The sequence below is a fragment of the Amycolatopsis sp. NPDC049252 genome (assembly GCF_043197175.1).
In the GTDB taxonomy this organism is placed as follows: domain Bacteria; phylum Actinomycetota; class Actinomycetes; order Mycobacteriales; family Pseudonocardiaceae; genus Amycolatopsis.
In genome coordinates, this window is record NZ_JBICSQ010000059.1 from 1 (window position 1) to 54668 (window position 54668).

At 72.3% G+C, this 54668-nt stretch carries 57 protein-coding genes and 1 pseudogene (1 of these 58 running past the window's edge); 37 read left to right on the plus strand and 21 right to left on the minus strand.

Annotated features, from left to right (window positions below):
* Positions 1–334, plus strand: a 334-nt coding sequence (locus ACGFMK_RS36410; RefSeq protein WP_392773293.1) for a WD40 repeat domain-containing protein, incomplete at its 5' end; no start/stop codon positions are given.
* A gap of 19 nt (positions 335–353) precedes the next feature.
* On the opposite strand, the pseudogene ACGFMK_RS36415 reads toward ACGFMK_RS36410, so the two are convergent.
* Positions 354–1074, minus strand: a pseudogene (locus ACGFMK_RS36415) (transposase family protein); the annotation flags it as partial.
* Between the two features lie 214 nt (positions 1075–1288).
* Between ACGFMK_RS36415 and ACGFMK_RS36420 the strand changes: the two are divergent.
* The 4 genes from ACGFMK_RS36420 (at position 1289) to ACGFMK_RS36435 (ending at position 4818) form a co-directional block, all read left to right on the plus strand.
* Positions 1289–1798 (plus strand): SigE family RNA polymerase sigma factor, encoded by a 510-nt coding sequence (locus ACGFMK_RS36420; RefSeq protein ID WP_392773295.1) that lies wholly within the window; start codon positions 1289–1291, stop codon positions 1796–1798.
* Entirely contained in the window at positions 1798–2688 is an 891-nt protein-coding gene (locus tag ACGFMK_RS36425; RefSeq protein ID WP_392773297.1) for a hypothetical protein, read from the plus strand. The genes ACGFMK_RS36420 and ACGFMK_RS36425 overlap by 1 nt, the downstream gene beginning before the upstream one ends.
* Before the next feature lie 76 nt (positions 2689–2764).
* The gene (locus ACGFMK_RS36430; RefSeq protein ID WP_392773299.1) at positions 2765–4006 is read left to right on the plus strand and encodes an NACHT domain-containing protein; all 1242 of its coding nucleotides are present in this window, start codon (positions 2765–2767) and stop codon (positions 4004–4006) included.
* Positions 3961–4818: a hypothetical protein gene (locus ACGFMK_RS36435; RefSeq protein WP_392773301.1), complete on the plus strand. Its 858-nt coding sequence runs from the start codon at positions 3961–3963 to the stop codon at positions 4816–4818. Before ACGFMK_RS36430 ends, ACGFMK_RS36435 begins: the two co-directional genes overlap by 46 nt.
* Positions 4819–4834: 16 nt before the next feature.
* Here ACGFMK_RS36435 and ACGFMK_RS36440 read toward each other — a convergent pair whose 3' ends face one another.
* Entirely contained in the window at positions 4835–5557 is a 723-nt protein-coding gene (locus ACGFMK_RS36440) for a hypothetical protein (RefSeq protein ID WP_392773304.1), read from the minus strand.
* A gap of 92 nt (positions 5558–5649) precedes the next feature.
* On the opposite strand from ACGFMK_RS36440, the gene ACGFMK_RS36445 reads away from it, so the two are divergent.
* From ACGFMK_RS36445 to ACGFMK_RS36470, 6 genes are all read left to right on the plus strand, one after another.
* Complete coding sequence (locus ACGFMK_RS36445; RefSeq protein WP_392773306.1) at positions 5650–6627, plus strand: class 1 isoprenoid biosynthesis enzyme; 978 nt, start codon at positions 5650–5652, stop codon at positions 6625–6627.
* Positions 6628–6881: 254 nt separating this feature from the next.
* Positions 6882–7319 carry an SRPBCC family protein gene (locus ACGFMK_RS36450; protein WP_392773308.1) on the plus strand — a complete coding sequence of 146 codons (438 nt, stop codon included), beginning with the start codon at positions 6882–6884 and terminating at the stop codon, positions 7317–7319.
* Positions 7320–8141 (plus strand): DUF1295 domain-containing protein, encoded by an 822-nt coding sequence (locus ACGFMK_RS36455; RefSeq protein ID WP_392773310.1) that lies wholly within the window; start codon positions 7320–7322, stop codon positions 8139–8141. It begins immediately after the preceding gene.
* A 26-nt stretch (positions 8142–8167) separates the two neighbouring features.
* Positions 8168–10423: a catalase gene (locus ACGFMK_RS36460; protein ID WP_392773313.1), complete on the plus strand. Its 2256-nt coding sequence runs from the start codon at positions 8168–8170 to the stop codon at positions 10421–10423.
* 12 nt (positions 10424–10435) lie between these two features.
* The gene (locus ACGFMK_RS36465) at positions 10436–10846 is read left to right on the plus strand and encodes an ankyrin repeat domain-containing protein (protein WP_392773315.1); all 411 of its coding nucleotides are present in this window, start codon (positions 10436–10438) and stop codon (positions 10844–10846) included.
* Positions 10847–10910: 64 nt separating this feature from the next.
* The gene (locus ACGFMK_RS36470; RefSeq protein ID WP_392773318.1) at positions 10911–11231 is read left to right on the plus strand and encodes a hypothetical protein; all 321 of its coding nucleotides are present in this window, start codon (positions 10911–10913) and stop codon (positions 11229–11231) included.
* 8 nt (positions 11232–11239) lie between these two features.
* Here ACGFMK_RS36470 and ACGFMK_RS36475 read toward each other — a convergent pair whose 3' ends face one another.
* The gene (locus tag ACGFMK_RS36475) at positions 11240–11653 is read right to left on the minus strand and encodes a nuclear transport factor 2 family protein (protein ID WP_392773321.1); all 414 of its coding nucleotides are present in this window, start codon (positions 11651–11653) and stop codon (positions 11240–11242) included.
* An 86-nt stretch (positions 11654–11739) separates the two neighbouring features.
* Between ACGFMK_RS36475 and ACGFMK_RS36480 the strand changes: the two genes are divergently transcribed.
* A complete protein-coding gene (locus ACGFMK_RS36480; RefSeq protein WP_392773324.1) occupies positions 11740–12291 on the plus strand; it encodes a TetR family transcriptional regulator in 552 nt (183 codons plus the stop codon).
* Positions 12292–12300: 9 nt separating this feature from the next.
* Here the strand turns inward: ACGFMK_RS36480 and ACGFMK_RS36485 are convergent, their stop codons facing one another.
* Positions 12301–12987, minus strand: coding sequence for a ubiquinol-cytochrome c reductase iron-sulfur subunit (locus tag ACGFMK_RS36485; RefSeq protein WP_392773326.1), 687 nt, complete (start codon positions 12985–12987; stop codon positions 12301–12303).
* Complete coding sequence (locus ACGFMK_RS36490; protein WP_392773329.1) at positions 12984–13577, minus strand: RNA polymerase sigma factor; 594 nt, start codon at positions 13575–13577, stop codon at positions 12984–12986. The genes ACGFMK_RS36485 and ACGFMK_RS36490 overlap by 4 nt, the downstream gene beginning before the upstream one ends.
* A 126-nt stretch (positions 13578–13703) precedes the next feature.
* On the opposite strand from ACGFMK_RS36490, the gene ACGFMK_RS36495 reads away from it, so the two are divergent.
* Entirely contained in the window at positions 13704–14945 is a 1242-nt protein-coding gene (locus ACGFMK_RS36495) for a haloperoxidase (protein ID WP_392773332.1), read from the plus strand.
* A 681-nt stretch (positions 14946–15626) separates the two neighbouring features.
* Here ACGFMK_RS36495 and ACGFMK_RS36500 read toward each other — a convergent pair.
* The 6 genes from ACGFMK_RS36500 to ACGFMK_RS36525 all read right to left on the minus strand — a co-directional run bounded on the left by ACGFMK_RS36500 (position 15627) and on the right by ACGFMK_RS36525 (position 21070).
* A complete protein-coding gene (locus tag ACGFMK_RS36500; protein WP_392773335.1) occupies positions 15627–17072 on the minus strand; it encodes a sensor histidine kinase in 1446 nt (481 codons plus the stop codon).
* Entirely contained in the window at positions 17069–17764 is a 696-nt protein-coding gene (locus ACGFMK_RS36505) for a response regulator transcription factor (protein ID WP_392773442.1), read from the minus strand. The genes ACGFMK_RS36500 and ACGFMK_RS36505 overlap by 4 nt, the downstream gene beginning before the upstream one ends.
* Entirely contained in the window at positions 17761–18852 is a 1092-nt protein-coding gene (locus tag ACGFMK_RS36510; RefSeq protein WP_392773338.1) for a streptophobe family protein, read from the minus strand. Before ACGFMK_RS36510 ends, ACGFMK_RS36505 begins: the two co-directional genes overlap by 4 nt.
* Complete coding sequence (locus tag ACGFMK_RS36515; RefSeq protein ID WP_392773341.1) at positions 18852–19628, minus strand: ABC transporter permease; 777 nt, start codon at positions 19626–19628, stop codon at positions 18852–18854. The genes ACGFMK_RS36510 and ACGFMK_RS36515 overlap by 1 nt, the downstream gene beginning before the upstream one ends.
* The gene (locus ACGFMK_RS36520) at positions 19625–20551 is read right to left on the minus strand and encodes an ABC transporter ATP-binding protein (RefSeq protein WP_392773343.1); all 927 of its coding nucleotides are present in this window, start codon (positions 20549–20551) and stop codon (positions 19625–19627) included. The genes ACGFMK_RS36515 and ACGFMK_RS36520 overlap by 4 nt, the downstream gene beginning before the upstream one ends.
* A 123-nt stretch (positions 20552–20674) precedes the next feature.
* On the minus strand, positions 20675–21070 hold the full coding sequence (locus ACGFMK_RS36525; RefSeq protein ID WP_392773346.1) for an HPF/RaiA family ribosome-associated protein: 396 nt from the start codon (positions 21068–21070) through the stop codon (positions 20675–20677).
* Between the two features lie 193 nt (positions 21071–21263).
* Between ACGFMK_RS36525 and ACGFMK_RS36530 the strand changes: the two genes are divergently transcribed.
* From ACGFMK_RS36530 to ACGFMK_RS36545, 4 genes are all read left to right on the plus strand, one after another.
* Positions 21264–23564 carry a P-loop NTPase fold protein gene (locus ACGFMK_RS36530; RefSeq protein ID WP_392773348.1) on the plus strand — a complete coding sequence of 767 codons (2301 nt, stop codon included), beginning with the start codon at positions 21264–21266 and terminating at the stop codon, positions 23562–23564.
* A gap of 406 nt (positions 23565–23970) precedes the next feature.
* Positions 23971–24807, plus strand: a complete 837-nt coding sequence (locus tag ACGFMK_RS36535) for an alpha/beta fold hydrolase (RefSeq protein ID WP_392773350.1) — start codon at positions 23971–23973, stop codon at positions 24805–24807.
* Positions 24800–25375, plus strand: a complete 576-nt coding sequence (locus tag ACGFMK_RS36540) for a TetR/AcrR family transcriptional regulator (protein ID WP_392773353.1) — start codon at positions 24800–24802, stop codon at positions 25373–25375. The genes ACGFMK_RS36535 and ACGFMK_RS36540 overlap by 8 nt, the downstream gene beginning before the upstream one ends.
* A gap of 88 nt (positions 25376–25463) precedes the next feature.
* On the plus strand, positions 25464–26654 hold the full coding sequence (locus ACGFMK_RS36545) for a zinc-dependent alcohol dehydrogenase (RefSeq protein ID WP_392773356.1): 1191 nt from the start codon (positions 25464–25466) through the stop codon (positions 26652–26654).
* Here the strand turns inward: ACGFMK_RS36545 and ACGFMK_RS36550 are convergent.
* A complete protein-coding gene (locus ACGFMK_RS36550) occupies positions 26639–27469 on the minus strand; it encodes a LysR family transcriptional regulator (protein ID WP_392773444.1) in 831 nt (276 codons plus the stop codon). The genes ACGFMK_RS36545 and ACGFMK_RS36550 overlap by 16 nt on opposite strands.
* Before the next feature lie 69 nt (positions 27470–27538).
* Here ACGFMK_RS36550 and ACGFMK_RS36555 point away from each other — a divergent pair, with 69 nt between their 5' ends.
* The 6 genes from ACGFMK_RS36555 to ACGFMK_RS36580 all read left to right on the plus strand — a co-directional run bounded on the left by ACGFMK_RS36555 (position 27539) and on the right by ACGFMK_RS36580 (position 31880).
* The gene (locus ACGFMK_RS36555) at positions 27539–28264 is read left to right on the plus strand and encodes an SDR family oxidoreductase (RefSeq protein WP_392773358.1); all 726 of its coding nucleotides are present in this window, start codon (positions 27539–27541) and stop codon (positions 28262–28264) included.
* A 24-nt stretch (positions 28265–28288) separates the two neighbouring features.
* Positions 28289–29062, plus strand: coding sequence for a helix-turn-helix domain-containing protein (locus ACGFMK_RS36560; protein ID WP_392773361.1), 774 nt, complete (start codon positions 28289–28291; stop codon positions 29060–29062).
* Positions 29063–29135: 73 nt separating this feature from the next.
* Entirely contained in the window at positions 29136–30275 is a 1140-nt protein-coding gene (locus tag ACGFMK_RS36565) for a 4-hydroxybenzoate 3-monooxygenase (protein WP_392773363.1), read from the plus strand.
* A gap of 44 nt (positions 30276–30319) precedes the next feature.
* Positions 30320–30760: a MarR family winged helix-turn-helix transcriptional regulator gene (locus ACGFMK_RS36570; protein WP_392773366.1), complete on the plus strand. Its 441-nt coding sequence runs from the start codon at positions 30320–30322 to the stop codon at positions 30758–30760.
* 17 nt (positions 30761–30777) lie between these two features.
* Positions 30778–31329 carry an isochorismatase family protein gene (locus ACGFMK_RS36575; RefSeq protein WP_392773368.1) on the plus strand — a complete coding sequence of 184 codons (552 nt, stop codon included), beginning with the start codon at positions 30778–30780 and terminating at the stop codon, positions 31327–31329.
* Positions 31326–31880 (plus strand): YbhB/YbcL family Raf kinase inhibitor-like protein, encoded by a 555-nt coding sequence (locus ACGFMK_RS36580; RefSeq protein WP_392773371.1) that lies wholly within the window; start codon positions 31326–31328, stop codon positions 31878–31880. Before ACGFMK_RS36575 ends, ACGFMK_RS36580 begins: the two co-directional genes overlap by 4 nt.
* A 270-nt stretch (positions 31881–32150) precedes the next feature.
* Here the strand turns inward: ACGFMK_RS36580 and ACGFMK_RS36585 are convergent, their stop codons facing one another.
* Positions 32151–33809: an alpha/beta fold hydrolase gene (locus ACGFMK_RS36585; protein WP_392773373.1), complete on the minus strand. Its 1659-nt coding sequence runs from the start codon at positions 33807–33809 to the stop codon at positions 32151–32153.
* A 180-nt stretch (positions 33810–33989) separates the two neighbouring features.
* Here ACGFMK_RS36585 and ACGFMK_RS36590 point away from each other — a divergent pair, with 180 nt between their 5' ends.
* Genes ACGFMK_RS36590 through ACGFMK_RS36600 form a run of 3 tightly spaced genes read left to right on the plus strand, consistent with a single transcriptional unit; the run spans position 33990 to position 36338 of the window.
* A complete protein-coding gene (locus tag ACGFMK_RS36590; RefSeq protein ID WP_392773376.1) occupies positions 33990–34811 on the plus strand; it encodes an inositol monophosphatase family protein in 822 nt (273 codons plus the stop codon).
* 18 nt (positions 34812–34829) lie between these two features.
* Positions 34830–35450, plus strand: a complete 621-nt coding sequence (locus tag ACGFMK_RS36595; RefSeq protein WP_392773379.1) for an NAD(P)-dependent oxidoreductase — start codon at positions 34830–34832, stop codon at positions 35448–35450.
* Between the two features lie 27 nt (positions 35451–35477).
* Positions 35478–36338 (plus strand): polysaccharide deacetylase family protein, encoded by an 861-nt coding sequence (locus ACGFMK_RS36600; RefSeq protein ID WP_392773382.1) that lies wholly within the window; start codon positions 35478–35480, stop codon positions 36336–36338.
* Here ACGFMK_RS36600 and ACGFMK_RS36605 read toward each other — a convergent pair whose 3' ends face one another.
* A complete protein-coding gene (locus tag ACGFMK_RS36605) occupies positions 36339–36488 on the minus strand; it encodes a hypothetical protein (protein ID WP_392773385.1) in 150 nt (49 codons plus the stop codon). It lies immediately after the preceding gene.
* 84 nt (positions 36489–36572) lie between these two features.
* Positions 36573–38237 carry a discoidin domain-containing protein gene (locus ACGFMK_RS36610; RefSeq protein WP_392773388.1) on the minus strand — a complete coding sequence of 555 codons (1665 nt, stop codon included), beginning with the start codon at positions 38235–38237 and terminating at the stop codon, positions 36573–36575.
* Between the two features lie 153 nt (positions 38238–38390).
* Between ACGFMK_RS36610 and ACGFMK_RS36615 the strand changes: the two genes are divergently transcribed.
* Positions 38391–38528: a hypothetical protein gene (locus ACGFMK_RS36615; RefSeq protein ID WP_392773391.1), complete on the plus strand. Its 138-nt coding sequence runs from the start codon at positions 38391–38393 to the stop codon at positions 38526–38528.
* Positions 38521–39267 carry a GNAT family N-acetyltransferase gene (locus tag ACGFMK_RS36620; protein ID WP_392773394.1) on the plus strand — a complete coding sequence of 249 codons (747 nt, stop codon included), beginning with the start codon at positions 38521–38523 and terminating at the stop codon, positions 39265–39267. The genes ACGFMK_RS36615 and ACGFMK_RS36620 overlap by 8 nt, the downstream gene beginning before the upstream one ends.
* A gap of 346 nt (positions 39268–39613) precedes the next feature.
* On the opposite strand, the gene ACGFMK_RS36625 is transcribed toward ACGFMK_RS36620, so the two are convergent.
* Positions 39614–40450, minus strand: a complete 837-nt coding sequence (locus tag ACGFMK_RS36625) for an SAM-dependent methyltransferase (RefSeq protein ID WP_392773397.1) — start codon at positions 40448–40450, stop codon at positions 39614–39616.
* Between the two features lie 147 nt (positions 40451–40597).
* On the opposite strand from ACGFMK_RS36625, the gene ACGFMK_RS36630 reads away from it, so the two are divergent.
* The 3 genes from ACGFMK_RS36630 to ACGFMK_RS36640 all read left to right on the plus strand — a co-directional run bounded on the left by ACGFMK_RS36630 (position 40598) and on the right by ACGFMK_RS36640 (position 43041).
* On the plus strand, positions 40598–41227 hold the full coding sequence (locus ACGFMK_RS36630; RefSeq protein WP_392773400.1) for a DUF5134 domain-containing protein: 630 nt from the start codon (positions 40598–40600) through the stop codon (positions 41225–41227).
* A 102-nt stretch (positions 41228–41329) separates the two neighbouring features.
* Positions 41330–42367 (plus strand): fatty acid desaturase family protein, encoded by a 1038-nt coding sequence (locus ACGFMK_RS36635; protein WP_392773403.1) that lies wholly within the window; start codon positions 41330–41332, stop codon positions 42365–42367.
* A gap of 287 nt (positions 42368–42654) precedes the next feature.
* Positions 42655–43041 (plus strand): STAS domain-containing protein, encoded by a 387-nt coding sequence (locus tag ACGFMK_RS36640; RefSeq protein WP_392773405.1) that lies wholly within the window; start codon positions 42655–42657, stop codon positions 43039–43041.
* Here ACGFMK_RS36640 and ACGFMK_RS36645 read toward each other — a convergent pair.
* The gene (locus ACGFMK_RS36645; RefSeq protein ID WP_392773408.1) at positions 43022–44014 is read right to left on the minus strand and encodes a putative zinc-binding metallopeptidase; all 993 of its coding nucleotides are present in this window, start codon (positions 44012–44014) and stop codon (positions 43022–43024) included. The two genes, ACGFMK_RS36640 and ACGFMK_RS36645, sit on opposite strands and share 20 nt — an antisense overlap.
* Positions 44015–44031: 17 nt before the next feature.
* Positions 44032–45174, minus strand: coding sequence for an AI-2E family transporter (locus tag ACGFMK_RS36650; protein WP_392773410.1), 1143 nt, complete (start codon positions 45172–45174; stop codon positions 44032–44034).
* A gap of 134 nt (positions 45175–45308) precedes the next feature.
* Here ACGFMK_RS36650 and ACGFMK_RS36655 point away from each other — a divergent pair, with 134 nt between their 5' ends.
* Entirely contained in the window at positions 45309–46520 is a 1212-nt protein-coding gene (locus tag ACGFMK_RS36655) for a low temperature requirement protein A (protein WP_392773413.1), read from the plus strand.
* A 63-nt stretch (positions 46521–46583) separates the two neighbouring features.
* On the opposite strand, the gene ACGFMK_RS36660 is transcribed toward ACGFMK_RS36655, so the two are convergent.
* Entirely contained in the window at positions 46584–47195 is a 612-nt protein-coding gene (locus ACGFMK_RS36660) for a TetR family transcriptional regulator C-terminal domain-containing protein (protein WP_392773415.1), read from the minus strand.
* Positions 47196–47272: 77 nt separating this feature from the next.
* On the opposite strand from ACGFMK_RS36660, the gene ACGFMK_RS36665 reads away from it, so the two are divergent.
* The 3 genes from ACGFMK_RS36665 to ACGFMK_RS36675 are packed head-to-tail and all read left to right on the plus strand — an operon-like array spanning position 47273 to position 48932.
* Entirely contained in the window at positions 47273–47641 is a 369-nt protein-coding gene (locus ACGFMK_RS36665) for a DUF1330 domain-containing protein (RefSeq protein WP_392773418.1), read from the plus strand.
* A complete protein-coding gene (locus tag ACGFMK_RS36670) occupies positions 47641–48399 on the plus strand; it encodes an alpha/beta fold hydrolase (protein ID WP_392773421.1) in 759 nt (252 codons plus the stop codon). Before ACGFMK_RS36665 ends, ACGFMK_RS36670 begins: the two co-directional genes overlap by 1 nt.
* A gap of 59 nt (positions 48400–48458) precedes the next feature.
* Positions 48459–48932: a hypothetical protein gene (locus ACGFMK_RS36675; RefSeq protein ID WP_392773424.1), complete on the plus strand. Its 474-nt coding sequence runs from the start codon at positions 48459–48461 to the stop codon at positions 48930–48932.
* A 13-nt stretch (positions 48933–48945) separates the two neighbouring features.
* On the opposite strand, the gene ACGFMK_RS36680 is transcribed toward ACGFMK_RS36675, so the two are convergent.
* Together ACGFMK_RS36680 and ACGFMK_RS36685 are read right to left on the minus strand one after the other, a co-directional pair.
* Complete coding sequence (locus ACGFMK_RS36680) at positions 48946–50343, minus strand: DUF2867 domain-containing protein (RefSeq protein WP_392773426.1); 1398 nt, start codon at positions 50341–50343, stop codon at positions 48946–48948.
* A 53-nt stretch (positions 50344–50396) separates the two neighbouring features.
* Positions 50397–52448, minus strand: a complete 2052-nt coding sequence (locus ACGFMK_RS36685) for a glycosyltransferase (protein WP_392773429.1) — start codon at positions 52446–52448, stop codon at positions 50397–50399.
* Between the two features lie 56 nt (positions 52449–52504).
* Here ACGFMK_RS36685 and ACGFMK_RS36690 point away from each other — a divergent pair, with 56 nt between their 5' ends.
* Positions 52505–53884, plus strand: coding sequence for a glycosyltransferase (locus tag ACGFMK_RS36690; RefSeq protein ID WP_392773432.1), 1380 nt, complete (start codon positions 52505–52507; stop codon positions 53882–53884).
* A 201-nt stretch (positions 53885–54085) separates the two neighbouring features.
* Positions 54086–54668, plus strand: partial view of an oxygenase MpaB family protein gene (locus tag ACGFMK_RS36695; RefSeq protein ID WP_392773435.1) — the 5' portion only. The gene runs 272 nt beyond the window's last position; 583 of the gene's 855 nt are visible here — the first part of the coding sequence; it begins with the start codon at positions 54086–54088; its stop codon lies beyond the right edge, outside the window.

Consider the following 54668-nt stretch of genomic DNA (forward strand, 5'->3'; position numbering starts at 1 on the left):
CTTCGTGCTCCGCGTGGTCTTCAGCCCGGACGGCAAGTCACTGGCGAGCACGAGCGACGACCACACCACCCGGCTGTGGAACGTCGCCGACCCCGCGCACGCCGCTCCGCTCGGGCCGCCGCTCGCCACCCACAGCGCCGCCGTCGACGCCGTCGCGTTCAGCCCGGACGGCACCCAGCTGGCGACCGCGGCGGACGACCGCACCATTCAGCTCACGTCCATGAACGTCGAGCGGGCGATCGCCCGCATCTGCGCCACGACCGGATCGGACCTCACCGCCGCGGAGTGGGCCGCTCACGTCCCCGAAGCGGCGTTCTCCACCCCGTGCGGCTGAGAGCGTGCCGACTCGGGCAGTGTCTGAGGGCCGTCTCGTAACTGGCGTTGTGGTTGGTGGGACTGGTTTTGCGTAAGTCGGCGAGGATGATGTTGTTTTCATCCGGGACAGCGCGTGCTCGACCCGGGCTCGGACCTTGCCGTGGGTGGCGTTGAGGTCTTCCTTCCACCCGGGCAGATCGCTCCCGTCGCCGGGCTTTGCGGTAGGGCATGACGACCGCCGGGATGCCGTGGTAGCCGCCATCCATCACCGGCCGATCGGCGAGGTGCTCGGCGATGCCGCAGGCGCGATGGACGGTGCGGTCGTTGCGGCTGCCCGGCTGCGGGTCACCGGTGCCGATCACCAGTCGGGGCTCGGCGTCGATCGCGACCTGCACGAAGGCCCGAGTAGCGGTAGTTCTTCGACGGGATCGCCAGCCGGTGATCGCGGGTCGGGACCAGGGTGCCGTCCACGATCGCGACCGCATCGACCCGTCGTGTGCGGACCGGGGCCAGCGCCGGCAATGGACCGATCGTGTCGATCACCCGGTGCGCCGCGGAATGCGAGACCCGAACAGCGGTCCGATCTGGCGCATCGTCAGATTCGTCCGCCACCAGATCGCGACCGGCAACACCCGATCTGCCAGTGGCAACGCCCACTGCCGGCCCGGGCACGAGCTTGCGGAACTGGCCCGGCTCCGGCCCGGTGAACGCGGCAATCCACTCCGGCCGCGACGCTGTGTCACCTGCACCACAACCGATCTGATCCTTTGGCCAGTCGTTGCGGCTTCGGCCTCGCAGTGGGCATTGTCGACCACGTGCCGGCGCCGATCCCGATGTTTCTGGGGGAGCATCGGCCGCGTCCCGCGGCCTCCTGGCCTCCGCCTCCGTGGGCCCGTAGCTCGTCGATGGCGGCCGCCGGGCTATTTCGGAGGTAGCTGCAACAGGTTGGCTGGGTGGCGGCATCTTAAGAGGTGTGCAGTTCGAAGAGTTCTCGCGTGAGCAGCTGCCCGGGTTGGTGCGGTTCGCCGCGGTGCTGACCGGGGACCGTGAACTGGCTCAGGATGTGGTGCAGGACGCGCTCGTGCGGGCGCACCAGGGCTGGCGGCGGGTGGCGGCGGCGGATCGGCCGGACCTGTACCTGCGGAAGATGGTCGTCAACGGTTACGTCGGCTGGCGGCGCCGCTGGTACCAGCGATCCGTGCACGCCACCGCCGACGTCAGCCGGTTCCACCAGCCGACCGCGCCCGATCCGGCGGGGCGGATCGCCGACGCCGACCAGCTCACCGGTCTGCTCGCGCAGCTGAGCCGCGCCCAGAAGGCGTCGATCGTGCTGCGTTTCTACGAGGACCGCGACGACGACGAGATCGCCGAGGTGCTCGGCTGCGCGCCCGGCACGGTGCGCAGCCACATCTCGCGCGGCCTGGGTCTGCTGCGCGTCCAGCTCCACGAAAGCCGGCTCGACGAAGGCAAGGAGAGCGTGTGATGACCGACCTCGAGCAGGTGCGCCGTGTGCTGCGCGCGCAGGAGGCCCTGGCCCCCGATCCCGATGTTGTGCTGGCCGTCGCCACCCGCCGGATCCGGCGGCGTCGCACGACCGGCGTCGCCGCGGTGACGCTCGCGGTGGCCGCCCTCGGCGCGGGCGCCGTCGGGGTGCTGGATCGCGGCGGCCCGGCCCAGCCGCCGGCCACCCTGGCGAGTCCCTCGTCGACCCCCTCGACGTCCTCGCCGCCAGCGGCCGGGAAGGTGCCGCCGGCCGCGCCGGCGGTGAGCCTCGAAGACGGTTCCTGGGACCTGATGGTCTGGGCCGTCCAGCCGAACTTCGCCTCGGTGCAGTACGGGCAGGACCGCCGGTACTCGTTCGAGATCGAAGTCCGTGACGGCACCGCACCGGGCAGCGCCCTGCCCGCGAAACCGACGACGGCCGGTCAGCTCACCCATCCGGGCTCGGTCGCGTGGCGGGACGGACCGGATCGCTGGTTCTGGGTGCGGACCACGAAGCCGGTGACGGCCGCGGAAATGCTCGTCCTGCTCGGGAAGATCCACGCCACGCCGCCGGTGGTCGCGTCACCGCTGAAGTCGGTGCAGGTCCCCGAGGGGCAGAAGGTCGCCACGTTCACCAGCGAGCCCGACACCAACACCCTGGTGCTCTGCCCCGCGGAGGCCGTGGACACGGCCCCGCTCGACACCCGGTGTTTCTCCCTGTTCGTTTCGCTGTCCACGATCCTCGACGTCACGCGTAAAGCGTCGCCGAAAGACCCGCTGCCCGCGCGTCAGTACCGGACGCTCGGCGCCTACGCGATCGAAGTCGACAGTTCGTACGCCCACGAGGCGGCCGCGCTGGCCTTGCTGAATTCCGTGCAGCTCAACCGCTGAGCCGCTGAAGATCCGTCCGAAGGGCAACCGCCATCGGCTCCTTGAGCGGCGCCGGGCCGCCCGGTTGAATGGGTGGATGCAACGCCGGATCGTCGGACCCGCGGTCATCTGGATCCTCCTCGCATGCGGCGTGGTCTGGATCATCGTCCGGTACGGCGCGGGGCCGGTCACGGCGGTGTCCGGGGTGACGCTGGCGCTGCTGACCGCGGCCCCGTTCGCCCCGGCGGTCCGGCGCTGGTGGCTGCGCTCGGGGGCACCGAGCACGACGAGCCAGATCGACGAGGCCGCCCTCGTCCTGCGGGACGCCGTCCGCCGTCAGTGGACCGAGGAGGCCGGGCGGCGGCACCAGTTCGCCGAAGAGGACCGGATGGCCGTGCGCTGGGAGGTCGTGTCACGCCCGGCTCCACGCGGCGGTGAAGAACCACCCCTGCCGCACAGCGGGTCGATCGACGTCCTGCTCGAGGCGTACGCGGCCCGGGCGTGGCCGATGATCGTCGTCGGGGCCGCCGGTTCGGGGAAGACCGGCCTTTGTGTGCTGCTCACGCTGGAGCTGGCGAAGAAGGAGTCACAGCAACGGATTCCGGTGCTGTTCCAGCTGGCGTCGTGGGATCCGGCGGTGGACTTCGAACGGTGGCTGCTCGGCCGGCTCGACGAGGACTACCCGTTCCTGGCCGACGAGTCGCGCTGGGGCGCGACCGCGGCCCAGGACCTGCTCGCCGGCGGCCGGTTGCTGCCGATTCTCGACGGGCTCGACGAACTTTCGGAAGAGACCCGTGGCGTGGTGCTGCGCACGGTCCGGGAAAGCCCGGTGTTCGTCTCGCCCTTCGTGCTCACCAGCCGGACCGGGGAGTTCACCCAGGCGGCGGGACGGCGGACGGTCGGCGGGAAGACCGTGCTGCGGCTGCTGCCGATCGACCGGTCCGCGATGACGGCCTACCTGCGCGACGTGTTCAGCACCGACGTCGAGAGGTGGCTGCCCGTGCTGGGCGAGGTCGCCCGGCACCCGGACGGCGTGCTCGCCACCACGCTGACCAAGCCCCTCATGCTCTTCCTCGCCCGCACCAGCTACGAAGGACCGGAGTGCGAGCCGGCGGAACTGTCGACCCGAGCCGGTCCGGCACGGTCGAGCTGCTCGAACACCACCTGCTCGACCGGTTCGTGCCGACCGTGTTCGAACGGCGCGCCACCCCGCCGGGCCGGAACCCGGCGCGCCCGTCCGGTCGCTGGGGCCCGCGCGACGCCGAAACCGCGCTGGCGTTCCTCGCCCGGTACGTGCGCTCCGTCCGCACGGACGGGGACCGGGGTGCCGCCGATCTGAGCTGGTGGCAGCTCCACCAGTTCGTTCCCCGCGCGGTGTTCGTCCTGACCCCGGTCGTGCTCGGCACCATCAGCTGCGGGTTGCTGGGCTGGCTCCTGTTCGGGCTGTTCGACCGGCCGGTGTTCGGGCTCGTGTTCGGAGTGACGATCGGCCTGCTCAGCGGGATCGCCCTGGGTGTGGTCCGGCCCGAGCCCCCGCTGCGTTTTGTGCCCCGGTCCCCGCGGTGGAACGCGGCGGGGCGCCGATCGCTGCTCCAGGACCTCGGCTTCGGCGTGATCGGCGCGGCCTCGGGCGGGCTGATCGGCGCCACCCTCGCCACCGCTGTGCACGGTGTCGTCAGCGGCTTGATCTTCGGCCTGACGTTCGCGACGGTCCGGCGTTTCACCCGCCCGGCGGAGCCGAAGGCCGCAGTCACCCCGATCGGTGTGCTCCGCGGCGATCGCGCCGCAGTGCTTTACGGCGTCGCGGTCGGCGCCTTCGTGGGTATGCTCGTCGGCGCCGCGGGAGGTGTGGCGGTGCCGGAACTCGCGGCCCAGCTGATCTTCCCCCTGGGCGCGGTGCAACGCGGCCTGCTCGGGGGCGGCGTCGGCATGCTGCTCGGGGGCGGCGGGCTGGGCATGCTCGTGCTCGCCACCAGCGCGTGGGGCTACTTCGTCACCGCGCGAATCTGGCTCTTCGTGACCGGCGCGACGCCACTGCGGCTGATGCTGTTCCTGGACGACGCGCACAAGCTCGGGGTGCTGCGGCTGACCGGACCGCACTACCAGTTCCGCCACGCCCTGCTGCAGGACCGGCTGGCCACCCGCGGCTGAAGACGTTCCCGGCGCCTCACGCCGTGGTGTACACCTTTCCCGGGCCGAGCACCCAGAATGTCGTCTGGCTCGGTTCACGGCGCGGCGACGGCTGCGCGTGGTAGCGCGCACGGGGAAAGCGGACGCGCGCCCGGCGCGAGCCGCCCGACCGGACGACGGTGACGTCGGCGAGGTCCAGGTGCACCACCTCGATGGCGGTCCGCCGCGCCGGCCCCAGCGGATAGGCGAATTCGAGCTTCACCTGCGACGCGCGGCCGGCCGCCCGATCGACGTCCTGGTGGTCGAGCAGCAGCGTGACGTCTTCCGGGCGGGTCAGGTCGTAGGCCCGGACCCGGTCGTCGGCGCGCCGCGTGAACGGCGTGGCCACCTCGAAACCGACGACTTCGAAGGTGGCGGTACGCAGCACGGCCGACTGCGCGGCCAGCCACTGCGGCTCGAACGCGCGTTGCCGCCGGCGCAGCACGTCCAGCGCGAAGAGCCTGCCGAACAGGTCCAGCAGGAGCAGCGCGGCCGCGCCCAGGAACCACGGCCGCAGGGAGGGGACCACGGCGAACTGGGCGAGTGCGAGGGCGGCGACGCATCCCAGGTTGCGCAGGGTCCGGCGGCGGGCGTCGGCGAATCGCGGTTCGCGCAGGCGGGCCACCGTCGCCTCGATCCGAGCGGTCGCCAGCAGGGGGAAACGCAGGTCAGGGCGCAGAACGTCGGGCGGCGCGATCCCGGGGAGTTCGGCCGTGTTCACGGGGTTCCGCCTCTCGTGTCGGACGCGGTGGGCTCCAGCGTCCGCTCCGATCCACGCTCTGACAAGGCATCCGTGCTGTTAGCCTGCCGGATATGGGTGGAGTGCTGCGCGATGCGCTCGGCGTGGCGCGCTGCTTGCCGATGGCGGTGGGCCTGCCCCGCGTCGTCCGCTACCTGGTCCGTGATTCTCGGGACGTCGTGCGGGCGTTCGACCGGGTCGTCACCCCGCTCGTCGAGCGCACGGTCGGCGCCACCCCGTCGTTGTCCCGGGACGCCCAGGACGCCCTTCTGGCCACCAGCGTGAAGGTCGGGCTGGCCATGTGGAACTACGCGGACATGGCGGGAGAGCCGTTCGATCCGGCGCTGGCCGCCCTCGGCAGCTCGTTCACCCGTGTCTACGACGACCTCGTCGACAACTTCGACCGGCACGACCTCGACGACCGGCTTGCCGAGCTGTTCCGGGGCGGGCCGTTCGAACCGCAGTCCGGCGTGGAAGCCCTGCTGCTGGCCCTCTATCGCGAAATGGAGACCCGCATCGCTCGCTCCGGTGCTGACGCGATCTTCACCGTCGTGCGCGAGCTGCACGAGTACGAGCGGGAGTCGCGGAGGCAGCGCGACCCGCGTATCCCGCCGGCCGAAGTCGTGCGGATCACCCGCGGCAAGGGCGGGCTCGGGCTCACCGCGCTGTTCGCACTGCTGAGGCCGGGAATGCGGCCGGGTGAGCTCGACGTCCTGGTCGAACTGGGCGACGTGCTCCAGCTCCTCGACGACTACCACGACGTCGCGGTCGATCACCGCGACGGCGTGGTCACCGTGGCGACGCTGGGCGAACCGGGATTGGCGGCCCTGTGCCGGCAGGTGCGCGCCCTGCGGAGCCGGTTCGGCGCCGAGTACGGGCCCGGACGGGACTGCGGCCTGGTGGCGATGCTGTTCGTGATGCTGATCGGCGCCTTCGCGGCCGGACGGCGGCGACTCGACCGGCCGATCGCGGCCACGCGCTCACGACGGCGGTTCGTCCTGTTGTTCGCCCGAGCCGGCACACTCACCCCGCCAGGCAGCGGGGCTGAGTGAGCTGCTCCGGTGCCAGATGTCCTTTGTGGATATCGACCTGCCGGCCGAGTGGCTGGTCTCCGCCCGTGGTGGCGATCACGGCAAAACCGACGTGCGGTGGGACTACCCGTTTCGCCCCGTGGCAAACGCTTTCGGAGGCACACCTTTCGGGTCGGCTCTCACCCGCGTGAAGGGTTTCCGTCATCGGAAGCGGGGTAAACGGAGGGCCCGGCCAGAAGTTCGCCGACCACCACCCGGCGTCGAAAGGTTCCTCCATGACCACCGTCTCCCGCACGTTCACCGTCGAGCCCGCGCCCGAGGTCGTCGTCGCCTACCTGGCCGACTTCGGGCACGCCGAGGAGTGGGACCCGGGCACCGAGCGCTGCACCCGCAACGACAGCGGTCCGGTCCGGGTCGGCTCGTCGTGGCACAACACGTCGAAGATCGCCGGTGTCAGCACCGAGCTGACCTACACCCTCGAGCAGCTCGCGGACGACCGCGTCGTGCTGGTGGGCCGCAACGACACCGCCACCTCCACCGAGACCATCGAGGTCACGCCCGGCGGCACCGGGTCGAGCGTCACCTACACGAACGAGCTGCAGTTCAACGGACTGGCCAAGGTCGCGGCGCCGCTGGGCAAGGTGGTCTTCGAGAAGCTCGGCAACGACACGGAACGGCAGCTGACCGAGGTGCTGAACGGCCTGGTCCGCTAGGTGCCGTCCACGAGATCGAAGCGGCGCCGGGCGGTGGACACGGCGAACCTGCGGCGGGTGGCCGGGCTGTCGGCCGCGGTCGTGACCGTGGCACAGGCCGCCACCGCGGTCGTGGCACTCCGGAAGGGACGCCGTGACTACGCCGACGCCGTCTGGGGCCCCGGCCTGGCCGCCGTCGCCGTCGTGAGCGCTTTGGCCGGACGCGGTGACGCCCGGCGGCGCTGGGCGCTGGCGGCGGCCACCGTCGCGTGGGCGGCCCGGCTCGAGCGCCAGATGCTCGGCCGCCTGCGCGGTAGCGACGAAGAAGACCCGCGCTACACCGAATTCCTGGACGGTGCCTCGACTCCCGCCGTCGTGGGCAAGGTCTTCGTCACGCAGGGGCTGAGCCAGCTGCTCGTCTCGCTTCCGGTGCAGCTGGCCGCGGCCAGCGCCCTCCCGCGTGGCGGACGCCGGTGGCTGGCCCCGGCGGGGCTGGCCGTGATGGCCGGTGGGGCCGTGGTCGAGGCGCTGGCCGACCACCAGAAGGCCGGGTACGCCGAGCGGGACGAGGACGAGCGGCCGGACGTGCTCGACACCGGCCTGTGGGGCTGGTCGCGGCACCCGAACTACTTCGGCGACTCGCTGGTGTGGGACGGCGCCTGGCTCGCCGCGGCCGCTTCGGCACCCGGGCTGTGGACGCTGCCCGCGCCGGCGTTGATGAGCTACCTGCTGATGTTCGCCACCGGCGCCAAGCGCACCGAGAAACGCATGCAGGACCGGCCCGGCTACCGCGAATACCAGAAGCGCGTGGCGTTCTTCTTTCCCCGGCCACCGTCGAAATAACGCTTTCCCACCATCAGGAGGACGCAGTGGCCCCGAAAACCCCCGGCAAGCTGGTCAAGGCCGCACTCGAAAAGGCGGTGGAGAAGGTCACCGAGCTGACGAACCCCCCGATCCCCGGTGCGCCCGGCAGCGCACCGCCGTCCCTCGAAGAACCGGTCGATCCGCGTGCGCCGCTGCCACCGAAACCGGACCAGGACGGGCCGGAGACGGTGACCCCGACGGGTGCGCCGACCGGTGCCCCGAAATCGTCGATGGCGCAGCAGGGCGAATACCTCACCACGACGACCGGTGCCCGGCTGCCCGACACCGAACATTCCCTGAAGGCGGGGGAGCGGGGCCCGACCCTGCTGCAGGATCACCACCTGCGCGAGAAGATCATGCACTTCGACCACGAGCGCATTCCGGAGCGGGTCGTGCACGCGCGCGGCTACGGCGCGCACGGGGTGTTCGTCGGGTACGGCGCGGCCTCGGACGTCTGCCGGGCCGGCTTCCTCGCCCGCGGGGTCGAGACGCCCGTGTTCGTGCGGTTCTCCACGGTCGTCGGGTCGCGCGGGTCGGCCGACGCCGTCCGCGACACCCGGGGGTTCGCGACGAAGTTCTACACCCAGGAAGGCAACTTCGACCTGGTCGGCAACAACATCCCGGTCTTCTTCATCCAGGACGGGATCAAGTTCCCCGACGTCATCCACGCGGCCAAGCCACACCCGGACCGGGAGATCCCGCAGGCGCAGAGCGCGCACGACACCTTCTGGGACTTCGTCTCGACCCACACCGAAGCCACCCACCACGTGCTGTGGCAGATGTCCGACCGCGCGGTTCCCCGGTCCTACCGGACGATGGAGGGCTTCGGGGTGCACACCTTCCGGCTCGTCAACGCCGAGGGGGAGTCCGCGCTCGCGAAGTTCCACTGGAAGCCGAAGCTGGGCGTGCACTCCCTGGTGTGGGAGGAGGCGCAGCTGCTCAACGGCGTCGACCCGGACTTCCACCGGCGCGACCTCGCCGACGCCATCGAGTCCGGCGCGTTCCCGCAGTGGGAGCTCGGGGTGCAGATCTTCCCGGACACGCCGAGGCAGACCTTCGAGGGCATCGACCTGCTCGACCCGACGAAGCTGGTGCCGGAGGAGCTCGCGCCGGTGCAGCCGGTGGGGATGCTGACGCTCAACCGCAACCCGACGAACTACTTCGCCGAAACGGAGCAGGTCGCCTTCCACGTCGGGAACCTGGTGCCCGGCATCGACGTCACCGACGACCCGCTGCTGCAGGCGCGGCTGTTCTCGTACCTGGACACCCAGCTGACGAGGCTCGCGGGCCCGAACTTCAACCAGATCCCTGTCAACCGCCCGCTCGTGCCGGTCAACGACCTGACGCGGGACGGCTTCCACCAGCAGGCGATCCACTGCGGGGTCGCCCCGTACAAGCCGAACACCCTGGACGGCGGCAACCCGTTCGAGGCCGGCCCCGACGACCGGCCGTTCACCGAGGTGGCGCAGCCGCTGCCGAAGTCCGCGAAGGTCCGGCAGTCGCCGGTGTCGTTCGCCGACCACTACACGCAGGCGCGGCTGTTCTGGCTGAGCTTGTCACCGGTCGAGCAGCAGCACGTCGTGCTGGCGTTCACCTTCGAGCTCGGCAAGTGCTACGAGCAGGCGATCAAGGAACGCGAGCTGCTCGTGCTGGCCAATGTGGACCGTGAGCTGTGCCAGCAGGTGGCGCAGGGGCTCGGTCTGCCCGCCCCGGCCGTTCCCGGGCGGCAGAAGCGGGTCACGCCGAGCCCGGCGCTGTCCCAGCTCGGCGGGACGTGGCCGACCGACGGCCGCATCATCGGGATCGTCGTCGATCCCGCCGACCTCGACGGCGTGCGCACGGTCCGCGAGACCATCCTGGCCGAGGGCATGGTGCCGCTGCTGATCGCGCCGACCGGCGGGCCGCTCGACGCCGACGGCGGGCTCGTCGCCCAGCGCACCTTCCTCACCGCTCGCTCGGTGGAGTTCGACGCCCTGCTGCTCGCGGGCAGCCCGCCGCCCGGGGCGGACGTGCTGCCGGCCGAGGGACCGGAGGCCGGCGCCGCCGTCGATCCGCGCGTGATCCTCATGATCCAGGAGTGCTTCCGCCACGCGAAGGTGCTCGGCGCCTGGGGGAGCGGCCGCACCGCGCTCGAAGCCGCCGGCTGTGCGGACGGGCCGGGGATCGTCCTGGAGGACGATCCGGCGAAGGCGCTGACGAAGACGGCGAAGCTGCTCGGCGCCCACCGCGTGTGGGAACGGTTCCCCGTGTCGCTCTCCTGAGAAAGGCCGGTCGTGACCGAAGCACTCACCGAGGAGGAGCTCGACTACCTCCGCTCGCTGTTCGACCTCGCCCGCACCGGCGACACCGGACGGCTGGCGGAGGCGATCGACGCCGGGATCCCGGTGAACCTCACCACCGCGGCCGGCGACTCCCTGCTCATGCTCGCCGCGTACCACGACCACCCGGACACGGTCCGGGCGTTGCTGGCCCGGGGCGCCGACACGGCACGGGTCAACGACCGGGGCCAGACCGCGCTCGGGGCGGCGGTGTTCCGCCGCTCCGAGCCGGCCGTCACCTGCCTCCTGGCCGCCGGTGCGGATCCCGCCCTCGGCCCGCGCTCCGCGCTCGACATCGCCCGGTTCTTCGAGCTGCCGCGGATGCTGCAGCTCCTCGAACAGCCTGGTGGCAAACCGGATGTATGAGAGCGGGCCGGGCGGGGTACCAGGGCCGCACACGTACTCGTGGCAGGACCTGAGGAGGGATCGCATGGTGCCGGGTGACAGGGTGATGGCCGGGACGAGGGACTGGCAGGACACCGAAGAGGTCCGCCACGACCTCGACCTCATTCTCGTGCAGCTGTCCAGCCGCCAGGCGCGCCTGGTCCGGCGGTTGTCGGCCCCGGGCCCGCACCCGGTGACGCGGGCCGAGATCGACGAGATCGGCGCGGTGAACTGGCTGGCGGAGGCCTTCTGGTTCCGGCATCCGCTGGTGCGGACCAGCGGCGGCACCGCGATGATTCCCGAGGAAGCACGGGGCTTGGTCGCGGCGCTCCTGGACTCCCGGCCGGGAGCGGTGCCCGCGGCTTGACCGCCCGTTCAACCGGCGACGCTGGCCAGGGTTTCGGCCAGTACCAACGGGTTGAGGTAGTCGCGGTAGGAGACGACCAGGCCGTCCCGGATCCGGAGGACCGCGATGATCGTCTGGTGGAAGGGCGCGCCCGTGGGGACGACCGTGCCGTGGACGTCGTACTCGACGATCACCACCTCCGGGTCGGTGGTCTCGTGGATCACCGTGTTGCGGTATTCGTCGAACCTGACGAGCCCTTTCGCTTGCGCCGTCAGGAATTCGCGGATCTGTTCGCGGCCCTCCAGGCGGTCCGGGACGCCGGCCGGGCGGTACGGCCACTCGATGTAGCCGTCCGGGGCGATCAGGCCGACGAACGTGTCGGTGTCCATTGCGAGGCCCGCGCGCAGGACCCGCTCGACGACTTCGCGTGAGGTGGCGGTCATGGCTGCTCCCAGTTCGTTGAACGCTCGTTGATTGAACGACTGTAGAACGAACTGGCCCGCCGGGTCAACGCCCGTAGAATGAACGCGTGACCAGAGCAGCGCAACGCCGCCAGAGCGAGGAGCGGATCCTCGCCGCGGCCCGCAGGATCTTCGCCGAGCTCGGCTACGACCGGACCACGATCCGGGCCGTCGCGGCGGCCGCCGGGGTCGACGGGGGTCTGGTCATGCACTACTTCGGCAGCAAGGACCTGCTCTTCGCCCGCGCCTCCGAGATCCCCGCCGACGAGCTGCCCGGCGGCACGGCCGACGAGGTGGCCGAAGCGCTGCTCACGTCGCTGGGCCGCCGCCTGACCGACGAGCCGACCGCGTCCCTGGCGGTGCTGCGCTCGATGCTCACGAACGCCGACGCCGCCGATCGCTACCGCGCCGCGGGGGAGCCGCAGCTCAACCAGCTCACCGAGGCGATCCCGTCGGCCGACGCCGACCTGCGCGCGAGCCTGCTCAGCGCGATCGTCCACGGCGTGATCGCCGAGCGCTACCTGCTGCGCCTCACCCACCTCGCGGACGCGTCCCCCGAGCAGATCGTCGACCTGCTCCGGCCGTGCTTCCAGAGCCTGGCGTCGCCGCCGGAACAGTAGGCCCCGGGGTCACGCCCCGGCCGGTGGCACCAGCACCTCGACCACACCACCGGACTCCCGGACGACCAAGCGGGGCAGCGCCGCGGGTTTCACCGGGAGCTGGTGCCGCAGCACCGCGCCGTCGACGGCGAACGACGTGCGGTGGCACGGGCAGGTCAGCTGCCGCGCGGGCGCGTCCAGGTTCAGCCGGCAGCCCAGGTGCGTGCAGGTCGCCGACACCGCGAGCACCTGACCGCCGGACCGCCGGACGAACCCCGCCACGGCCCCGAAGTCGAACGGCAGCACCGCGCCCTCGGGCAGGTCGTGCGCCGCGGTGACGGCACGCCACTCGCCGCCGTCCGGCCGCAGCGTCGTGTCCGGGGGAGGCGGGGACGCGGCCGGTTCGGCACCGGACGTCACGAGGTATTCGACGCCGGCGCCCGCCGCGGCTGCCACCGCGGCGGCCGACGAGACCTGGATGAACCGGCGCCGGGTGCCGCCGGGCGCGGGCCGCGCGGGTTCCCCCAGCTCCGCGGCGAGCCGCCGGTGCAGCTCGGTGACGAACTCCTCGCCCGCCGCCCCGGACCCCGGGCGGGCGGCGCGCAGCAGCACGGCCGTGCGCAGCTCGGCCTCGTCCGCCGGGCTGGCCGCGAACGGGCGCGGCCGGCGCCGGCGCAGGAGGTCCTTGACGAACCGGCGGACGCCCCGAGTGCTCACGTCTCCATCCCTTCCGCCGGCCCTTCCGCCAGCTGCGCCGCCTGGCGCAAAGCGCGGTGCTGCAGGACTTTCGCGTTGCCGACCGTCGTGCCCAGCTCGGCGGCCGCCTCCTTGAGCGAGCACGCCTGCAGGAACCGCAGCCGCAGGATCCGGCCGTAGCGTTCCGGCAGCTGCGCGAGGATCGCCTCGGCCCGGGCCAGCGTGCCCGGGTCCGGGACGTCGGCCTCGAACGCGGCGATGTCGCGTTCCTCGTCGAGCGTGGTGATCTCCCGGCCGAGCGTGCGCCGCCAGTGGCCGGCCAGCACCGTCCGGGCGGTCGCCAGCAGGTAGGCCCGGACCTCGCCGACGCTCGCCGAAACGCGCAGCGGCCGCAACGCGGTCAGGAACACCTCCGTGGTGAGGTCCTCCGCGTCGGGCCGGTTGCCCACCTTCGAGAACATCAGCCGGAAGACGCGGTCGACGTTGTCGCGGTAGACCGCTTCCCAGTCCGGGTAGGCGTCCGCGCCGACCACGTGCAGCCGCGCGGGCGGTGTCCCGCCCTCGTCCTCCCGCTCGGCGCGCCTGCGCCGGAACCGCTGTGCCACCGGCACCGCCCGCCTTCTCCCCGCCAATTCTTCCCGCTGCCTGAGGGATACGCGCTCGGGTTACACCGGCCGGGGGCTGTAACCACCCACCGTATCCGGGGTGACCACTTCGAAGACGCGAGGAGCGCACCCATGACCACACCGGTGTCCCGCCGACGACTGCTCGTGACGGGCGGGGCGGCCGCCGCCGTGCTCGCCGCCACCCGGCTCCCGGCCGCCGCGGCCACGTCAGCGCCGGTGCGGAGCGGCGCTGACGTTGTGCTGGCCTGGAACCGGGAGCTGCTGGCGATCGTGCGCACGGCCGGGCTCCAGCCCGCGACCGTGCACCCGACCCGGAGTTTCGCGCTGCTGCACGCGGCGATCCACGACGCCGTCGTCGCGACGACCGGCGTCGGCCGGCCGTACCTGTTCACCGTCGACGTCCCGCGTCCGGCGTCGGCGGAGGCGGCCGCGGCGCAGGCCGGCCACGACGTCCTGGCCGCGCTGTACCCGACCCGGACCGCGGAGTTCGACGCCTTGCTCGCCGGGCAATTGGCCGGCGTCAGGTCGGTTGCCGAGCGCGACGCGGGCGTGCGGGCCGGGCGGCTGGTCGCCCGGCTCCTGCTGGGATTACGTGCCGGCGACGGCTCGGCCGCGGTCCCGCCGGTGCTCGCGCCGGGCACGGCACCCGGGCAGTACCGGCCGACACCGCCCGCGTTCGCGGCCGCGGTGTTCACGCACTGGCCGGCCGTGACGCCGTTCGTGCTCGACCGCGCCGACCGGTTCCGGCCCGGTCCCTATCCCGCCCTGACCGGCGCGCACTACGCCCGGGCGCTGGCCGAGGTGGCGGCCGACGGCCGGGACGTCAGCACCACGCGCACCCCCGAGGGGACCGAGCAGGCGCGGTTCTGGGCGGCGCCGATCTGGAACTACTGGAACGAGATCACGCAGTCGGTCGTGGCCGGTTCGCACAGCAATCTGGTCGTCGCCGCGCGGGTGTTCGCCCGGCTGAACCTCGCCTTCGCCGACGCGGTCATCGCGTTCTACGAAGCCAAGTACCACTACCGGATCTGGCGGCCGATCACGGCGATCCGGCTCGAGGTGCCCGACTGGTCGAGCCTCGCGACCACCCCGGCCGACCCGTCGTACCCGGGCGCGCACAGCGTGATCTCGCGGGCGGGCGCGCTGGTGCTGCGCCAGGAGTACGGGCCGAACCGCCCGCTCGCGGTGACGTCCGAGGCGCTGCCGGGGGTGGTCCGGCGGTTCGGCTCGTTCGCCGACGTGGCTTCGGAAGCGGGCCTCAGCCGGATCTTCGCGGGTGTCCACACGCGCATCGACCACGAGGCCGGGCAGCAGCTGGGTCTCGACGTCGCGGAGTTCGTGCTGCGGTCGTGATCCGGGTTCGCTCGGCGCGGGCCGGGGTGAGTCGGAAGCAGGCGTCTTCGCCCAGTGCGGTGTCCAGTTCGACGTCGGCGCTGTGGGCTGGGGCCGGGGAGTGGGCGATCGCCGGTCCGAGCAGGTCGCGGGGTTCGTGGTCCGGGCTTGCTCGGCGCAGGTCAGGGTGAGTCGGAAGCAGGCGCCTTCGCCGAGTGCGGTGTCCAGCTCGCCGCTGTGGGCTGGGGCCGGGGGACGGGCGATCGCCGGTCCGAGCAGTCGCCGGGTTCGTGATCCGCGCTTGCTCGGCGCAGGTCAGGGTGGGTCGGAAGCAAGCCCGTTCGCCCAGTGCGGTGTCCAGCTCGCCGCTGTGGGCTCGGGTCGGGGAGTGGGCGATCGCCGGTCCGAGCAGGTCGCGGGGTTCGTGGTCCGGGCTTGCTCGGCGCGTGTCAGGGTGGGTCGGAAGCAGGCGTCTTCGCCCGGTGCGGTGTCCGGCTCGCCACTGTGGGCTGGGGCAGGGGAGCGGGCGATCAGCAGTCTGAGCAGGTCGCGGGGTTCGTCGTCCGGGCTTGCTCGGCGCGTGTCAGGGTGAGTCGGAAGCAGGCGTCTTCGCCCAGTGCGGTGTCCAGCTCGCCACCGTGGGCTCGGGTCGGGGAGCGGCGGTCACCGGTCCGAGCAGGTCGCCGGGTTCGTGATCCGCGCTCACTCGGCCCGGGCCAGGGTGAGCCGGAAGCAAGCCCCTTCGCCCAGTGCGGTCTCCAGCTCGACGTCACCGCCGTGGGCGCGGGCCAGCGAACGTGCGATCGCCAGCCCGAGTCCGGCGTCGGCGCCGCCCGAGCGCGTCCGGGCCCGGTCCGCGCGGTAGAAGCGGTCGAAGACGCGGCCCGCCTGTGCGGCACTCAGGCCCGTGCCCTCGTCCGCCACTTCGAGCACAGCCTGGCCGCCGGCCGTGCCGACGCCGATGCGGACCGGGGTGCCCGGCGGGGTGTGGGCGGCCGCGTTGCCCACCAGGTTGGTGACGACCTGCCGCAGCCGTGCCTCGTCGGCGTGGACCGGCGCCGGGCCGGGCCGGCCGGTGCCGCCCGGCCCGGTGAGCTCGACCGGCCGGGACGGGTCGAGGGCGCGCAGGTCGTGCCGGGCGTCGCCGGCGAGGGTGCGCAGGTCCATCGGCGCCCGGTCGAGCTGCCCTTCGGGCGCCTCGTCGAGCTGGGCGAGCAGCAGCAGGTCCTCGGTGAGCGCGGTGAGCCGGGTGGCGTCGCGGTCGATGCGGCTCATCACCTCGTCGACGTCGGCCCGCTCGGGCAGCGCGCCCATCCGGTACAGCTCGGTCGAGCCCTTGATGCCGAACAACGGCGTCCGCAGCTCGTGGCTGACGTCCGAGACGAACGCGCGCATCCGGGCCTCCGACGCGGACCGGTCGGCGAAGGCCCGTTCGAGCTGGCCGAGCATGGTGTTGAGCGACGCCGCGAGGTGCCCGATCTCCGTCCCGGTCGACGCGAGAACCGGGACGCGCCGGGTCAGGTCGCCCTCGGCGATCGCGGCCGCCGTGTGCTCGATCCGCCGCAGCGGCCGCAGCCCCCGGCCGAGCGCGAACCAGCCGACCGCGGTCAGCAGGACCAGCAGCACCGCGCCACCGATCAGGCTGCTCGACCGGAGCTGGGCGATCGTGGCGTCGGCTTCGGTGCGCGGCGCGGCGGCGAGGACCGTGCCGTTCCAGCCGACGGTCGGCCGGGCGACGGCGCGCCAGCGTCCCGAGCCGTCGGCGGCCGGCAGGTCGGCCGCGGTGCCGTCGGCGGGGATCGTGCGCAGCGCACCGGGGGTGGGCAACGCGGCGGCGTCGAGCCGGGAGGAGTGGACGCCGCCCGCCACCGAGCCGTCGGCGCCCAGGTACACCAGGTAGGGCGTGCCGAACAGGTCGAGGGCGGGATCGAGGAGCTCGGGGCGCGCGTTCGTGGTCTTCAGCCCGGGCGGCCCGGCGGCCGGCACCCGGGAGAGCAGCTCGGTGAGCGACCGCAGCTGCCCGTCGAGGCGGTCGAGCTGGTAACGCTCCACGTGGTCGGAGACGACCGCGCCGATCAGGCCCAGCCCGGCCAGCAGCAGGCCCGCGGTGAGCAGCAACAGCCTGGCCCGCAACGAAAGCCGCTTCACCGCCGGGGCTCCCGCAGCACGTAACCCACCCCGTGCACGGTGTGGATCAGCTTGGGCTCCTCGGTGTCCACCTTCCGGCGCAGGTAAGAGATGTAGGTGTCGACGATGCTCGCGTCGCCGCCGAAGTCGTAGTGCCACACGCGGTCGAGGATCTGCGCCTTCGACACCACGCGCCCCGCGTTCTCCATCAGGTAGCGCAGCAACCGGAACTCGGTGGCGGAGACACGGACGGGCCGCCCCTCCCGCGTCACCTGGTGGCCCTCGGCGTCGAGGGCGAGCGTGCCCGCGGTCAGCACGCCGGCCTGCTGGCCGGTGGTCCGGCGGAGGATCGCGCGGATCCGCGCGATCAGCTCCGCCAGGTCGAACGGCTTGGTCACGTAGTCGTCGGCGCCGAGGGACAGGCCGGTGACCTTGTCGGCCTGGCGGTCGCGCGCGGTGAGGAACAGGACGGGCACCGGCGCGCCGTGGCCGGGTGGCCGCTCGCGCAGCCGCCGGACGACCTCGAAGCCGTCCATGTCCGGCAGCATGACGTCGAGCAGCACCAGGTCCGGCGGCTGCTCGGTGGCCGCGGCGACGGCCTCGCCCGCCGTCGCCGCGGACGTCACCTCGAAGCCGGCGAACCGCAGCGCGGCGGAGAGCAGCTCGCGGACGGTGGCCTCGTCGTCGACCACCAGGAGCCGCCCGGACGTCATCGCTTCCATGCCCGCGAGGATACGGAGATCGCGCCGGCGAGCAGGCCGCTCGCGAACCCCGCCGCCGCGCCGGCCGCCAGCGCGAGCAGCGGATTAGCGGACAGCCTCGCGTCGAGGACCGGGATCGACAGCCCGAACGCCGTGACGCCGAGGTCGACCGAAACCCGGGACAGCAGCGTCACGACCGCCAGCGCGCCACCCGTCACCCCGGCGAAGACCCCGGCACGGCGCAGCGAGCCGCCAGGGCCGGACCGTGCGGCGACGACGGCGCAGGCCGTCAGCACCACCACCGGCACCCAGATCCACCCGCCACCCTGCTCGATCCCAGGGACAGCGCAGGAAAGCGCACCACTGGACGTCACCGTCCACGGCACACCGAGCCCGAGCACCAGGGCACCGGACACCGCTTGCGGCAGGGCGAGCAGGACGACTGCGGCCGCCGCCGCGCCGCCGAACCCGCTCGCGACGAGCGCACATCCCACGGTGAGCACCCCGAAAACCGTTGCGGCCAAACGTAATCCCGGCACGACGGCCGGGAACCGCACGGCAAGCACGCACACCCCGGCCACCACGAGCGCCCAGACGGCCGCGCCCGCCACCGTCGGCAGGAAGGCCGCGGAGAACCCGGCGTCGACCGCGCCGCCCGACCGCGACGCCACGCCCGATCCCGGCCCGCACGCCGACGCGCCACCCGTGCCGCCCGGCATTCGGAACGCCAGATTTCCCCGTGACAGCAAGGAGATCGCCGCCAGTCCGAGCACAAAACCGACGACCGCCGTCGTGACGCGGACGGCCAGACCGTCCCGGCCGTGCCGCAGCACCAGGGCCCCGAGCACCACCGCGCCCGCCAGGGAGACGCCGAGCGGCATGACGTCGACGGCGCCGTGAACGGTGATCGGTAGCGCGCCGGACGGGACGGCCACGACGTCCGCCGAGCCGCCGACGGCCAGTGCGACGACCGTCGCCGTCAGCGCGGTGAGGTCGCCGGACCGGCCGGCACCGAGCAGCAGCAGCGCGGCCAGTGCGACGGCCGCCATGACGAGCAGGGCGGCGGCCGCCGCGCCGAGGCCCCGGCGGACGTCCCGCATCAGACGTCCCGGCGCCGGAAGACCGCGAACGCGACGGCCAGGACGGCGGCGACCCCGAGGCACAGGCCACCCAGGTTCAGCCACGGGTGCGGGAACTCCGGATCGGGCACGGTCTTGAGGACCTCGGCCGCACCCAGCGTCGGCCAGAAGCGGAAAAGACCCTGGAGCCACCCGGGGAACGCCCCGGCGAGACCGGGCACCAGGAAGACGATGCCCACCAGCGTGGCGAGCGCGCCCGCCGTGGCCCGCGCGAGCACGCCGAGGCCGACCGCGAGCAGCGCGATCGCCGTCAGATAGACGCCGCCGCCCGTCACGGCGGAGAGCACACCGGGATCGCCGAGGCTCGCGTGCGGCACGTCCTGCAGGGCGAGGACGCCCTGCCCGAGGAAGAACGCCGCGAACATCAGCGCCTGGCCGGCCACCACGGCGACCGCCGCGGCCACCACCACCTTGGCTGCCAGCGTCCGGTGCCGTCGCGGCGTCGCGATGAGCGACGTCTGCATCAACCCGGTCGCGAACTCCGAGGTGACGACGAGGATGCCGAGCACCCCGAGGACCAGCTGGGCGACGACGTACGACATCAGGCTGCGCCCGGCCGGGTCCCACGCCTGCTGGTCGGCGAGCGTCAGGCTCGCGTACCCCTTCCCCGCGGCGTTCGAGGTGAGCGCGGTGATGCCGAGCCCGACGGCGAACAGGCACGTCAGCGTGAACCAGGTGGAGCGCAGGCTGCGGAGCTTGATCCACTCGGTGCGGACGGTGTTGGCGAACGCGCTCATCGGGCGACCCCCTGGTATTCGGCCCCCTGGTATTCGACGGAGTCCTTGGTCAGCTCCATGAAGGCGTCCTCCAGCGAGGCGCGCTGCGGGGTGAGCTCGCTGAGCGCGGCACCGTGGTAGGCGGCGAGCTTGCCGATTTCCTCGCTGCTCAGGCCGGAGACGACGAGCGACGCCTCGAGGCCCTCCCGCACGGTGGCGCCGGCGGCGGTGAGCCGGTGTGCGAAGCGCGGATCGGGCGTGCGGACCAGCACGGTGCCTGCACCGCCCGCGCGCATGAGCTCGCCGACGCCGGTGTCGGCGATGAGCCGGCCGCGGCCGATGACGACCAGGTGGTCGGCGGTCTGCGCCATCTCGCTCATGAGGTGGCTGGACACCAGGACGGCCCGGCCGTCACGAGCGAGGGACCGCATGAAGTCGCGGATCCAGCGGATGCCTTCGGGGTCGAGCCCGTTGACCGGCTCGTCGAAGATCAGCACCCGCGGGTCGCCGAGCAGGGCCGCGGCGATGCCGAGCCGCTGCCGCATGCCGAGGGAGAACCCGCCGGCCCGCTTGCCGGCGACGTCCTCGAGCCCGGTCCGCGCGAGCACCTCGCCGACCCGGCGGCGGGGGAGGCCGTTGCCGACCGCGAGGGCCAGGAGGTGGTCGTAGGCCTTCCGGCCGCCGTGGACGGCACCGGCGTCGAGCAGCGCGCCCACTTCGGTGAGCGGCGTGGGGAAGTCGGCGTACCGGCGGCCGCCGATGGTGGCCGAGCCCCGGGTCGGCGCCGCCAGGCCCAGGATCATCTTCATGGTCGTGGACTTGCCGGCGCCGTTGGGCCCGAGAAAACCCGTCACCTGCCCGGGTTCGACGGTGAACGAGAGGTCGTCCACCACGGTGTCGGGCCCGTACCGCTTGGTCAGGCCCCGTACGTCGATCGTGGTCATGCGGCGAGCGTGCCCGGCCGGTCCGGCCGGTTCCTGTGAGCTTCTGGGAGAACCCGGTGAATCCGGCGCTCAGGGGCAGCCGGAGACCGCTCGTCCCCAGGAAATCGCCACCGCCGCCGCTGATCAGGCCTGCGGTTCGTCGTCCAGCGCGCCGACCTGCTCGGGGTCCTCCGGGCCGGCCATGTGCCGGATGCTTTCGCTGCCCTTGTGGTCGTGGGCGCGGGTGTACCGGGTGTCCAGCACCCGCCCCAGCTTGTGCGCCGCCCCGGCGTACGCGTCGTCCACGGTGGCCGCGTGGTGGGTGACCGCGACGGGCTGTTTACCGCCGGGCCGGGCCTCGATCACGCACTTCTTGTCGTCCGGCTTGCCGCCGCCGTCCTCGCTGAGGTGCACCTCCACCCGGGTCAACCACCCGCCGAACCGGGAGAGGCTGTTCTCCAGGTCGGTGGTCACGAAGGTGGCCAGTCGCTCGCCACCGTGGACGTTGTGGTCGGTGTTGACCTGGATCTGCACGGGCATCCTCCGAAACGAGACTGCGATGGACTCTTGCTGTACCACCGGGGCGGCCGGCTCAAACGGACAGGCGTTCCGGCGATCTGCCCGGTCGCCGAGCGGCACCTGGTCACCGCCGGACAACGGCGGCGTTCGGCCAACAGGGCAGACCTGCTCCAGAACCAGCGACCGGCACCGGGGGAGTCGGCACCATGTCACGATGAGCGATGAACGGCCCCGGGATCTCGGCCCCAGCCTGCTCCAGGAGTGGAACGTAACGACGTCGGACGACTTCGAGTTGTGGACGGCGGCCCTTGCTCTCGAAGTCATGCTGGACGATGCCCTCGCCGACCCGCATCTCCGGGCGACATTACGAGGTGAAGGGCTTCGTGCCGAAGACGCGAAAGCGGCTGTTCTGAGCAGCGAATCCACCCTCGCTCGGGTACGCATGGCACAGGACGAATATGCCCAGCAGGCCCACACCGATCAGCGCCGCCCGAAGATCTGGTCTCTCGGCCCGGCCAAGATCCTCTGGCTGGGTGTCGCGGTCGGCTTGACCGCAGGTTATCTCACTTGTTTCGTCTACAGCTATTCCGCGCTTTCCTGGCTGCTTTCCGTCATGGGCGTCGCCGGACTGGCCGGAATCGTCGGCATCTCCGGCCGGATCGTGCTGCGACGTGTCCCGGAGCTCTTCCCGATCACCAGCGCCGGCGAGCTGGGCCGCATCGTCGCGCACGAGGACCTCATCGGCCTCGGCAACCGGCTTGACGAGGTCCAGGCCGAGATCGTCGTGCCGGCGGTCCAGGAGTTCATCCGGCGCAACCGAAGGCTCACGTTCGGGAACAAACTAATCTTCCGCGAAGTCACGGGCCTTTACCAGGAAAGCGGCAGCAACATCATCCAGACGTCGGCCACGCGGCGCCTGACCCGCGTACTCGACCGCGCCGACTCCGTTGCCGTGGCCTTGGCCGGCAACCGGGGCGTGGGCAAGACGACTGCGATCAAGTCGATCACCACCGGCCTCCACAGCAGCGGCGGCAGCCCGACGCCGTTTTTGGTGCTCGCCTCTGCCCCGGCCAACTACGAAGCCCGCGACTTCGTCCTGCACCTCCACGCCTTGCTCTGCCGCGCGGTGCTCGACAACGTCGGACGCCCGTCATCGCCCGGTCGCCGGAGGCTCCTCCGCCGCACCTTCCACCGCCTGACCGGTATCGCCGTGCAGTTCGCCTTCGCTGCCGCGATCTCGATGCTGATCTGGGGATCGCCCGACATCGTCGCCTTCGGACGAGACGTCGCTGACCTGCTTCGCCGCGCTTCGGGTGCGCTGCCCGGCAGCCTGTCCCAGCTGACGGACGGCCGGCACCCGGCACACCTCCTCGCGCTGGCCATCTTGGCGCTTGTTCCGCTGCGCGTCTTCGCCATTCTGGTCACAGCTGTTGCCCGCACGGCGTTCGCCGCCGTCCGCGATCGCACCCCACCCGGCATCGCCGCACTCCGGAAACAGGCCAGGAAACAGCTCGATCAGATCCGGTTCCTGCAGACCTACACCACCGGCTGGTCCGGCAAGCTGAGCATGCCCCTCAAGGGCGAGGCTGGCCGGACCTGGTCCACCCAGCGCGCCGAGCAGCAGCTCACCCACCCCGAGGTGGTCGACAAGTTCCGGGAATTCGCGACCTCGACCGCGCGGCAACTCGAACAAGAGAAGCTCGCCGGTCTTCTCGTCGTCGCGATCGACGAACTCGACAAGATCGGCGAACCGGAGAAGGCCCACCGGTTCATCAACGACATCAAGGCCATTTTCGATGTTCCCGGCTGCCTGTTTTTCGTGTCTGTCTCCGACGACGCGGTGCTCAACTTCGAAAAACGCGGACTCGCGGTGCGTGATGCGTTCGACAGCGCGTTCACCGAGATGATTCGAGTCGAGCACTTCACCCTCGAGGAAAGCCGCCTGTGGATCACGTTGCGGCTGCCGGACCTACCCGAACAGTTCGGGTACTTGTGCCACTGCCTGTCCGGCGGGCTGCCGCGCGATCTTCGGCGCTACACCATCGAAATGGTGGACATCGCCAACGAGATCTACCACCCGACCTTGGAGACCGTCACCCGCACCCTGATCGGCAACGAACTGCGCAGCAAGGCGCACGCCTTGGCGGGTATGGCCGACATGCTGCCGCCCACCGACGAGGTAACGCGCCTCTCGGCCGCACTCCTGCACCTCAAGGAAGTCGACCAGTCACTCCAGCTGGTCGAGTTCGCCCACCGCATCGTCGATCCTGCGGTCGACGGTGATCCGGACAACCCGGTCGAGCGACTGCGCCGGCACGCAGCGTGTTTCGCGCTGCTGTGCGCCACCGTGCTCGATGTCTTCACCGACGATCTGCATGAGACCGACCTTGGCCCGGATCTCCATCTCATCGCTCTGGCCCGGCAGCGCATGGTTGTCCACCCCAAGTTCGCCATGGAGACCATTTTCGCGGTCCGCAAGTCGCTGGACCTCGATCTCACCGAGCCGGCCGGCTGACCACCGGGGCGGTGGGCTCACACGGACACGCGCTCGGTGCCGGGCAATTGCCCACCGCGACGAACCAGTCGGCGGCCCTCACCGTCGCGTAGCTCACCGCACCGACCGGGATGGTGGTCGGCGAGGCCGACCGCTGCGGACGAGAGCCGGAGTGGTCGCCAGGCGAGGAGGATCGAGACGATTCAGCCGATCGGGGGCAGTCAGAAGGCGACGTTCTGCCTGGTTTCGGTGCACGGAATAGGGTCTCGTCCGGCCGGCATGAGGTCGTCTGCCACCAGCCTGGGATCCGCTCCTTCGAGGTCCTGCCGGGACCGGCCAAGTATCGCTCGAAGCCGGGTTGTTGACTCCGCTGGCTAACGCGACTAGCTTAAAGCTATCCAGATTAGCCAACCGCGGGGAGAGCGTCATGACCGAGCACCTGAGCATCAACGGCGGCACCATCGCCTACGACGTCACCGGAGAGGGGCCGCTCGTCGTGCTGGCGCACGGCATCGGCGACAGCCAGCACTCCTACCGGTTCCTCGCGCCGGCCCTGGCCGCGGCGGGGTACCGGGTCGCGAACGTCGACATCCGCGGGTGCGGTGACTCGAGCCTCGGCTGGGACGGCTACAGCCGCACCGACATCGCCGGTGATCTGGTCGCCGTCGTCCGGGAGCTCGGGGGCCCTGCGGTGCTCGTCGGGCAGTCGATCAGCGGGGGTGCCGCGACCATCGCGGCCGCCACCGCGCCCGAGCTGATCGCCGGGGTCGTCGAGCTGGCGCCGTTCACCCGGGCGCAGGCGTTCGACCTCGGCGGGCTGCTGCGGGTGAAGCGCTTCCGGGCCGGCTACACCCAGCTGGCGCAGGTCATCATGTGGGGGAGAGCGGCGAACTGGCTGAAGTACCTCGACGTGGCGCTCCCGGTCAAACCCGCCGACTGGGACGCCGAGCGGGCCCGCATCGAGGCGAAACTGAGCGAGCCCGGCCGCGTGAAAGCCTTGCAGGCCATGTGCAAGACCAGCCCGGCCGACGCCGGAGCGCAGCTGCCGAACGTCCGGTGCCCGGTCCTGATCGTCGAGGGCAGCCTCGACCCGGACTGGGCCGACCCCCGTGCCGAGGGCGAGAAGATCCTCGCCGACCTGCCGCGGGGCCTCGGGGAACTCGTGGTCGTCGACGGCGCCGGGCACTACCCGCACGTCCAGACGCCCGAGCGGGTCGCCGAGCTGACCCTGCCCTTCCTGAACCGGACGCTCGCCCGTGCCTAGGGCCGGCCTGACCCCGGCGGCGGTCACCGAAGGCGGTGCCGCGCTGGTCGACGAGGTCGGGTTCGCCCAGCTCAGCATGGGCCTGCTCGCCGAGCGGCTCGGGGTGAAGACGCCGTCGCTCTACAAGCACGTCGCCGGCCAGGCCGAGCTCGCCCACCGCATCGCCGTCCAGGCCATGACCGAGGTCTCCGCCGCCATTCGCGACGCGACCCAGGGCCGGGCCGGCAGTGAAGCTCTCGCCGCCGGCGCGCAGGCGATGCGCAGCTACGTCAAACAGCACCCCGGCCGGTACGCGGCGGCCAACGCGGCGCGCGCGACCGGGGACGACGACCCGCTCGTCGCCGCGGGCGACCAGGTGCTCGCGTCCTGGGCGGCGATGCTGCGCGGGTACCGGATCGACGCCGACCAGGAGATCCACGCGCTGCGGCTGGTGCGCACCGTCCTGCACGGGTTCGCCACCCTGGAAGAGGCGAGCGGGTTCCAGATCGACGTGGACGTCGACGACACCTTCACCTGGACGATCGACTTCATCGACCGCGGCCTGCGAGCCCTGGGCGGCACCGCCTGACCGAATCGCTCACCCGTTCGGTGCCCCGCGTTTGCCTTGGCCGCGTCAGGGAAACCGGGGTCCGAGACCTGAACGGGAAGAGGAGACCATGAAGGCAGTGACCTGGCACGGCAAACGCGACGTCCGCGTCGAAGAGGTGCCGGACCCGAAGATCGAGGAGTCCACCGACGCGGTCATCCGCGTCACCTCGACCGGTATCTGCGGCTCCGATCTGCACCTGTACGAGGTGCTCGGAGCCTTCATGACCGAAGGCGACATCCTCGGGCACGAGCCGATGGGGGTCGTCGAGGAGGTCGGCGACGCGGTCACCGGCATCAAACCCGGCGACCGCGTGGTGATCCCCTTCAACATCTCCTGCGGCCACTGCTGGATGTGTGAACGCGGCCTGCAGTCGCAGTGCGAGACCACCCAGGTCAAGGACCAGGGCAAGGGGGCCGCGCTGCTCGGCTACACCAAGCTCTACAGCCAGGTGCCCGGCGGGCAGGCCGAGTACCTGCGGGTTCCGCAGGCGCAGTACGGCCCGATCAAGGTCCCGGACGGCCCGCCGGACGAGCGGTTCGTCTACCTCTCCGACGTCGTGCCCACGGCGTGGCAGGCCGTCGAGTACGCGAACGTGCCCCGCGACGGCACCGTCGTCGTGTTCGGGCTCGGGCCGATCGGGCAGATGAGCTGCCGCGTCGCCCGCCACCGCGGGGCCGGCCAGGTCATCGGCGTCGATCTCGTGCCCGAGCGGCTCGCCCGGGCCCGCGAACACGGCGCCACCGTGCTGGACACCCGTGACCACAAGGACATCGGCGACGCGATCCGCCAGCTGACGAACGGCCGCGGTGCCGATTCGGTGATCGACGCCGTCGGCATGGAGGCCCACGGCGCCCCGGTCGGCAAGCTCGCGCACAACCTCGTCAACCTGCTGCCGCAGCAGATCGGCGCCAAGGTCACCGAGAAGGTCGGCATCGACCGGCTGAGCGTGCTCTACGCGGCCATCGACGGCGTCCGCCGCGGCGGCACGATCTCGCTGTCCGGCGTCTACGGCGGCATGGTCGACCCGATGCCGCTGATGGCGATGTTCGACAAGCAGATCCAGCTGCGGATGGGCCAGGCCAACGTCCGGCACTGGATCGACGACATCATGCCGGTGCTGACCGCCGACGGTGATCCGCTGGGCGTCGAAGGCTTCGCCACGCACAAGCTGCCACTGTCCGAAGCGCCGCGCGCGTACGACCTCTTCCAGAAGAAGCTCGACGGGGCCCAGAAGATCCTGCTTCAGCCCGACGCGTAAGTCTCCGACGCGCAGCGGGACGCGGCGCGCACCAGGCTCGCGACGGCGCGGGACCGGCTGTGCGGCGGCCACGCGATCAGCGTCGTCACGGCCGGCGCGTCGACGACCGGGACGGCGGCCAGGTCCTGGCGCAGGTGGGCGAGGCACGACTCCGCCAGGATCACCGTGGTCCGGCCGAGGGCGATCAGCTGGTAGAGCTGCGTCAGGTTCCGGACCTCCGCGCCCGACCCGTCCGGGTAGGTGCCGTCGGCGGCGGGCCAGCGAGCCATCGGGAGGTCGGAAAGCGCCGCGACGTCGGCGGCGCGGACGTGCGACCGGCCGGTGAGCGGGTGTCCGGCCGGGAGGATCACCACCTGTCCCTCGGTGAACAGCTCCTCGGTGTCGAACCCGGTCGTCGAGTCGTACGGCCGGTGCATCAGCGCGACGTCGGCCTGCCCGTCCCGTAACAGCCGCTCCTGCTCGTGGGCCTCGCACAGCACCACGTCGACGTCCACGGCGTCCGGCTCGGCGGCGTACGCGGCGAGCAGCTTCTTCAGCAGGTCGCCGGCGACACCGGCCTTGGTGACGAGGACCAGCCCGGTCCGGCCGGTCGCGGCCCGCCGGGTGCGCCGTTCGGCCGCGGCCACCGCGCCGAGGACGGCGCGTCCCTCGGCCAGCAGCACCGAGCCGGCCTCGGTGAGCGTCACCGCGCGGCTGGTGCGTACGAACAGGGCGACACCGAGGCGCCGTTCGAGGCCGCTGATCGCGCGCGACAGCGGGGGCTGGGCGATGCCGAGCCGCTCGGCCGCCCGGCTGAAGTGCAGCCGTGGATCGATACCGGCCGGGTATCAATGCTTGCTCGGACGGTGTTGGTGCCCTGGCCGGGCGCAACCAGGATCGAAGGCATGAGCGAACAGACGATCGCGCTGGTCACCGGCGCCAACAAGGGAATCGGGTACGAGATCGCGGCGGGCCTGGGTGCGCTCGGCTGGAAGGTCGGCGTCGGCGCCCGCGACGAACAGCGGCGCGAGAGTGCGGTGGAGAAGCTGCGTGCCGGCGGGGCCGACGCGTTCGGCGTCCCGCTGGACGTGACCGACGACGAGAGTGTGACCGGCGCGGCGGCGCTGCTGGACGAGCGCTTCGGCCGCCTCGACGTGCTCGTCAACAACGCCGCCGTGGTCGGCGGGTTTCCCCAGGAGCCCACCAAGATCAGCCTCGACGTCATCCGCGCGGTCGTGGAGACCAACGTGATCGGCGTCGTCCGGGTGATCAACACGATGCTCCCGCTGCTGCGCCGCTCGGCCTCACCGCGGATCGTCAACCTCTCGAGCGAAACCGGCTCCCTGGCCCGCCAGAGCGAGCCGGGCAGCGACTTTTCGTTCCTCTCGGCCGGTTACATGCCGTCTAAGACCTTCCTCAACGCCATCACCGTCCAGTACGCCAAGGAACTGGGCGACACCCACATCCTGATCAACAACGCCTGCCCCGGGTACGTGGCGACGGACCTGAACGGCTTCCGCGGCGTGCGCACCCCCGAGCAGGGCGCGGCGACCCCGATCCGGCTCGCGACGCTGCCCGACGACGGGCCGACGGGCGGCTTCTTCGACGACGAGGGTGTGGTGCCCTGGTGAGGATCGGCGGTAATCTGGCTTGTGATGCCGGAAACCCGCCAGTTCGAGAAGCCGGGAGGCGCGACGCCTCGTGGTGGCGGCTGGCTGCCCCACGGCTTCCACCTGGGCACCCACTCCCACCCCGACGGCCAGCTCGTCTACGCGGCCGCCGGGGCGCTGGCCACCACGACCGAGCGCGGGACGTGGGTGGCGCCGGCCAGCCGGGTCACCTGGACCCCGCCCGGTTTCGAGCACTCCCACCGGTTCTACGGCCGGACCGACGCCCGGCTCGTCGTCATCCCGGCCGACGAGTGCGGTGACCTCGTGGCGCACCCCAGCGTGTTCGCGGTGAGCCCGCTGCTGCGGGAGGTGCTGCTCGCGCTGACCGGTCCGAGCGGCCGGTCTCCGGAGAGCGAGAAGCGGCTGCGCGCGGTCGTGGCCGACGAGCTCGGCGAGACGCCCGAGCAGTCCCTGCACCTGCCCGAGCCGCACGACGACCGGCTGCGCGTCGTCACCGATCTCCTGCGCGCCGACCCCGGCCGGAGCACGACCCTGGCGGAGCTGGGGCGCGCGGCGGGGGCGAGCGAGCGCACCCTCAGCCGCCTGTTCCACACCGACCTCGGGATGAGTTTTCACCGCTGGCGCACCATCTTGCGCATCCACCACGCGGTGGTGCACCTCACCGGCGGCCAGTCCGTCACCGACACCGCGGTCGCGTGCGGGTGGTCCAACCCGTCGACCTTCATCGAAGCCTTCACCGCGGTCGTCGGCCAGACCCCGGGCCGCTACCAGGCGGGTCTCCACGACCACGGCGGCTGAGGTTGGCGGCTTTCCGGTATCCGGTGGCCGGATATCGGTGGGCAGCCGATGGTTCCCGGTCCACTGTGGTCACATGACCAAGAACGAGAACACCACCGTGGTCGTCGTGGGCGGCGGCGTCGCCGGTCTCACGCTCGCGAACTTCCTGCTGCGCGGCGGAATCGGCTGCACGGTCCTGGAGAAGCACAGCCGTGACCACGTCGAAAACCGCCAGCGGGCCGGGTCCCTCGACGCCCGCGGCGTACGCCTGCTGCGGGAGTGGGGGCTGGGCGAGGTCGTGGAAGGAAGTACGAGCCACGACACCGCCGATGCGGGCATGCCGCTGCTGATCGACGGGAAGAAGCGGCTGTGGAAAACGGGGGAGGACGACGACGGCGCGTTCTGCCCCCAGCAGATCCTCGTCCGGAACCTCATCGCGGTCTTCCTCCGCGACGGCGGCGACCTGCGCTTCGAGGCGGAAGACGTTGCGCTGGAAGGGATCGACACCGAGCGCCCGGTGGTCCGCTACCGGGACGCCGCTGGCGCGCCACACGCGCTCGGCTGCGCGTTCGTCGCCGGCGCCGACGGCTACCAGGGCGTCAGCCGGACGGCCGTCCCCGCGGACGTCCTCACCTGCGACACCCACGAGTTCGGGTACGCCTGGCTGACGGTCATGGCGGGCGTGCCGGCCGATCCGCCGGCCGTGCTGGCGGTGCATTCCCGCGGCTTCGCGGCGCGGATCACCCGTGGCCCAGCCGCGAGCCGGCTCTACCTGCAGTGCCCGCTGACCGACGGCGTCGACGAGTGGCCGGACGAGCGCGTCTGGCGTGAGCTGGGGACCCGGTTCGGTGAACCCGTGGTGCCGGGGCCGATCACGAGCAAGCAGGTCGTGCCGCTGCGCGGAGTGGTGTTCAGCCCGATGCGCCACGGCCGGCTCTACCTCCTCGGGGACGCGGCGCACCTCATCTCCCCGATGAGCGCGGAGGGGATGAGCCTCGCCCTCCACGACGCCGAGGTGCTGGCCCGCGCGGTCACCCGCCAGGTCGAGAAGGACGACGCGAGCCTGCTCGACAGCTACTCCGGCACCTGCCTGAGCCACACGTGGGAGCGCCAGGCGGCCGCGGTCTGGATGACCGAGACGATGCACGACTCCGGTGACGCCTCCTACGAAGGGGAGTTCCGCAGGCAGATCGCCCGGAAGAACCTGGAGTCCATGGTGGAGCCCGAACGCTGACCCGGGCAGATTGCCAAGGCAGATTGATAAGGTAGCCTTAGTACATGACCGACGATCCGGATCCCGCCGACGTCGCCGCGGAGCTGCTGGCGAGCATCAGCGTGCTCGTGCGGCGGGTCCGGCAGGTGCCGGCCGAGGGCGGGCTCACGATGCCCGAACGCACCGCGCTGTCCCTGCTCGGCGGCTCGGGCCCCACTACCTCCTCGGCACTCGCCCGGGAAGCGCAGATCACCGCGCAGGCGATGGGCGCGACGCTGAGCGGGCTGCGGGACCGCGGCCTGGTCGAACGCCGTCCGGATCCGCACGACGGACGGCGCGGGGTCCTGATGCTCACCCAAGCCGGTGCGCGGGCCTTGAAGGACAAGCGGAACGCGCGCGTCGAGCTCATCACCGGGGCTCTGACCGGCGGTTCGTTCACCTCCCGGGAGCTGAAGCAGCTCGCCGCGGCGGCGCCGCTGCTGGAGCGGCTGGCCCGGATCGTCTGACCTCCCAGGGAGAAACCATGGCTTTGACCACGATCGATCCGGTGCCCGCACTGGTCGTGATCGACCTGCAGCAGGGCATCGTCTCGGCCTTCGACGACCCCTCGGTGACCGCCGTCGTCAAGCAGGCGGCGCACCTCGCCGCCGAGTTCCGGCGGCACGGCCTGCCCGTGGTACTCGTCACCGTCACCGGCCGCGCGCCGGGGCGGACCGACGCCGGAGGGAGTGGTGGCGCGGTGCCGGCCGACCTCGTCGGCGAACTCGACGTCCAGCCGAGCGACCACCTGATCACGAAGCGGCGGCGCAGCGCCTTCCACGACACGGGCCTCGACACGCTCCTGCGGGACCTGGGTGTCACGCAGGTCGTGCTCGCCGGGATCTCGACCAGCTCGGGTGTCGAGTCGACCGCGCGGTCGGCGTCCGACCACGGCTACCACGTCGTCCTGGCCACCGACGCCATGACCGACCCCGACACCGAGGCCCACGGCCACAGCGTCGGGCGCGTCTTCCCGAAGCTCGGCGAAACCGCCACCGCCGCCGAGATCACCGACCGGATCGAGGCGACCCGATGACACTGCTCGGCCGGCTCCTCAAGAACCGCAGGGCCGGGGACGCCGACACGGCGTGGAACCTGCCGAACCTGCGGGGCCCCGAACTGCTGACACTCACCAGCCGAAGCTTCGACGACGGCGGCGCCATGCCGCTGGAGAATTGCGCGAAGCCCGTCGGCGGCAGCGATCTCTCTCCGCAGCTGGCCTGGACCTCGCTCCCGGACGGCACCGCGGAGCTGCTCCTGGTCGTCGAAGACATCGACGTCCCGCTGGGCAAGCCCGCCGTGCACTGCGTCGCCCTGATCGACCCGGCGGCCGGGGAGCTGGAGCCCGGCGCCCTGGCCGCGCGGCAGCCCGGCAAGGGGGTACGGGTGCTCCGCTCCACCATCGGCCGCGGCTACCACGGCCCCGCGCCGGTGAAGGGCCACGGGCCGCACCACTACGTCTTCCAGCTGTTCGCCCTCGCGGCGCCGGTCGGCACCACGCCGACGGCCGGGCCCCGCACGGTCCTGCCGACCGTGACCGGGCCGGTCCTCGGCCGCGGCCGGCTGACCGGCGTCTACGAACGCTGATCCCGCGGCGGGCCGCCCGGCAGCGGGTCGCGGCCGGGAGCGCGGAGACCGTCGCGGACAACCGCGACGACCCGCTCGGTGATCGCGCGGACGTGGTCGCGCGATCACCGCCGGCAGAAGGTGGGCCGGCCCGACCCCGGCGCGCTTGACGATCTCGCTGGTCGGCACCGCCGGGCCGGGTTCGGCGATGGCCGTCCGCGCGACCACCGGTTCGGCGCTGCGGGGCGGGCGGCCGCTCCCGCAAGGAACGACCGCCCGCCGGGCACAGCGTCAGTTGAGCTCGCTGATCCTGCGCCGGACGTCCGCACGCAGGCCGGAGAGCGCGTCGGCGCCGCGGGTGGTGAGGCTGCCGTGCGTGGCGCCGAGCGGGCCGGTCACCGGGTACACGGCGTCCTCGTCCGGCAGCGGCACGCCGGGGCAGGTGATGCTCGCCGTCCGGGAGTTCTTGACCAGGAAGGTGTTCACCACCCCGTCGACGCACGGGTCGCCGCCGAGGGCGTACTGGCCGTGGAACGGCGAGTCGTCCACCGACACCAGCGGGACGCCGGCCGCGCGCGTGGCCGCCTTCGCCTGCTCGTAGCCGGTCTGCGGGTCGAACTCACCCTGGACGACGAGCACGTTCCCGGCGACCTCCGCCGGGAGGTTCGGCAGGGTGTGCTGCGGCGCGTCGGACCAGAAGCCGCACGGTTCGCTCAGGCCGTAAAGCCAGCCGTACAACGGGTACTGCGGGCCCTGCCGGTCGCTGAGCCGCTTGTACCAGGCGGCGGACTGCGTCGGCTGGTCACCGCAGGCCACGGCGTAGCGGGTGCCGGGGACCGCGGTGTAGTCGGGCACGGCGGCCGCGATCTTCGCCGCGGTCAGCTGGGCCGCGGGCACGCCGAAAGCACTGCGGGACACCGCATCCAGCTCACCGCTCGGAGGCGCGCTACCGGGGTCCAGCGAGTTCGCGCCGAGGACCAGCACCAAGACCCCGAAGTACCACTGGAACTGGCTACCGTTGCCCACGAAGATCCGGTCGAACGAGTCACCGTCGATGCCCTGGGTCTTGTAGAAGGCGCGGATCTGCTCGATCTTCGCCTTGACCTCGGGCACGGTCGTCCCGAGCTGCTCGCCGTAGCGGCGGGTGATCCACGGCAGGTAGACGTCGTCGAACTGCCGCTGGTCGATCACCGGGAACGCCTCGAAGTCGGCCTGCAACCGTCCCTCGAAGTTCACGCTGGAGTCGAGCACGGTCTTCCCGGTGTGCTGCGGGAACAGCGACGCGTACTTCGCGCCCAGCCAGGTGCCGTAGGAGTAGCCGAAGTAGTTCAGCTTCTCGTCGCCCAGCAGCGTGCGGATCAGGTCCATGTCGTGCGCGGTCTGCCACGTCGTGACGTACGGCGTGAGCGCGTCGCTCTGGCACGCCTCGGCGATGGCCCGCGGGGTCTGCTGGTGCAGCGCGATGCTCTGCGCCGACCGGTCACGCGCGTCGAGGCCGGTCGGGATCCGCCCGGTGGGGACCTGGCACCGGAACCCGTGGTCGTCGCTGCCCTCCCGGCCGGTTCCGCGCGGGTCCATGCCGACCAGGTCGTACCGCTCGTTCACCGACGGTTCGAGGCCGGCGAGCGCGCCGGCGAGCGAGGTACCCTGGCCGCCGGGCCCGCCGGGGTTGACGAGGATCGCGCCGAGCCGCTCGCCGGTGGCCGCGACGCGGCTGATCGAGACCTGCAGGTCGACACCCGCGGCGGGGTTCGCCCAGTCCCGCGGCACGGTGATCAGCGCGCACTCGGCGGGCTTGGCGCCGTCCGCCGGGGTGAACGCGCACGCGCCCCAGGTGACCTGCTGGGTGGTGTAGGGCGCGAGGGGGTCGTCGTCGGCGGCCGCGGCGGGGGTCGCGGCCGCGACCAGTGCCGCGACGGTGACCACCAGCCCTGCTCGGAAACCTGGCATTCGTCTTCCTCCCGGTGGAGTGTGGAGGACGAAACCGTTCCACACCGTCACCCGAAGGGGATCATCCCGGAGTATCAGTTATCGGGGCGGTGGTCATACCTCGACGATTGCGTCTGGGTAAATCAACGAGTGCAAAGCATTCATTTGAATTAATACCCATTCCTGCCTACGGTCGGAGACATGAGCACGACAACGCCTTTTCCGCAGGCCACGACCGAGGACACCGCCGTGCTGACGGCGGCCGTCGCCGCGGTGCGCGACGCCGGTCGCCGCCTGCTCGCCGGCTATTCCCCCGCATCGCGCCCGGCCGACCGCGCCGGCCTGCTCGCCGCCATCGAGGAGAACGAACGGACCTCGATCGACGGCCTGCGTGCCGCCCTCACCGCGGCCCGGCCCGAAGCGAACTGGCCGACCGAAGAGCAGGAAACCGCCGAGCTGCCGCCGGGGGAGTGGTGGGCGGTGGACGCGGTCGAGGGCAACGTCAACCACGTGCACGGGCTGCCGGAGTGGTGTGTCACCGCGACCCTGCTCCGCGACGGCGTCCCGGTGCTGACGGCCGTCCACCAGCCGGTCGGCAACGTCGTGCACACCGCGATCCGCGGCCACGGCGCGTTCGCGGACGGCCGGCGTCTGCGGGTCTCCGCCAAGACCGACCTCGGCGCCGCCATCGCCACCACCGGGCAGGCCGAGGCCGGCCAGCGCGAGACCTACCGGCGCATCGGCGAGTCGATCACCGCGATGCTCGGCAGCGCGCTGCTGGTCCGCGCGACCGTGCCGTCGACGTTCCCGCTGCTGCTTGTCGCCGCCGGGCACGCCGACCTCTTCTGGCAGTACCGGCCGACGCTGCCCGGGGTCGCCGCCGGCGCGCTGCTCGTCACCGAGGCCGGCGGCCTCGTGACCGACCTCGCCGGCGCGCCGTGGCGGCCCGGCAGCGACGGCATCCTCGCCACCGCGCCCGCCCTGCAGGCCGCAGCCCTCGCCACGCTGTCCACTGTAGACTGAAGAAATCCGGAGACGGCCATGGAAATCACCGTACTGGGCGCCACCGGCGCGACCGGAACCGAACTCGTCCGCCAGGCGCTGGAGCGGGGCCACCGCGTGACCGCGGTCGCGCGCACCCCGGACCGGATCACCCTGCCACCGTCCGATCGCCTGATACGCGTGGCCGGTGACGTCCTCGACCCGGACTCCATCGGCCGGGCCCTGAAAGGCGCGCAGGTCGTCGTGTCCGGGCTCGGGATCACCGGCAAGGAAGCGCCCGGCGTGCTCACCGCGGGCGCCCGCGCGGCCGTCGACGCCGGACCGGACTTCGTCGTCTGGCTCGCCGCCTTCGGCACCGGCGGCTCGGCGCCGTACGCCGGAGCGCTCACCCGAGGCCTGCTGAAGACCTTCATGAAGAACGAGATGGAGGACCGCACCACCGCGGACACGACGGTGCGCGCCGGCGGCGGCGCGGTCTTCCACGCCGGCCCGCTGTCGGACGGCCCCCTCAGCCCGGCCCGGCGCACGGTCTCCCTCGACGACGCGCCCCAGCGGCTCTTCCCCGCGCGCGTCAGCCGGGCCACGGTGGCCGCGGCGATGCTCGACGAGGCGGAGCAGCGGCGCTACGGCGGCCGGATCGCCGTCCCGCTCGAACGCTGACCACCCTTTCCCCTTTAGGAGTCCGTTGTGGACATCGAACTCTTCGACTACGACCCCATCGTCGGCCGCCCACCGGTGCGCTGGCCCGGCGACGCCCGGGTGGCGTTCTACGCCGGTCTCAACATCGAGCACTTCCACGTCGACCGGCCGTCGGTCAGCTTCAACGAGGCGACCTCGAAGCTGGTGCCGGACCCGATGAACTACGGGTGGCGCGACTACGGCGCCCGGGTCGGCATCTGGCGGCTCATCGACGTCCTGGACCGGCAGGGGATCCGGGCCAGTGCCCTGCTGAACTCCGACGCCGGCGAGCGCTACCCGCAGATCGTCGCCGCGGGCCGGGAGCGCGGCTGGGCCTGGCTCGCGCACGGGAAGTCGAACTCGATCCCGCAGGCCGGCATGGCCGGGGCCGAGGAGCGCGCCTTCCTCGCCGGGATCCTCGACAGCATCGAGAAGACGACCGGGCAGCGGCCGCGCGGGTGGCTGGCGCCGGGCCTGACGGAAACGTTCGACACCCCGCGCCTGCTCGCCGAACTCGGTGTCGGGTACGTGCTCGACTGGACCAACGACGACCAGCCGTACCCGCTGAACGTGCCCGGCCTGCTCAGCGTCCCGTACACCCTCGAACTCGCCGACGCGCACCTCTTCCACCTCAAGAGCCATACGGGCGCGGACTACGTCCAGATCGTCAAGGACCAGCTCGACCAGCTCTACGAGGACTCGGCGGCCGGCGGACGGGTGATGGCGCTGTCGCTCCACCCGTACGTCACCGGCCAGCCGTTCCGGCTCAAGTACGTCGAGGAGGCGCTGGAGTACGTCGTCGGCCACCCCGGCGTGTGGGTGACCACCAGCGACGAAATCGCCGCGCACGCGCTGTCGCCCGGCCGGTGATCAGCCGGCGGGCAGGTCCGGGCCGAACCGCCGGAAAGTCCGTTCGCCGATTGGCTGGTACACCGGGGCGTTGTCCCGCACCAGCGTGCTGTCGACGGCCCACTCGGGCAGGCCGTGCAGGAGGTTCACGGCGCCTTCGACACCGTCCACGACCCACCACTCGCCGGCCGGCTTCCTGGGCGAGTGCGTCACTGCCAGGGAGCACGTCGACGATTCACCCCGGTGCACTCGAACTCAGCTGTAGGCCTCGAACCGGGCGAGCTGACCGGCCGGCCAGCCCGTGTTGCCGGTGCAGGTCAGGCGCAGGAACCGGCGGCTGCCGGCCGGGACCGTGATGGTGACGCTGTTGCCCCGCGCCGGATCGAACACGTAGCCGGTCGCCGGGACGAGGGTGGTGAACGTGCTGCCGTCGGTGGAACCGGACAGCGCCAGCGTCTGTGTCCGAGCGCCCCACGCGTTCGAGGGCGGCACCGCCACCACGACCCGCGTCACCGCCGCCGCCGTGCCGAGGTCGACCTGGAGCCACTGGGGGAACGCGTTGTTCACGCTTTCCCAGTAGCTGTCCGGGTTTCCGTCGACGGCGTTGCCCGCGCCGTAGTTCTGCGTGTGGCCGCTTTCGGCCGTGGCCCGGCCGCGCGCCAGGTCGGTCGAGCCGCCGGTGTTCGGGATCGGTGACGTCGGGCGGGTCGCCGTGAGCGGGATCTGGCCCTTGAGCATGCGGCCGCCGTCGGCGGTCAGCCGCAGGTAGTAGTCCGACGAGCACGCCGTCCCGTCCTCGTCGAGGGCGAGCAGACCCGACCCGGCGGGAGTCATGGAAGCGTTTTCCGCCGTCTTCGCGATCTGGTTGCCCTCCCCGTATTCGTCGAACATCGAGATGTAGATGCCCTGCGCGCCGGCGCGCACCATGTTGTAGAACTGGCGCCACATGAAGTCGCCGTGGGCCCGCTGCCGCCCGGAGACGTCGCCGGGCAGCACGCACGGCTGGTAGTCGATGCCGTGGGCGTTGCAGTCGGCCTGGTCGGGCACGGTCAGGTTCTGGTACATCCAGTCGGCGCCCGCCACATCGCCGACGGCGCCGACCATCCACGGCGAAATCATGCTGAAGGAGCGGTAGACGTCGCCGAAGCCCGGCCGCGACCCGCCGTCGCTGGTCCGCCACTCCCGCGGCACGCCGCCGATGACGTAACAACCCTGGCCCTTGAACCAGTTCACGACGTCGAGGCAGGTGCTCGGGTCCCACGGGTGGTTGCCGTCGTTGTACCCGAAACCCCAGATGCAGACGACCGGCTTGCCATTTTGGCGTGCGTAGGCCGGCGACGCCGTGTGCGCGGACATCTTCGCCGTCCAGTCGGCCTTCATCTCCGACTGCATGTTCGCCCAGCCGGTGGCGTCGTACATGATGTAGAACTTGCGCCCGTGCGATTCGGCGGCGCTGCGGACCTTCGCGGCCATCGCGTCGCGTGTCGGGCCTTCGCTGCTGTTGGGGTTGAAGCGCTGCAGCGCGGCGGTGTCGCAGCCGTTCTGCTGCATCCACAGGAAGTGCGTGTCTACGGTCTGCTGGTCGTAGGACGAGAACAGTGTCGCCGGCTGGCCGTTGCCGAAGTTGCTGTAGGCGGTCTGGTACGTGCGGGTGTACTCACGCATGTCCGGCCAGGCCTTGATGACGTTGTTCGCCGGGGACGGCGTCCGGCCCCAGTCCTGGCTCCAGTGCCACCAGCCGTTGATCGGCGCGCCGTCGCCGGCGCAGGCGAACCAGCCCTGGTAGCCGACGGTGATCTTGCCGACGACGTCCCCCGGCGGGCCGGCGGCCGACGCGCCCGGTGCGCCGGCGAGGGAAAGCGCTCCCCAGGCCGAAGCGGCCGCGGCCGAGCCGATGAACGTCCTGCGCGAGATCGCCATGCCAGTTCCTCTCGCCACGCTGCTCGAGTACGTCTGCTGGTGAACGGACTGTAGGCTTTCGGATAAACGCTGGCAATACTCGAACGGATTTCAGAAATTTACGTACAGAAGTCTGCAAGAGTCGTCACGGCCGGATCCGGCTATTTTGGTGGCATGGGGGAGATCCGAGAAGATCCGCTGCGTCCGTCGCCGATTTTGCTGGGTACCGCTGACCGGGAAGGCCGCACCCGGCTCACGACGCTTTCCGGATGCGACGCCGCTTCGGCCGCGCACCTCCACGACGATGTCTGACGTCCGAGCCGCGGAGCTGGCCCTGCATCAGCGGACCGGGCTGGCGTGCGCGGCCGCCGCCGCGGCCGGGGTGCCGGGCCGGTTCCGGGTGTGGGAGCACGAGGGGCTGCTCGCGGTGCTGGCCACCGATCCCGCGCTGGCGTTCCTGTCGACGGTCTCCGGGGTCGCGCCGGAGACCCGGCCCGCGGTGCCCGGCCTGCTGGACGCGCCGGAATGGGACGGCGTCCGGCCGACCGTGCTCACGACGGACGTCGACGCACCGCCGGCCGCCGGGCTGGTGCGGGCGGGGGAGCGCGTCCTGGCCGTGCACCGGCTCGGGGAACGGCCCGAGCCTTCGGCGGAGGTGGTCGACGCTTCCGGCGGCTTCGTGGACGTGCTGCTGGCCGGGTACGAAACTTCGGGGGTGGTCGCGGAGTTCGTCGCCGCGGAACACCGGCTCCCGCAGGTGCGGCGGTTCCTGGTCGTCGAGGACGGGACACCGATCGCGGCCGCGGCCATGACCGTCCACGGCGAGGTGGCGGTGCTCGGCGGCGCGTCGACCCTCCCGGCACACCGCGGCCGGGGTGCGCAGCCGCGGCTGCTGCGCCACCGCCTGCGGGTGGCGGCCGACGCGGGCTGCGTCCTGGCCGTGGCGACGGCGCGGGCCGGGTCCGTCAGCGCCGCGAACCTCGGCCGGGCGGGGTTTCGCTGCTACCGGCGTTCGGCGTGGGTCAGGCAGTGCGGGCCAGACCGGCGATGATGTGGTGGGCGATCGCGATCGGTTCGAGGCGCGGGCCGTGGGGACGGCGTGCGCACGGGCGTCACCTCGGCCAGTCGGCGTTCGGTGTGGGTCAGGGTTTGCGGCCGAGGCCGCCGGCGATGATGTGGTGGGCGACCGGCTTGTCGCGAGGTCCCGTGGGGACGGCGCGTACGGGTTCGGTCAGCGTCGTCAACCTCGGGGGGTGGGGGTTTCCCTGCTGTCGGCGTTGGGATTTGCCGGTCACCGGCGATGATGTGGGGTACGACCGTGATCGGCTTGAGGTGCGGGGGGCGGGGGACAGCGTGCGAAGCGCCGCCAAACCCGGCCAGTCGGCGTTCGGTGTGGGTCAGGGTTTGCGGCCCAGGCCGCCGGCGATGATGCGGTGGGCGACCGTGACCGGCTTGAGGCGGGGGCCGTCGGGCCACCACTGGTAGAGCGGGACGATGCCCGGGTCGATCAGCTCGAGGCCGTCGAACAGCTCGGCGATCTCGTCGTGGGTGCGCCAGGTCGCGCCGCCCAGTGAGCCGCGGGCCACGGCGTCCGACAGCTGGCGCGCCGCGTCGCTGTCCGCGGGTTCCTCGGGATCGAGCAGGTGCGAGATGAGCACGTGCGAGCCCGGCGGGAGCGCGTCGATGTACTCGCGCATGACCTCTGCCGGCGCGTGCCGGTCACCCTTGTGGTGGTGCAGAGTCGCGACCTGCGACAACACGATCGGCTGAGTCCAGTCGAGGTGGCTGCGCACGGTCTCGTGGCCGAGGATGCTGCGCGGGTCGAAGATGTCGCCCTCGACGTAGCGCGTCAGCTCGTTGTCCTCGAGCAGCGCCCGCCCGTGCGCGGTCACCACCGGGTCGTTGTCGACGTAGACGACCTTCGACAAGCGGTCGAACCGCTGGGCGACCTGGTGGACGTTCTCCGCGGTCGGCAGCCCGGAGCCGCAGTCGAGGAACTGCGTGATCCCGGTCTGGTGGGCCAGGAACCGGATCGCGCGGATGAGGAACAGCCGGTTCTCGACGGCCACCTCGACCACGTCCGGCATCGCCGCGGACAGCTGGTCGGCCGTCTTGCGGTCGATCTCGTAGTTGTCCTTGCCGCCGAGCAGGTAGTTGTAGACGCGCGCGACGCTGGCCCGGTCCGGGTCGACGCCGACCGGGGCGTTCAGCGAATCGACATCGTTCGACGGCATTTCCGGACGCCTCCTGCTCGCGGTCGAGAAGTCCCACCCACCGTAACCATCCGGGTGAGCCAGGTTAACCCCGGGCCGCGCGGATCGCCGGGAACTTTTCCCCGCGGCCGTCCGACCAATGCGCGTTCTCCTCGGAAAGGTGGTGCGATGACAGCCTCGTTCGCGCTGCGCCTGGCGCTCGGCGTCGGGTTCCTGCTGCTGGCCGTCTACTACGGCGGCCGGTGGGTGCTCTCCCGCCGGGACGGGCCTGGCGCCGGCTGGGGCGACGGCGCGGCCCACGCGTCGCACCTCGTGCTGTGCGCCGGGATGGCGGTGCTGGTCGAGCCGGCGATGGACCCCCTGCCCGCCCCGGCGTGGATCGCCCTGTTCGGGGGCTTCACGGCCTGGTTCGCCGGGCGCATCGTGCGCCGGCGGGCCCTGTCGGGGGAGCTGCACCACGTCGTCGGCGGCGCGGCCATGCTGTACATGGTCGTCGCGCTGCCCGCGCTGCCCTCGATGTTCGGCATCCCGCCCGCCCACGACATGGCGGACATGGCCGGCATGGACATGACCGGAATGCACGAAATGACCACCATGGCGGGCGTCGGGACGGGTCTGGCCGTGCCGATCATCGCGTGGGTGCTGGCGGGTTACTTCGCGGCGGACACGCTCCGCCTGGGCGCGAACCTGGTCACCGCGGAGGGCACGGCGGAGCGGAACCGGTCACCGCGGATCCTGGGGACCTGCCGGATCCTCACGAGCGTCGGGATGGGCTGCCTGCTCGTCGCGATGGCCTAGTCGCCCGTCCGGTCGTTTAGGACCGGACCGGGCCGGGAATCCGGCACTGGTAATCAATGGCCGCCCCAGCCCCCGGCGCCGCCGGACTCGGGAAGGACCTCTGTGGTTACGTCTCCTGCGCGCATCGATCTCGACACCCGCGCGGCCTCGCGCAACGACTTCGGTGAACTCGGCCGCCTCGTGCGGCGGGAAGGGCTGCTTGACCGGCGTTATGCCTACTACGCCGGGAAAATCAGCCTCACCCTGCTCGCGTTGATCGGCGGGTGCGTCGCGTTCGCGGTGGTGGGTGATTCGTGGTGGCAGCTGGCCACCGCCGTGTTCTTCGCGGTGATGTTCGCGCAGGTCGCGTTCCTCGGCCACGACGCCGGCCACAACCAGATCTTCCGCACCGGCCGGGCCAACGACCGGCTGGGCTACGCCCTGGGCGGGCTCGTCGGGATGAGCTACGGCTGGTGGATGGGCAAGCACACCCGGCACCACGCCGGCCCCAACCACGAGGACGACGACCCCGACATCGACATCCCGCTGCTCGCCTTCACCCGCGGGCAGACGGGCGAAAAGCACGGGTTCGTGCGCTGGACGTCGAAGTACCAGGCGTTCCTGTTCTTCCCGCTGCTGCTGCTGGAAGGGCTGAGCCTGCACTGGGCCGGCGTCCAGGCGGTCCGGGACGACGAGGTCAAGCACCGCCGGCTCGAAGCCGTGCTGCTGTTCACGCACATCGGCGGCTACCTCGGCGCGGTGTTCGTGGTGCTGTCCCCGCCGGTGGCGTTGGCGTTCATCGCCGTGCACCAGGGGCTTTGGGGGGTGTACATGGGCTGTTCGTTCGCGCCGGGCCACAAGGGCATGCCCACCTACACCGACAGGACGAAGCTCGACTTCCTGCGCAAGCAGGTGCTCACCAGCCGCAACGTCCGCGGCGGCCCGTGGGTCGACTTCACCCTCGGCGGCCTGAACCACCAGATCGAGCACCACCTGTTCCCGAGCATGCCGCGGCCCAACCTGCGCCGCGCGCAGCCCCTGGTCCGGAAGTTTTGCGAGGACCACGGGATCGACTACGCCCAGTGCGGGTTGTTCAAGACCTACTACCACGTGCTGCGCCACCTCCACGACGTCAGCGCCCCGCTCCGCGCGGCGCAGTAGTCCACATCGGACGATGCGGTGCCGCGCCCGGTCCGCCGAGGCGAACAGGCGTCCGGCCCGAGCGGGCCTTCGATGCGGCGGTTTCAGCCGTGGAAGCCGATCCCGCGTCGTCGCAACGAATGCCGTGCCACGACGGCCCGGACACGACCGGGGCGGCGACCGGTTGATCCGGGCGGACGGCGAAGCTATGGTGGCCCCACGTGCTTGAGCACACAGTCATGTCAGGGTTTCGTCTGGCCTGGACCCCGCCCGCCGACAGCCTCGGATTTCGAGCGTGGGGAGCCGTGATGGCTCGTTCCTTCACCGTGGCCGACACCGGCGGATGGTCGCCACTGGACGTCAAAACCCGTCATCCGCGCCCCGGTGCGGCGATCGTGACGGTCTGCGGAGTCGTCGACCTGGTCACCGCGCCCCGGCTGGCCGACGAACTGAACGCACTCTGCCGCACGCCGCTCCACCAGGTGCTCGTCGATCTGAGCGGGGTGGGTTTTCTGTCCGTGCGCGGCATCGCGGTGCTGCTCGGCCTGGAACGGCACTGCCGGGAAGCGTCGATCGAGCTGTCCCTGGTGTCGTCACCGCTGGTCCGGCGAACCCTCGGGCGCCTGGGCCTGACCGAGGTGTTCGGCATGGCGGAGGTGCTCCGGTTCGTCCCGGTCAAGTCCGGTTCGCGGTGACGATCGCGCCGACGAACCGGAGCTTCTCCTGGACCGCCGGGGCCAGGGCGAACGGGTAGAGGTCGTCCTTGCCCATGCTGCGGTTGAGCTGGTTGAGGGCGCGCGAGAGCGGGATCCAGGTCGCGATCAGTTCGTCGACGTCGTCGGTCCGGTCTTCGGGGACGGCGTCCACCCGGCTGCCGGGGTGGGGCGCGATCGGCGTGCCGGCGACGAGGACGCCGAGGGCCGCGGCGGTCTGCACGGTGTCGCGGATGTGCAGCAGGTGGGCGAAGGTTTCGGCCCAGTCCTCCCAGGGGTGCGCGGCCGCGTAGTGGCTGACGTGAGTCTCGGCCCAATCGGAACCGGGAGCGCTTCCGTAGTGGTTTTCCAGCGCCTGCTGGTAGTCCGCCCGCTCGTCGCCGAACAGGCTCCGGAACGCCTCGGGCGCGCCGGCGACGAGCCGGTCCCAGTACCAGTGGCCGATTTCGTGGCGGAAGTGGCCGAGGAGGGTGCGGTACGGCTCGTCCAGCCGCGCGCGCAGGCCTTCGCGGAACCCGTCGTCCCCTTCGGCCAGGTCGATGGTGATCACGCCGCTCGCGTGCCCGGTGGTGACCGGCTGATCGGTACTGGACAGCAGGTCGAACGCCAAGCCGTGCCCGGGATCGGCGGTCCGCGGCGTCACGGGGAGACCGAGGTCGTCGAGCTGGTAGACCAGCCGCCGTTTGGCGGCTTCCGCGGCGCCGAAGGCTTCGAGGGCGCCGGCGTCCTCGTCGGCGGGGCGGGTCCGGGTGAGCGCGCAGCAGCCGCACAGCGGGCCGTCGGCGGCGAGCCAGTTGCACCCGGCGAGTTCGGCGTTGGCGCAGCGCTCGCCGTCGGCCGCGCGGAGCATCGACCGGGTCGCGCGGTCGTAGGCGACCTCGGTGCCGCACACCACGCAGGCCGAGTTCTCGAAGAACAGCAGGTTCTCGCAGTGCGGGCAGGTGAACGTGCGCAAAGTGGCCGTCCTTCCGGTCAGGTGCGGTCGAGGTGCGGGTAGAGGACTTCCCGGACGAGCAGCAGCAGCGCGGCGGCGACCGGGATCGCGACCAGTGCGCCGACGATACCGAGCAGTGCGCCACCGAGGATGACGGCGACGACCGTCACCAGCGCGGGAACCTTGACGGCGCCGCCGATGATCCGGGGCACCAGGACGTAGTCCTCCACCAGCCGGTAGCCGATGAAGAAGCCGACGGTGCCCAGGCAGACGGGCAGCGACACGGTGAGCGCGACCAGGCTGACCAGCACGCCGCCGACGACGGACCCGACCACCGGGATGAGGTCGAGGATCGCGACGGCGATCGCCAGCAGGGCGGCGTAGGGGACGCCGAAGATCAGCAGCCAGACCAGCGTCAGCACCCCGGCGATGACCGAGATGGCCAGGTTGCCAAGGACGTAGCCGCCGACCTTGGTGAAGATCTCGTCGCCGATGAGGATCGCCCGCGGGCGCCGGGAGTGCGGGATCAGCCGGTAGCCGCCGGCGCGGATGCGGGGGAGGTCGACGAGGAAGTAGACGGTCAGGACGGCCAGCAGCAGCACGTTCGTCAGGGCGCTGAACACGGCTTGGCCGGCACCGAGCAGCCCGCTGCCGATGCCGGGACCGCTGACGAGGCTTTCCAGCTGCTGTTGCAGGTGAAACCGTTCGTTCAGCTGGCCGAGGGCGGTGTTGTGGTTCTGGGCGTCGTGGAGGTAGCCGGGCGCCTTGGAGACGAACTGCGTGGCCTGCTCGACCAGGACGGGGATCGCCGCGGTGAGGAACCCGCCGATGGCGAGCAGGCCGACGACGAAGACGGTGGTGACGGCGAGCCAGCGGGGGAAGCGGTGCCGGGTCAGCCAGGCGACGGCGGGCTCGAGGCCGATGGCGAGGAAGAGCGCGAGCCCGATGAGGACCAGGACGTCCTGCAGGCCGGCGATGATCTGCACGAGCGCGTAGATCACGGCGACGCCGGCGGCGCCGGCCATGCCGATCAGGAACGGCGAACGGCGGTTGAGCGGTTTTCCCGTGGCTCCCAGCGGCTGGTCCGTGGTGCTGAGCTCGGCCGCGGCGGCTTCCGCGTCGGCGAAGGTGCCCCCGTCGTGTGAGTTCTCCTCGGGCAGCCGGTTTTCGGGGTCGGGCATGGTTCGGCCTCCCTGGGTCCTTGGATTCGCTGGTTACCCAATGTGCAGGCCGCTACTCGGTTCCGGGAAGGAGGGTTCGCCGTCGCGAGGGCGGGTAGCCCGGGACGACCCCGCCCCGAGGACAGGAGGTGCTCGTGAGTGCGGACACCGAACGCGAGCCGATGGTCCGGCCGCCGGCGTTGCGGACCGGCCAGGAGGCGTCGGCGAGCAACCTCGAGCTGTTCTTCGACCTCGCCTACGTCCTGGTCGTGAACGAGCTCGCGGTCGCTTTCCTCAAGCACCTGACGTGGTCCGGGCTCGGCACGTTCGTCGCGCTGTTCGTCGCCGTCTGGATGTCCTGGGTGGGTTTCACCCTCTACGCCAACCGGTTCGACACCGACGACGTCCTGTTCCGGATCGGCAAACTCGCGGCGACGCTGTCCATCGCGGGGTGCGCCGCGAGCGCCGCGGCCGCGACTTCGTCCTTCTCCACGGCGTTCGCGGTGTGCTTCCTCGCCGGCCGGGTGATCCTGCTGGTGCTCCACGCCCGGGCGTGGCGGCACGTCCCCGACGCCCGGAGCACCATCGGCGTCTACCTCGCCACCCTCGGGCTGAGCTCGGTCCTGTGGGCCGTGTCACTGGCCGCCGGGGGACCGGCCCGGTTCTGGCTGTGGGGCGCGGCGGTCGCCGTCGACGCCGTCGGCCCGGTCGTCGCGACGTGGCGCGACAACCACCTCCCGCTGCACCTGGAGCACCTCCCGGAGCGGTTCGGGCTCTTCGTGATCCTGGTCCTCGGGGAGGCCGTGGGCGGTGCGGCCATCGGCGTGCGCGACGCCGGGTGGAGTCCGGCCGCGGTCGCCGTCGGCCTCGCCGGATTCGTCATCGCCGCCGCGATGTGGTGGATCTACTTCGACACCGCGGCCGCCGTCGGTGCCGCGGCGTTGCGCCGGCGCGACGACGAAACCCGGGACGGCGCGCCCGCCGACGAACGCCACGACCTGTTCGTCTACGGCCACCTGCCGCTCGCCCTGGGCATCGTGCTGGCCGGGGTCGGCGTCGAGGAGCTCGTGCTGCACCCGGAGGCGGCGCTCCCGTCGGCCGCCGGCTGGATCCTGGCCGCCGGGGTCGTCCTGTTCCTGGTCGGGTCGGCCCTCGTCCTCGGCGGCAGCAGTCACTCCTGGCGGGCGATCTGGCCGTGGCCGATCGCCGCGGTGCCGGTCGTGCCGGCGCTCGCCGCGCCCGGGCACCACCACGCCCTGCTGCTCGTCGCGGGACTGGCGTTGCTGTGCCTCGCCCTGGCCGCGCGGGGGACGGTGGTCCGGCGCGGTCCGTTGTCCGTGCGCAGCCGGCCGGGAAGCGTTTCGTAGCCGTGTCGAGCCTCCGATGAGGACGATGCCGGCGACGGGTACGGGCCACGCGGTGAAGGGCTGTCAGGTGGCCGGCGCGCGAAGGGCCCGGTGCCAGAATCCGGTGACGCTGCGGCGCAGCTGTTCGGTGTCGACGCTCTCCGGATCGAGCAGCCGTTGCAGCGCGATCCCGCGGAGCTGCCCGACGACGGCCACCGCGACGTCGCCGGCACTGGCTTCGGGGTTGATGGTGCCGTCCGCGATGCCCGCCTCGACGTCTTCGCGCAGGTCGGCGCGGAAGGCCTCGTCCCGCTCGCGGAAGATCGGGGTCAGCTCGGGCTGCGTCGCGGCTTCCGCCCACAGCAACAGGAAAGCCTGGTTGAACACGCCGAGCGAGCCCAGTTCGCCCAGGTAGCCGTCGAGCAGCCGCAGCAGGCGGTCGAGTCCGGGGGCCAGGCCGCCGAGACCCGGCACGAATCCGGCTTGGGTGGCGCGGGCGAGCCGTTCGACCAGCGTCTGTTTGGCGCCGAAGTGGTGGGTGACGATGCCGCGGCTGTACCCGGCGCGTTCCCCGACCCGGGCCAGCGTCAGCGAGCGCACTCCCTGCTCGACGACCAGTTCGGCGGCCGCGGCCAGGAGGGCGGCTTCGGCCTGGTCGCGGCGTTCCTGCTGGGTGCGGCGGGTGCTCGTCGGCATGACCGGAGTCTACCAAACTAACTTGCGTGGTGGCCAACAAGTATGTTTGAGTGGTGCTCCGAACCAGGAGGTTCCTGATGATCGAAATCGACGACCGCGCCCTCGACGCCCTGCTCGCCGACGACCCGGGCGGCCCGGTCGTGATGCTCAACCTGCTGCGGTTCCGCCCGGACGGCGGCCGCGAAAGCTACCAGCGCTACGCGGAGGCACTCGGCCAGTCGATCAACGCCCGCTACGGCCTGAGCCTGGAATACCTGGGCGACGGCGGGCGAGCGCTGGTCGCCGAGGACGGGCAGGCCTGGGACATGGTGGTGCTGGTCCGTTACCCGGATCGGCGGGCGTTCGCCGCCATGATCCGCGACCCCGACTACCAGGCGGTCGCCCACCTGCGCAGTGACGCGCTGGTGGAGTCGGTCCTGCAGCCGACCAGCCCGGTCGCCGTCTGATGCCCGCGGTGTTCGTGCACGGCAACCCGGAGACGGCGGCGGTCTGGGAACCGTTGCTGGCCGAGCTGGCCACCGCCCGTTCGGACCTGGTGTGCCTGTCGCCACCCGGGTTCGGCGCACCGCTGCCGGCCGGGTTCGGCGCCACGCACGCGGAGTACCGCGACTGGCTGGTCGAGGAGCTGTCGGCGTTCGGCGAGCCGGTGGACCTGGTCGGCCACGACGTCGGCGGCGGGCACGTGGTGAACGTGGTGCTGAGCCGCCCGGACCTGGTGCGCAGCTGGGTCAGCGACGTGCTCGGAATCTACGACCCCGGCTACGAGTGGCACGAGCTGGCCCGCCGCTGGCAGACACCCGGCATCGGTGAGGCCGACGTCGCGGCCCGGTTCGGCGGCACGGTCGCGGAACGCACGGAAACCTTGGCGGGGCGGGGGATGGCCCGCCAGGTCGCGGCCCGGGTGGCAACGGGCCAGGGCGAGGAGATGGGCCGCGCGGTGCTCGCCCTGTACCGGTCGGCCGCCGAAGCGGGCGCGCCCGGTCTCGGGCTCGAGCTGGAGCGTGCGGCGGCTCGCCCGGGCCTGGCCGTGCTGGCGACGGCGGACCACGTCGTCGGCACGGAGGAGCAACGCCGCCGGGCGGCGGCCCGCGCGGGGGCCGGGGTCGCGGTCCTCGACGGGCTGGGCCACTGGTGGATGACCGAGGATCCGGCCCGTGGTGCCTCGATGCTGACGAGGTTCTGGTCGACGATCAGCCGACCGTGAACCACGACGGTCCGGCGCGTTTCCGCGCGGTCACCCCCGCCGGGTTTTCAGGAGGAGTCGTGAAGTCCGAGTCGCGCGTCGCCGAGCTCTTCGAGTGCCACCGGCCGGGGTGGTCGGTGCAGTCGATCTCCGACCGCGCGCGGATGCCCGCGCTGTACCTGCAGTCGTGGGTCACGCCGGAGGAGATCGGTCATCCGGTCGCACCCCCGCCGAAGACCGTCCTGCTGCGGCTGGCGGTGGCGCTGGGAGCGGACTTCACGGCGGTCCAGCACGCGTTCGCGGTCGCCTGGCGCACGCTCGAGGGCGGGTACTGGAACCACTTCGCCCCGGGCGACCGCGTGCTCGTGTTCGGCGCGCCCGACCCCGCGAACGGGCGCCGCCGGGTCCGCCGTGGAACGGTGCTCGACGTGCCTTCGCCCGACGTGATCAGGATAGGTTTCGGCGGCGAGGCCCGGGAGGAGTTCTCCCCGGCCGACCCGGTCCGGGTCCACCACGCGGCCGGGGCCTGCCGGTGCGTGGCGGCGATTTCGTGACGGAGCAAGCGGTTCATCGCTCCGAGCGGCCCGCCTCCCGCACGATCGAGCGAGCCAGCACCGCGAAAACCAGGTCGTGCAGCGGTTTCTGCACGTGCCAGTAGGCGTCCCCGAGTGGTCCGGACGGGGTGAACCGGACCTGCTGCCGCAGGCTCGTCCCGGTCGCCACGGGCTGGGCGCGCAAGGTCAGCTCCGCGTCGCCGGGCAGGCGCATGTCGGCCCCCAGGACCAGTTCCCGGGCGGCGTCGTCGCGGTGCCGGACGGTCCAGGAGTCGATGACGTCGCCAGGCCGCGGGGAATCGGGCCGGCCGCGGTAGAGCCCGACGCCGCCCAGCGCGTGGTCCAGCAACCCGCGCAGCGCCCAGGCCGGTGCCGGGGCGAACCGGCCGTGCTCGCCGCCGAGGCGGGTGATGGCCCGCCACACGCGGTCGGGGGCGGCGTCGGTCCGCACCGTGTGCTCGCCGAGGTACGACCGCCCCGACGGCGCGGTCGCGGCCGGGGCGCCGAGCGCGGCGCGCAGCGCGTTGTCGAGGCTCGCCGGGCCGCCGGGCGGCGCGGGCAGGACGGTCTCCACGGGGACGTCGACGGGGAGCAGGTCGTGGTCGAGGGACGCGAACAACGGCGCCGCCACCGACGCGGGCACGGGTGAGGCGAGGCCGGCGACCAGCGCGGCGGCCGCGTGCGACCAGAGTGGGGCCGGCAGGGCGAGAGCACCCGGCCGGCGCAGGACCCGGGCGCAGCGGCGCACGAGGTCGTCGTAGCTGATCAGTTCGGGACCGCTCACGTCGAGCCGGCCGCGCACCGGCGCGGCAGCGGCGGCCGCGCGCAGGTAGTGCCGGACGTCCGCGAGCGCGACCGGCCAGCTGCGGCGGGCGGTCCAGCCCGGCCGGGGCCGGATCGGCAGCCGCGCCGTCCGGGCGAGCAGTTCGAGCCCGGCCGACCCGCGGCCGAGGATCATCGACGCCTGCAGCGCCACGGCCGGGACCGGCCCGGCGAGCAGGATGTCGGCGACCTCGGAGCGGGACGCCAGGTGCGGCGACGTCGCCGCACCCGGGCGCGGGCCGCCGAGGTAGACGATCTGCCGGACCCCGGCGGCCGCGCTCAGCGCGACGAGGCGCCCGGCGATGGCGCGGTCCCGCTCGGCGAAGTCCGGTTCGCGCAGGGAATGGACCAGGTGGAAGACCACGTCCGCGCCCCGCACGGCGGCTTCGAGCGCGGCGCTGTCCGCCGCGTCTCCGCGGACCGTCGAGACCCCCGCGGGGAAGGGGTGCTCCCGGCCGCGGCTGAGGACGCGGACGCGGTGTCCCGCGGCGGCGAGGTCGGTCACCAGCGCCGTTCCGACGAACCCGGTCCCGCCCAGGACGGTGCAGCTCAGCGCGACGGTGGCCGGCGACGGCGTGGCGGACGACATGCCCGGCACGCTAGGCCGAGCCGGGTGAGCGCGCCTGGCGGGCCGGGCCGGGCTCACGGTTGCCTCGCCCGGGGCGTGGCGACGCTGTGCTGGTAGACGTCGGCGAAGCGCCCGGCGACCCGGTCGATGCCGAACCGCCGGGCCACGGTGGCGCGGCCGGCGGCCGCGGCGGCCCGCGCCCGGACGGGATCGCCGGCCGCGGCGCGCACGAACGCGGCCAGCCCGTCGGCGAAGCGGCTCAGCGTCCCGGTGTCGGCCAGCATCCCGTTGTGGCCGTGCTCGACGTAGTGGCCGAGGCCGCCGCGGCGCGGGCCGAGCACCAGCAGGCCCGCGTCCATCGCTTCGAGCACGGCGATGCCGAACTCCTCCTTCCGGCTCGGGCACACGTAGAGGTGGGGAGTCGGGGCCGGGAGCCACCGGGTGAGGCCGTGTTCGAGCAGGCGGACGTCGTCGTTGCCGAGTGCGGGCAGCACCGCCAGCCGTCCCGCCGCTTCGGGGTGTTCTTCGGACAGGGCCAGGATCCGGCCGAGGACGTGGGTTTCCTCCGCGGTCGGGGCCGCCGGGTCACCGCCGACGAGCACGAGCGCGGCCTGCCGGTGCAGGCCGCGCGTGAGCCACGCCTCGACCAGCAGGTCCTGCTGCTTGACCGGATGCAGCCGGCCCACGCACAGGACGATCGGCAGGCCGCGGGCGGCGTCGCCCAGCCGAGGCAGGCCGGGGGACGGGGCGAACAGGGACTCGGCGAGCCGCTGCTGGCGGGCTTCGGCCGTGGGCACGCGGGGCAGCAGGGGGATCCCTTCGGCGACGGATTCCGGTTCCCGTCCCCGCAGCCGCGGGAAGTACCCGGAGAGCTCGCCTTCGGGACGGCCGGGCAACCCCAGCAGGGTGTCCACGGTCGCGACCAGCCGGTCGGCGGTGTACATCCGGTGCAGGTCGAACCGGGCGGCGGCGGGATCAGCGGGACCGGCGGCGGCGTGCCGCTCGGCGAGCGAGCGGTGCGGGTCGGCGGTGAGGGTGAACACGGTGCGGGCGCCGAGGGCGCGGGCGGCCTGGGCGATCGCGGCGGTTCCGTCGTCGGAGTACCGCACGTGGACGACGTCCGGCGTGCAGCCCGAAAGCCACAGCAGCTGCCGGGCCAGGAACGTGATCGCCGCGCGGTGCCGGGAGAGGTCGATCTGGGCCGGCGCTCCCGCCGCGTCCACCGGGAGCCGCAGCACCACGTGCCCGGTCCCGTCGGGCTCGGCCAACGCGGGCCCCTCGGCCAGGCCGTCCCGGCCCAGCAGGGTCAGCGTCACCACCCGGGCGATCCCGGGCCGGCGGGGGAGGGCGTGCCCGAGGTGCCGCAGCAGGACCGTCAGCCCGCCGCTGGCGCCGGCGCCCGGGTGGTCGAACGAGCCCAGCAGCATCGACTGGGCCACGGTCAGCCCCGGCCGGTCCGGCGGCGGGACCGTCCACAAGGGAGCGCCGTCGGGGACGCCGGCCAGCCGGGCCAGGCAGATCGAAGCCAGGACGCGGTCGTAGGGGTCGTCGGTTCGCTCGCGGACCGACGCGATGGCTTCGGCTGCCCGCGGGTCTCCGGCGCACTGGGACAAGTAGCGCAACGCCGCGTGCCGGTGGCCGCGGTCACCGTCGATGCCGGCGATCACGTCCGGCACCGGGAAACAGCGGAGTGCGTGGCGTTCGGCGAGGTCCAGCAGCAGGATCCGGCGGCGCGGTGACGCACCGGCCGACGCCGCGCCGATCGCCCCCGCGGCGGCCGCCGCACCGTGTGCGGCGACAGCGTCACCGAAGACGTCCATGGCGACCGCCGTCGCGAGGGAGTCGATCGGCTCGTCGCCGGTTTCCGGGGTGGCCGCCAGGACTTCGGCGGGCGCCGGGGCGACCGGTGCGCGAGCGAGTGCGCGCAGGGCGGCCAACACGGAGTCCGGGTCGTGCCGCACCGGAGGGACACCGGCGTACTCGATCAGCGCCGGGACGGCGAACGACGGGTGGAAGGCGGAGCGGACGTCGTCGATCCGGTCCGGGGAAGCCCCGGGGCCGAGCGCGCGCAGCCGGGCCACCGCGTCGGCGGGGTGCGTGGTGGTCGTCGTCGCCGAAATCGTCACAGCTGGGCTCCCGTGCTCAGGCCGTAGGGTCGGTGGGGACGGAGAAGGAGGTGTGGATGAACGCATCCACCGGACCGCGGATCGCGGTGGTGAGCCCGCCGTTCGCGTCGCACGCGCGTCCACTCGCGACGGTCGGCGCCGCGCTCGCGGCCGAAGGCGCCGACGTGACCTTCGCGTGCGCGCCGGCGTTCGCGGGCCTGGCCGAGGAGCACAGGCTGCCCTTCGGCGTGCTCGCGTTCGGGGACAACGCCAACACCGGCATCGCCGAGCGGACCCGGCAGGAAGCCGCCGGCGCGGCCCGACTGACCGAATTCCTCGACGCGACGCGGGCGGGCGCGATCCCGGCGCTGCTCGCCCAGGCCCGGCACCGGCGGGCCGACATGCTGCCCGATCCCGCCGCGGTGCTGGCTTCGGTGCGGGAGTTCGACGACCGGTTCCGGCCGGACTGGTACCTCGTCGACCAGCTGGCCTACGCCGTCACCCTGGCGCTCCACGCCCTCGGCCGCCGCTGGGCGGCCTACTGCCCCGGTCACCCCGGCTACGTCCTGGAAGGTCCCGGGCGCTTCTTCGGGCTGCCGCCGTACTGGCCGGACGCGATCCGTCCCGGTGCCGGGGAGCTGGCTCGCCTCCGCGCCGAAGCGGAGGCCAACGACCGGCTGTTCACCGAGCTGTTCACGGCGTTCCTGGCCGAGCACGCCCCGGCCCGGCCGGCGCCGCCCAGCGCGTTCGGCCTGACGTCCGCGGAGGCGGTGCTGTTCAACTACCCCGAGCTGCCGTGGCTGCCGGACCTGCCGCGTGGACCGGCGCTGCGGTTCGCCGGGCACTGCAGTGACGTCGGGCAGACCCGCTTGACCGACGGCTGGGAGGGGCGGATCGACCGGTTGACCGGCGGCGGGCGGCGCCGGCTCGTGCTGGTTTCCTTCGGCACGTTCCTGTCGGCCCGCGACGACGTGCTCCGCACCGTCGTGACCGGCCTCCTCCGGATCCCCGACGTCGCGGTCCTGGTGGCGGCCGGGGACCGCGCCACAGCGGTGCGGGCGGCTTTCACCGAGCACGACCGGGTCGAGGTCGAAGACCAGGTGCCCCAGCGGGCGCTGCTGACCCGCGCCGCCGCCGTCGTGCACCACGGCGGCAACAACACCTTCACCGAGTGCCTCGCGGCGGGCGTCCCGGCGCTCGCGTTGCCGTTTTCCAGCGACCAGTTCGCCGTCGCCCACGACCTGGAGCGCATCCCGGCCGGCCGGGTGCTCGACCCGCACGGCCTGACCCCGCAGGCGGTCACCGGCGCCATGGCCGCCGTGCTCGCGACGGCTCATCGAACCCGGGCGGCGGCGCGGCGGCTGCTCGCCGGGCGTGGCCCGCGCGAGGCGGCGCGCAGCTTGCTCTCGGCCATGGGTCACCTTCCGGCCGTCGATCCAAGGACGATGCAAATCTAGGCGGAAGCTCCGGCGGTCGCCCGCGCCCGGCGGGCGGTGATCCACTGCGGAGTCCCCGTCAGATCGGCGTGATGGCCGAGTTTCGGCAGGTAGGCTGGGTGGGGAAAGGTCGCTCGGGCGAGATGGGAATGTCGACAGCGAGCTGAATCTGCATCGCAGTTGCATCGAAGTTGCGGTTCGGCAGGACGGAGATCGGGGCCGATGACAAGCGTCGCGCAGGTACGGGGACGGGCTCGGGACGCGCTCTTCGCGCGGGTGGCCGGCCCGGACGGGCCACGCAACCGGGACCGGATCCACCACACGCCCGGACCGCGCTGGTTCGCCCCCGACAGCGCGATCCGCCGGGTGCACGGCGACACGGCGATGTTCGTCGGCGGGCTGCGCGCGCTGCTGCTGCAGTCGCTGCACCCGTCGGCGATGGCCGCCGTGGCCGCCCATTCGGGGTACCGGGGCGACCCGTGGGGGCGACTGCAGCGCACCAGCACGTTCCTCGCCGTGACGACGTTCGGCACCGCCGAGGACGCCGAGCGAGCTGTTTCGGTCGTGCGGGGCGTGCACCGGCGCGTGCGCGGCACCACCGAGGACGGGCAGCCCTACCGGGCCGATGACCCGCACCTGCTGAAGTGGGTGCACGTCGCGGAAACGGACTCGTTCCTGCGGGCCCACCAGCGTTACGGCGCCCATCCGCTCGACGAGGCGGGCTGCGACCGCTACGTCGCGGAGACCGCGCTGGTCGCCGAAAAGCTCGGCGTCCTCGAGCCACCACGGACGCGGGCCGAGCTCG

Bases quoted from the DNA above. Each gene is read 5' to 3' on its own strand.
- ACGFMK_RS36425 (WP_392773297.1), top strand. From the start codon at position 1,798: ATGACCGACCTCGAGCAGGTGCGCCGTGTGCTGCGCGCGCAGGAGGCC.
- ACGFMK_RS36575 (WP_392773368.1), top strand. From the start codon at position 30,778: ATGGCTTTGACCACGATCGATCCGGTGCCCGCACTGGTCGTGATCGAC.
- ACGFMK_RS36530 (WP_392773348.1), top strand. From the start codon at position 21,264: ATGAGCGATGAACGGCCCCGGGATCTCGGCCCCAGCCTGCTCCAGGAG.
- ACGFMK_RS36590 (WP_392773376.1), top strand. From the start codon at position 33,990: ATGAGCACGACAACGCCTTTTCCGCAGGCCACGACCGAGGACACCGCC.
- ACGFMK_RS36560 (WP_392773361.1), top strand. From the start codon at position 28,289: ATGCCGGAAACCCGCCAGTTCGAGAAGCCGGGAGGCGCGACGCCTCGT.
- ACGFMK_RS36660 (WP_392773415.1), bottom strand. From the start codon at position 47,195: ATGCCGACGAGCACCCGCCGCACCCAGCAGGAACGCCGCGACCAGGCC.
- ACGFMK_RS36595 (WP_392773379.1), top strand. From the start codon at position 34,830: ATGGAAATCACCGTACTGGGCGCCACCGGCGCGACCGGAACCGAACTC.
- ACGFMK_RS36445 (WP_392773306.1), top strand. From the start codon at position 5,650: ATGGGTGGAGTGCTGCGCGATGCGCTCGGCGTGGCGCGCTGCTTGCCG.
- ACGFMK_RS36495 (WP_392773332.1), top strand. From the start codon at position 13,704: ATGACCACACCGGTGTCCCGCCGACGACTGCTCGTGACGGGCGGGGCG.
- ACGFMK_RS36585 (WP_392773373.1), bottom strand. From the start codon at position 33,809: ATGCCAGGTTTCCGAGCAGGGCTGGTGGTCACCGTCGCGGCACTGGTC.
- ACGFMK_RS36610 (WP_392773388.1), bottom strand. From the start codon at position 38,237: ATGGCGATCTCGCGCAGGACGTTCATCGGCTCGGCCGCGGCCGCTTCG.
- ACGFMK_RS36545 (WP_392773356.1), top strand. From the start codon at position 25,464: ATGAAGGCAGTGACCTGGCACGGCAAACGCGACGTCCGCGTCGAAGAG.
- ACGFMK_RS36665 (WP_392773418.1), top strand. From the start codon at position 47,273: ATGATCGAAATCGACGACCGCGCCCTCGACGCCCTGCTCGCCGACGAC.
- ACGFMK_RS36520 (WP_392773343.1), bottom strand. From the start codon at position 20,551: ATGACCACGATCGACGTACGGGGCCTGACCAAGCGGTACGGGCCCGAC.
- ACGFMK_RS36670 (WP_392773421.1), top strand. From the start codon at position 47,641: ATGCCCGCGGTGTTCGTGCACGGCAACCCGGAGACGGCGGCGGTCTGG.
- ACGFMK_RS36680 (WP_392773426.1), bottom strand. From the start codon at position 50,343: ATGTCGTCCGCCACGCCGTCGCCGGCCACCGTCGCGCTGAGCTGCACC.
- ACGFMK_RS36515 (WP_392773341.1), bottom strand. From the start codon at position 19,628: ATGAGCGCGTTCGCCAACACCGTCCGCACCGAGTGGATCAAGCTCCGC.
- ACGFMK_RS36450 (WP_392773308.1), top strand. From the start codon at position 6,882: ATGACCACCGTCTCCCGCACGTTCACCGTCGAGCCCGCGCCCGAGGTC.
- ACGFMK_RS36565 (WP_392773363.1), top strand. From the start codon at position 29,136: ATGACCAAGAACGAGAACACCACCGTGGTCGTCGTGGGCGGCGGCGTC.
- ACGFMK_RS36475 (WP_392773321.1), bottom strand. From the start codon at position 11,653: ATGACCGCCACCTCACGCGAAGTCGTCGAGCGGGTCCTGCGCGCGGGC.
- ACGFMK_RS36430 (WP_392773299.1), top strand. From the start codon at position 2,765: ATGCAACGCCGGATCGTCGGACCCGCGGTCATCTGGATCCTCCTCGCA.
- ACGFMK_RS36470 (WP_392773318.1), top strand. From the start codon at position 10,911: ATGGTGCCGGGTGACAGGGTGATGGCCGGGACGAGGGACTGGCAGGAC.
- ACGFMK_RS36505 (WP_392773442.1), bottom strand. From the start codon at position 17,764: ATGACGTCCGGGCGGCTCCTGGTGGTCGACGACGAGGCCACCGTCCGC.
- ACGFMK_RS36510 (WP_392773338.1), bottom strand. From the start codon at position 18,852: ATGCGGGACGTCCGCCGGGGCCTCGGCGCGGCGGCCGCCGCCCTGCTC.
- ACGFMK_RS36650 (WP_392773410.1), bottom strand. From the start codon at position 45,174: ATGCCCGACCCCGAAAACCGGCTGCCCGAGGAGAACTCACACGACGGG.
- ACGFMK_RS36535 (WP_392773350.1), top strand. From the start codon at position 23,971: ATGACCGAGCACCTGAGCATCAACGGCGGCACCATCGCCTACGACGTC.
- ACGFMK_RS36625 (WP_392773397.1), bottom strand. From the start codon at position 40,450: ATGCCGTCGAACGATGTCGATTCGCTGAACGCCCCGGTCGGCGTCGAC.
- ACGFMK_RS36690 (WP_392773432.1), top strand. From the start codon at position 52,505: ATGAACGCATCCACCGGACCGCGGATCGCGGTGGTGAGCCCGCCGTTC.
- ACGFMK_RS36640 (WP_392773405.1), top strand. From the start codon at position 42,655: ATGGCTCGTTCCTTCACCGTGGCCGACACCGGCGGATGGTCGCCACTG.
- ACGFMK_RS36555 (WP_392773358.1), top strand. From the start codon at position 27,539: ATGAGCGAACAGACGATCGCGCTGGTCACCGGCGCCAACAAGGGAATC.
- ACGFMK_RS36620 (WP_392773394.1), top strand. From the start codon at position 38,521: ATGTCTGACGTCCGAGCCGCGGAGCTGGCCCTGCATCAGCGGACCGGG.
- ACGFMK_RS36630 (WP_392773400.1), top strand. From the start codon at position 40,598: ATGACAGCCTCGTTCGCGCTGCGCCTGGCGCTCGGCGTCGGGTTCCTG.
- ACGFMK_RS36570 (WP_392773366.1), top strand. From the start codon at position 30,320: ATGACCGACGATCCGGATCCCGCCGACGTCGCCGCGGAGCTGCTGGCG.
- ACGFMK_RS36525 (WP_392773346.1), bottom strand. From the start codon at position 21,070: ATGCCCGTGCAGATCCAGGTCAACACCGACCACAACGTCCACGGTGGC.
- ACGFMK_RS36580 (WP_392773371.1), top strand. From the start codon at position 31,326: ATGACACTGCTCGGCCGGCTCCTCAAGAACCGCAGGGCCGGGGACGCC.
- ACGFMK_RS36615 (WP_392773391.1), top strand. From the start codon at position 38,391: ATGGGGGAGATCCGAGAAGATCCGCTGCGTCCGTCGCCGATTTTGCTG.